Raw genomic sequence first — 54,272 nt, 5'->3', positions numbered from 1 at the left:
ACCCCAGGCAATACCAGTCAGTCCCAGTACGCGATGGAGGGTATGTGATGGATGCGCAAACATTGGAAGTGACCGCCCGTGCGTCTTGCACCGCACGTTTGGACCGCCCGGGCTTTGATCATGACGGCGAGCAATGCCGCCACGAACACAGCCATATTCTTGACTCGAAAACCCACGGCTCGGGTTATGCCGGCCCGCAGAGCCGCAAGATCTTCTGCAGTCATTGTCGCCTGCAACGCTGGCTGGACGTGGAAGCCGCGCTGGCCATGGCCCAGGCCGACGTCAACATCATCCCGCGCGAGGCGGCCCTGGAGATCGAAAAGGCCGCATTGCTGTCAGGCATCAATGTGCGCCAACTGGCCGAGGGCGTGGCGGCCACTGGGCATTCGCTGATGCCATTGCTGAGCGCCCTGCAAAAAAACTGCAGCCCCACTGCCCGTGAATACGTGCATTACGGCGCCACCACCCAGGACATCCAGGACACCGCTCAGTCCCTGGAAATGCGCGATGTGCTTGATGCGATGGACTTGGCGCTGGAGACCTTGCTGGGCAAGTTGTCGACCTTGGCTGATGCGCACCGTGACTCGCTGATGGTCGCCAGGACCCACTCGATTCCCGCCTTGCCAACCACCTTCGGGCTGAAGGTCGCCGGCTGGATCGATGAGCTGTTGCGCCACCGTCAGCGCCTGGCCGAGGCGCGCCAGCGGGTGCTGGTGGTGCAGTTGTTCGGCGGGGTCGGCACCATGGCGGCGTTCGGCCCGGACGCCATGCCGATGCTGGAGCGTTTTGCCCAGCGCTTGTCGCTGCAAGTGCCCCTGACGGGCTGGCATGTGTCCCGTGACCGCGTTGCGGAGTTTGTCAGCACCCTGGCCATGGTCACCGCCTCGTTGGCTCGCGTAGCCGATGAAATTCGTACGCTCAATCGCTGGGAAATCGCTGAAGTGGAAGTGGGCTGGAGCGACCAGCAGATCGGCAGCAGCACCATGCCGCACAAACGCAACCCTGAAGGTTGCGAGCAGGTGGTGGTGTTGGCGCGGCTGGCCAAGGCCCAGGTCATGCTCGCGCTGGACGCGATGATTCTTGAGCATGAGCGCGATTACCGGGGTACCCGGCTGGAGTGGTGCGCGGTCGCGGACGTTTCCCACTATGCGCTGATGGCGCTCTCGATTCTGACCGAGACCATCGACGGGCTCACCGTGAATGTGCAGAAGATGGAAGGCACCGCCCAGGCCTATGGTGATGCCATCTGCACCGAAGCCGTGGTGTTCGAAATGGCGCGCAAGCTGGGCAAGAGCAGCGCCTACCAGATCATCTTCGAAGTGTCCCAGGCCAGCCAGCGCAACCACGTGTCGATCCGCGAGGCGATCGAGGCCGATGCGCGGGTGCTCGCGGTGATGAATGACGGCGCCCTGGCGCGGCTGTTCGAGCCCCGGACGCACCTGGGCATGTCCGAACGCATCGTTGACAACGTGCTGGCCAGGCTCGCCGGCCACTGATCATTGATCTCTGAACAGACTTGCAAACTCATCAAGGAGCGACAGATGTCCAACGTTATGGAAGTTGATAAAACCAAGGTCCAGCAATTTTCGGCGCGCATCATGGAGGATTACGGCAACACGCTGCGCGGCGCCATGCTCTACATCGGCGACCAGCTCGGCTTGTTCAAGGCATTGGCCGACGGCCACGCGGTGACCCTGGAGGAGTTGGCGCACAAGACCGGCTACAACGCGCGTTACTTGCGCGAATGGCTGGGCAGCATGGCCACCGGCAATTACGTGACCTATGACGCGCAAACCCGCCGCTACCAGATGCCAGCTGAATTTGTGCCAGTGCTGGCCGATGAAGACTCGCCGTATTTCGCCGGCGGCATCATTCAGCTCAGCGTGCCGTTCGTGAGCATGGCACCCAAGGTCATTGAGGCCTTCCGTCATGGTGGTGGTTGTGCTGAAGAGGCGTTCCCGCTGGAAACCTGGAAAGGCATGGAGCGCATGACCATGCCCTGGTACAAGCACTACCTGGTCCAGCACTGGATCCCGTCCCTGGACGGCGTCGAAGAGAAGCTCAAGACCGGCGGCAGTGTGCTGGATTTTGGCTGCGGCGCGGGCCTGGCGGCGATCACCATGGCCAAGGCCTACCCCGAGGCGCGCATTGTCGGCTGCGACTTCCACCTGCCTTCCATCGAGTTGGCGCGGGCCAACGCCGAGGCGGCTGGTGTGGGTGACCGGGTGCAATTCGAGGTGAACGACTCCGATGCCTTGCGCGGCCAGCAATTCGATTTCGTGACCACCTTTGTGGTGATCCACGATGCCACCGACCCTCAGCAGATGCTCAAGGATTTACGCGCAGCAACGGCCGAAGACGGCACTTACCTGATGGTGGAGCTCAACCTGTCCGAAGAGCTGCACGAGAACATGAACCTGTTCGGGCGCGTCATGTACCCGCAGAGCACCCTCTATTGCATGACCTGTTCACTGTCCCATGGTGGGGCGGGGCTGGGGGCGTTCATGGGCGAGAAGCGTGCCCGCCAGATGGCGCAAGCGGCCGGTTTCAGCCGCTTCCGCAAAGTGCCCTCGGAGTGGCCGCCAATGCCGGCGCTGTTCGAACTCAAGCCTTGATATGAGCCATCCGGCCATTGCGTTGCGCAGTAAGGCAATTTAATGGCCCCTTTGTAACAAAATCCTCGCCAAAATCACTTTTATTTTCAGGTGGTTAGGTGAGGATGCAAATGCGCTCTGTGGGAATGATGCTGATTGCCTGCTCCCTGGCCGGCGGCGCGACTGTCGCGCAGGCCAGGGAATTGCGCGAAGGTGACAAGTACATGTGCAGTTGGGGCGCCGGCACGGCCGCCAGGGCTCAGGAGCTCAAGTTATCCGGCGTTTCGCTGTACGCCGCCCGGCAGAAGATCCAGACCCTCAAGTTCAACAAATCGTGGATGCGCATGATGGCCATGGGTATCACCGAGCAGACTTATGACAGTCGTTCAAGGCTCAAGCCGGAGGCGATTCGTCAGAGCTTTTACCAGGATTGCCTGCGCTACAAGGTCGCGCGCAAGTAATTCGTAGCCCCGCACCCGCTGTGAGGCCTTTACAAATCCACGACAAACCCTGTGTGAGTATTTGCATACAATGGCGCACTTCTTCATGGAGGCCTGTATGCAAGTGCTGATTCGAGCGGCGACACCCGATGACGTCGACACGCTGTGCGCGATTCGCACCGCGGTGGTGCAAAACCACCTGAGCCTGGAACAGATGGCTGACCTGGGGATTACCCCACAGGTGTTGCGCGAAACGTTGCACGCAGCCCCTTGCGGCTGGATTGCGCAAGTGGACGGCCAGGCTGCGGGGTTTTCCATGGTCGATCTGGATGAAGGCGAAGTATTCGCGATGTTCGTGTTGCCCTCACACGAGAAGCTTGGCCTGGGCCGTCAACTGATGGCGGTGGCCGAGGCGGCGCTGTTTGAGCGCCACGACACGCTGTACCTGGTAACTGATGGGCGTGATGAAATCCGTGCCAATGGGTTCTATCAGCGCCTGGGCTGGTCCGTCGTGGGGCCGGTCGATGGCGATGATGTGCGCTATGAAAAGAGCAGGGCGCCATAAGGCCATGAATGCCCCAGAGCCTCCATCGTCCAACAGCTTGCGCTACTTCGCGGTGGGTGTGCTGGTTGTTGCGGTATTACTGGGGTTCTATTTCATTCACCTTAACGCCAAGGTCGACCGCCAACGCGAAGAGGCCACTGAACGCCTGACGCTGTGTCGTCACCTGGAGGCCGTGGTGGGTGCCACCGCTTCCAGCCGCGAGGCGCTTGAAGAAACGTGCAAACAGTTAAGTGAACAGTTACTTAAAAGTGCACCGGATTAATAACCCTTTTTTATACGTGGGCTTATAGCCGTTACTTGCACCAAAAAGTGGCATGGCTACAGCCTTCTACCTTAAAAAACATGTGGTTATTGAAGGGCTTACGACACTTTCAATCCGACGAAAGGATTAAAATAATCTTGTTACATGTTTTTACAGTCGTTAATATAGCCGGGCGTTCACCTCCCACGGTTTATGCATTTTTAAATCCCAAGTTTCCATCAGCTACTTGGGATTTTTTTTGCCTGCGATTTAATCCTGGTTTGCAGTTCATGGCCCGCCAGGCCCGACAAAATGAGGGCTGGCTAACACTTTTGCATTAATTGTCCGGTGGCCGGCAAAACCTTATCTATGCTGCTTGCATCACCTCAATCGGGTAGAACCCAGGGACGGGGGGGCTGATCATGATTTCCATCACCGAATTCAACCGCATCATGGCCTCAGGCTTCCTGCCGCTTGCGTGTGAGTGCTGCGTTAACAGCGACGGCTCACTGCGCATCAGCGTGTTCGAGCCCATGTCCGGCCGTGTCGACTTGCTGCTGACCTGCGTATCGCCCGAGGGCCTGGACAGCATCCGTGCCATCTCCAACCTGATTGGTGAGTTGCGTACCGAGATAAAGGCCGGGCGCCGTGGGTTTGCTGCGGTGGGTTCTGTCCAGGGCGTCAGAGGCGCCGCAGAAAGGATTTGACGATGTGGCGCGTGGCGTCTGTGGTGTCCAGCTCATCCAGGGCGCTGTAGGCGTACCACTGGCAATCGACAATCTCGTTGCACGGCCGTGCCTCGTCGATATTGACTACCGATGCCTCAAACACATGGTGGACGGTGTCGCGGGCCTTGAGCTCCTGCAGGTACAGCAAGCCGTCCACGTTTAACCCGGTTTCTTCTTCTAATTCGCGTTCCGCCGCGCCTACCGGGCGCTCGTCTGCTTCCACTTTCCCGCCGGGCAATGCCCATTTTGATCTGGCCTTGCGCACGAAGAGGATGTGCCCCTCATGTTCGCAAATGACGGTTGCCCTAATTTTCATCGAGTGTGCCCCCGTGCCGAATGAATGTCATAAAAGTGTAATGCAATTGTCATGCTAAGTGGTTATAGCGCGCCGGGGCCGGTATGTGGATACTGCCCGATTGACGAATTTGAACGAGGGCATTTAATGCAGACCATACGCTGGGGCATGATCGGCTGTGGCAGTGTCACTGAGTTAAAGAGTGGACCGGCTTTCTATAAAGCGCCAGGTTCGGCATTGGTGGCCGTGATGGGGCGGCGTGCCGAGGCGGTGCGCGATTATGCAGCGCGCCATGGCATTGCCCGTTGCTATACCGATGCCCAGGCCTTGATCGATGACCCCGAGGTGGAGGCGGTCTACATCGCCACCCCGCCCGACAGTCACCTTGAGTACGCCCTGAGGGTGGCCGCGGCGGGCAAGCATTGTTGCGTCGAAAAGCCGATGTCGCTGAATGCTGAACAGAGCGCGTTGATGCAGCGCACCTTTGAGCGCGCCGGGCTGCACCTGTTTGTTTCTTACTACCGGCGTTCATTGCCGCGTTTTGAGCAAGTGCGCACCTGGCTGCAGGACGGCCGTATCGGTGAGCTGCGCCACCTGACCTGGACCTTGTGCAAGCCAGCTGCCGCAACAGACACCGACGCCGCCAATTGGCGCACCGACCCGGCCATTGCCGGTGGCGGTTACTTTGCCGACCTGGCCAGCCATGGGTTTGACCTGTTCCAGTACCTGGCTGGCGATATCGTTGAGGTCTCAGGCTTTTCGGCGCGACAGGCGGGACGCTACGCGGCAGAAGACGCAGTGACAGCCTGTTGGACATTCGCCAGCGGTGCGCTGGGCATGGGCTGCTGGAACTTTGTGGCAGACCGCCGCGAAGACCGTGTCGAACTGATCGGCAGTCGCGGCCGTATTCAATTTTCGGTGTTCGACGACCAGCCGCTGCGGCTTGAAGGCGAGACCACCGAAGTGTTGGAAGTGCCGTGTCACACCCATATTCAATGGCACCATGTGCTGAACATGAACGCGCATATTCGTGGCGAGGCCGAGCATCCCTCGTTGGCCATCGAGGCGCTGAAGACCGATATCATCCTGGATAAGGTGCTACACCGTTACTCCCAGCATCCCTAGTCGTGGCGATAGCGTAAGGCTTCACTCTTTTGAAGGAATACCGGGATGAAATACTGGATGGTGTTGTGGCTGCTGATCGCCACCGCGGCAACGGCGGCGCCACGCAGCCAAGGGCAGTCGGGCGAGTTTGATTTTTATGTGCTGTCGCTATCGTGGTCACCCACGTTTTGCCTCACGCACCCAGGCAACGAGCAATGTTCGGGCAAGGGCTACGGCTTTGTGCTGCACGGTTTGTGGCCGCAATACGTGCGGGGAGGGTGGCCGGCGTCCTGTGCGCCGCAGACGCACTTGAGCGAGGCAGAAATGGATAAGGGCGCGGCGCTGTTTCCCACCCGTGCATTGCTCAAGCATGAGTGGGCCAAGCATGGCACCTGCAGTGGGCTGCCGCCGTTGGAGTATCTGGAGAAGACCGATGTGGCGCTTGGTGCGGTGGTGATCCCGCAGCAGCTGCAGCCGTTCAACACGCCGCCGTCATTGCAGGCCAAAGAGATCGAAGCGCTGTTTCGCGAGAGCAACCCACGCATGGGCAACCACGGGATGGCGGTGATCTGCAAGGGTCAGGTGCTGTCGGAAGTGCGGGTTTGCCTGACCAAGGACCTGGCGTTTGCAGGTTGCCCGCGCAGTGTGAAAAGCCAATGCCGTGGAGGCGATATTCGTATTCCCACGCAGCGTTGAGCCGCGCCGGCGCCTAGAACTCGCCGGAATACTTCACCGCAGCTGCAGCGCGTGAGGGGACATTCAGGCTGCGCAACAATGACGACACATGGATACGCACGGTAAACGGCGAGATATTCAGGGCCTTGGCAATTTCCTTGTTGGTCTTGCCCTGGGCAATCAGGCGCAGCACTTCCTGCTGACGTGGGGTGAGGGTGTGGGTGTCGAGCGGCAGCAGGCCTGAAGGGGCGAACTTGACCAGCACTTCGCCCTCGCGGATCGCCAGCAGGGCCTGGCCGATCTCATCCGGGGCGATGTTCTTGCCGATAAAGCCGTCGGCGCCCAGGGCCATGACCTGTTCGATCAGCGCGGGGTCGTCGACCATCGACACCAGGACCAAGGTGGTGCGTTTCAGTTGCTGGCGCAGTTCGGCCAGTTGGCTGATGCAGGTCAGGCCGGGAAAGCGCAAATCCAGGATCAAGGTATCGACCTCGCCCGCTTCGCACAGCAACGCATTCACCGTGGCCAGGTCGCCGGCCTCCTGCACCACCGCGCCCGGTAGCAGGCGCTGCACGGTGCGCGTCATGCCTTCACGAAACATGGGGTGGTCGTCGGCGATGATGATTCGGCCGGTCATTGTGTGCTCCTTCCTGGGGCAAGGCCTTCGTCCAGGCATGCTAATTTATTTACCGTCGGTGTAGGAGCGAGCTTGCTCGCGAAGCAGGCTCAGGCACCGCGTACTTGCAGGTCAAACGCGTTATCGTTAACGTTTTTCGCGAGCAAGCTCGCTCCTACAGATAATAGGTCAGGGATATGACGATGAGTCTTGAGACCAACTCTGAACTCGATCAGGCTAACCTGCGCATCGTGGTGGCCACCATCGCCATTGTGTATATAAGCCTACTGGGTTTCCTACCTGGGCAATCGCTGGACACCTACCTGCCGGTGATCCTCTATATCTTTGTGTTCCTGCTGGCGTCCATCGTGCTTCGCCAGGTGATCGCACGCTGGCCCGGGCATTACCCGGCGCGGCGGATCTTCGGCATGATCCACGACTACACCGGTACTTCGTTCGGCCTGGTGGTGGGGGGTGAAGCGGCGTTGCCGCTGTATGCGGTGATGGTCTGGGTGAACCTGGGCAATGGCATGCGCTACGGTTCGCGCTACCTGGCGATTGCCACGGCGCTGGCGTTGCTGGCGTTGTTGATCGTGTATCAGCTTACGCCGCTGTGGCAGGCGCAGCCGTTCATGGTGCTGATGCTGATGATCACCAGCACGGTGATCCCGGTGTATGCGCATATTCTGCTGGAGCGCACGCGCAAGGCCTCCGAGCAAGCGATCGCTGCCAACCTGGAAAAATCCCGCTTTCTCGCCCAGGCCAGCCATGACCTGCGCCAGCCGATCCACTCCATCGGCCTGTTCACCGCCTGCCTGCGCGAAGCCCGCTTGGGGGAGGACGAACAGCGCTTGGTGGACAATATCGACCGTTCTCTGCTTAACGTCTCGCAATTGTTCCGTTCGATTCTCGACCTCTACACCCTCGACAACGGTCGCCTGTTGCCCAAGTACCAAGTGATCCACCTGGGCGAATTTCTCGCCGACCTGGTGCGCCAGAACGCCGAGGCTGCACGCTGGGCGGGGGTGGAGTTGCGCTTGCGCCCCTGCGCCCATTGGGTGTTGGTCGATCCGGGCATGCTGGCGACCATGGTGCAGAACCTGCTCTCCAATTGCTTCAAATACGGCGCGCAGCGACCGGTGCTGATCGGTGTGCGTGTGCGCGATAACGGCTTGGTAATCGAGGTACACGACCAGGGGCGGGGGATTGCCAGGGAGCATCTTTCAAAAGTCTTCGAAGAGTTTTATCGCGTGCGTCAACTGCGTGACAAGGACGTTGAAGGCGTGGGCCTGGGGCTGTCCATCGTCAAGCGCCTGGGGCAAGTGATGGGGTTGCAGGTGAGCCTGCGCTCGCGCGTTGGCCATGGCACTTCTGTCAGCTTGCATGGCTTGGCCCTGGCGGCCGCGCCGCGCCAACCGGCGTTGCGCGACGATGCACGCCAAGCCGGCCTGCTCACCGGCCTTAAGGTGTGCCTGGTGGAAGATGACTACAACGTGCTGCTCGCCACCCAGGCCCTGCTTGAGCGCTGGGGGTGCCAAGTGCAGGCCGAGTCCACGGGGCAGGGTTTGGTCAGCGACTGTGACATCATCGTCGCCGACTATGACCTGGGCAACCATGCCACCGGCATCGAATGCATCGACCAGCTACGCGAGCAACGTGGCTGGGCGGTGCCAGCGCTGATCCTTACCGCGCACGACGTGGAGAAAATCCAGGCGGCGTTGCACGACCGTCAGATTGCTATCCTGTCCAAACCGGTACGCCCTGCGGAACTGCGCGGCACCTTGCGTGAGCTCAGCCAGGAAAAAATTACTGCATGAATGGTGTCATTGCGTTGCCACGCGCGCCTTTTGGCTGGCAGTAGGCGGCAGGCTTCATCAGGCCAAAACTGGCGACCGCAAATAGGCCGCCGCTGGCCCCGCTGGGCACGGAGCAGTTGTATTCGCCGGACGCGGTGTTGGCTACATAGTAGGTGCTCATGGAATCGCTGCGCACATTGGAGATACGCTTCACGGGTTCGCCCAGATTGGTTTCCGACAGCTTCTTGAGATGGTCTTCGGTAGGCTTGATATTGCTGCAACCGGCGACGCCGATGATCAGGGCGCCCAACAGGGCAAGGCGGGTGACAGGGGAGAGGAGTTTCATGGTGCTTCTTCCTTGGGGTTGTTTTGGTTTTTCCAACGCGCAACAAACCCACGCGCACTGAATGCGCGGTGTTGGTGAGAACGTTGGAAGTGCCGCGGAATATAGCGCCGCGGTGAGGTAGGGTCGATTAGCACAAATGGGCTAATGGCAGTTTGAGGTCATGGAAGGAGCTTGCGATGCTGGAGATAAAACGTGCCACGCCGGACGACGCCGAGCGTGCGTTTGAGATTCGTCGTGAGGCCATTCTCGGCCAATGCATTGGCGCTTATAGCGCTGAACAAATGGCGCTTTGGACCAGAGGTCGGGCCAGTGATGGTTACGGCGCGCTGATGGAAAAACAGTTCTACATGGGATGGTTCAATGGCGAACCTGTTGCCACTGGCATGCTGGATCTTGCCAACCATGAACTCGGCGCCTTGTTTGTATTGCCCGTATTCAGCGGGCGAGGGTTTGGCAAGGCGATGCTTGCTCACTTGGAGCACGTGGCGCAGCAGCAGGCGATTGAGCAGGTGGTGCTGGATGCGACGCTGAACGCGGTGAGTTTTTATAGAGCGTGCGGGTATGTGGGCGATGAGCAGGCGGTGTATCGCTCCCCGTCCGGGTTGGTGCTGGCGTGTGTACCGATGGTGAAGCGGTTGCAGGTTATGAATTGCGCTTGAATGCTGCGCGCAATTGGGTCAGTTCAGCGCCATCGGTCAAGGGCTCGAGGGATTGCGTACCGAAAGCGTTCAACCCCACGATCCAACTGTGGGAGCTGGCTTGCCTGCGATAGCGGCCTGACAGCCTACACCTATCTACCTGACACCCTGCGATCAACCTGTGGGAGCGGGCTTGCTCGCGAAGGCGGCCTAGCAGTCAACACAGTTGGATTGTGTACATATCCATTGCTGCGATAACGGCCGCTTAGGGTTCAGCCCTGACGGCGGCTCACTTTTGAAAAGCGCAAAAGTAAGCAAAACGCTCTTGCCCCACCACTCGGCACCTCGCTTGGGCTCGGTGTGCCCGAACACAGTCTTGAATCCGTGGGCCGCCGCCACGCGCCATCCATGGCGCGGGGCGGCTAACCCGGCGTCCTGCCGGGTTACCCACGAATTCAAGCCTGCGTTCGGCCAGCGTGGTTTAACGGGGCGCCTGAGATCAAGATCAAAAGCAGATCAAGAGCGGCTCGCTTCGCATCGTGGGGACGTGGGAGAAAAAGCGGCCTACTCAATGCATCTTGCTATGGTCCATCTTGCTATGGTCCATACCATCCAACCCACGGGCCGTTGCCTTCACTTCGACAGCCTGCTTTTCACCCTTGGCATCTTGCACCGTCAGGGTCAGCGGCACCTGGTCGCCTTCCTTGATCTGAGCGTTCAGGCCCATCAGCATCACGTGGTAGCCGTTCGGGTCGAGCTTGACGGCTTTTCCTGCCGGCAGGGCCACCGCATCCACCGGGCCCATGCGCATCACGTCGTCCTTCATGCTCATCTCGTGAATCTGCACGTCCTTGGCCACTGGCGAAGCGACGCTCAGCAGTTTGCTGTCGCTGTCGGCGGTGAGGGTCATGAAGGCACCGCTGGATGGCTGGCCCGGTACGGAGGCGCGAACCCAGGCGTCGGTCACTTGTACCTGGGCGCTGGCGTGGGCGGCGAGGCCCAGCAGGGTGAGGCCGAGGGTGAGACGCTTGAGGTGTTGAACGGCAGTCATTAGCAGACCTCCATGACGGTGAGCAGGTCTTCTGCGCACTCTTGAGCGGTAAGGGATGCCTGCAAGCCAAGGCGCAGGTTGCCACGGGTGTCGAACACGAAACTGGTGGCGGTGTGGGAAAGGGTGTAGGTGTCGCCGGCGGGGATCTTTTCATAAAAGATCCCGAACTCCTTGGCGGCCACGGCGATTTCTTCCGGGGTGCCGTAGAGCGCTTCGAAGCTGGGGTCGAAGGCCTTGACGTAATTGTTGAGAATCTCGGGGGTGTCGCGCTCGGGGTCCAGGGTGATGAACACCACCTGCATGATCTTGCCATCGCGGCCCATCAGTTTCTTGGCCTGGGCGGCGCGGGCCAGGGCGGTCGGGCAGACGGCCGGGCACTGGGTGAAGCCGAAGAACACCACCGGCATCAGGCCGCGGTACGAGCTTAAGGTGACGGTTTCGCCGTCGGTGTTCTTGAGCTTGAAGGTGCGGCCCATGATCTTGTCACTGAGGTCCTTGCCGTACTTGAAATTCAGCTTGGGGCTGTAGTCACAGCCGCCCAGCAGGCTGCCCAGGCCTAACAGGCCCATGCCGGTCAGCACTTTGCGGCGGGTGAATAACGTACTCATCAACTGTGCATCCTGTGAAACGCCTGCAAGGCAGTAGAGCTGCCCCACCAGGCTTTGAAAAGGAGTAACGAGAAGGGTGCAGAGTCTAGCAACCCTGGCCCGTGCGCGTAATCTGCGACGTTCTGCCACAGGGGCGCGGCGCATTTCGTCCTTTTGTGGCTTCGGTGGTAGAGTCGCCGCCATGAAATTGCGCCACTCTGACCGCTCACTGATCGCCTGGGCCCTGTACTTCTGCGTGCTGATGAACCTGTTCGCCTGCGGTTTGGGGCATGGCCAGATGATGGGCCAGCAGCTCAACGGCATCGGTGGGCTGTTCTGTTCGGTGGACGGCGGCCAGTCGCCCATTTCCGACAAAGGGTTGGCAACCCCGTCTTCCAGCAACATCTCGAACTACTTTGCCTGCCCGGTGTGCAACGCGGTTACCGTCGCCCTGGTGTTCCTGATCGGCCTGGCCTGGCTGCTCGGTCTCACGCAAACCCCACGTGTCGCCCATGAGCGGCGCAACAAGGCGCCTCCGCGTTATTCCTGGCCTTCGGCCAACCCTCGCGCTTCTCCCGCATTCTGACGTGTGCCTTGGGCTTCCTGTCACCAGGAGGCATTCTCTCGTCACGATGGTGAGTACGTTTTATGAACCCTCAATTGCCTGCCGGCGCCAGCCGCCTGGTCAGCAAGGCGTCGCGGCGTCTGCGTGCGCAGCCGGCGCTGCCTGATTACCCGAGTAATTCGCGCTGTTTCGTGCACCTGGACGCACGCCTGCTGCCTCATTGGCATAGCTTGTTTGATATCTGCCCGGCGCTGCTCAAGCTCGACCCACCGGAGGGCTTGAACCTGTTTCGCGCCTTCATGACCTGGGCCTATCGCAACCAGCCGCCGCTGGACTGGACCTACCATCTGAACGTATGCCGCTGGTTACTGAGTTCGGCGTACCGCACGCAGATCGATGAGGAACCGATCGAAGCCTTCATGGCCGCCGCGGCCGCACGTTGGGTGCTCACCGACGACAGCCCGGCGGCAGGCATTGTTCTGAGCTGGCGCGATTGCACCCTATTCGATTGGAAGGGCCACCCTTCTATAGCCACGCAGCAACCGGCATTGCCGGCGCCCGCCTGGGATTTCGCCTGGTGCCCATTGAATGCGCAAGGCACCTTCAGCGGCTGGCTGCCGGTGCCATGAAGCGCCGAACCTGATAGCGACCCGAAGGCCATCACGCCGCCAGGGGTTTTCTCGCCATGGTTTTTTTGTGCGCGGCCTTCATCGCTTCCATCTCAGCCCCCAGCTCCTCGAGAAGGGCTTTACCCAAGAGCTTTTTAGCTTGTGGGAACATCTCGGTTTCTTCCTCTTCGATATGGTGTTCAAGCAGCTCCTTGACCACTTTGACGCGACCGGAAAACTCGGTGGACGATGGGTCGGTTTTCTTTAAGTCCGGCAGTACCAGCGAGTCGACGGTACGGTGCTCCTCCTTGGCTTCGTGGTACATGATGTCCTGCTCCTTGCCCCCGGCTTTTCTGAACGCGGGGTAGAGGATCTCTTCTTCAAGCTGGGTGTGCAGGGTGATTTCCATTTCGAGTTTTGCCAGCAACTCGGTACGTTTTTTTACGCCGCGTTCAGTGGATTCGCTCAACTGGGTCAGCAGGGTCTTGACGCGTTCATGGTCGGCTTTGAGAAGGTCGATGGCATTCATATAAAACCTCACGGATGGTGTTCGGGCGTGTCGAAGCGCACGCCTCGTGGTGAGGAGTGTTGCATCAGGCGTACCAATTTTTCGGATATAAAAAATGTTTAAAATCAATTGGTTGGGTTTGCTTATGCGCTTTGCTGTCGTGCAGCTTGCATGGTCGGGTTGCGGCGACATTGCACAACGCCCAACCGGCGCTGACGCTCCAGCGCAACGGCGCAGGCCTTAAAGCGTGGCTTGAAAATCCAATGGAACCCTTGGCGCATCTGCTTGACCTAACGCTTAGACTTCAGGAGGTGAATCATGCAAATAGAATATATCTGGATCGTATTGGCGGTGATTCTGCTGCTCTTGGAACTCTGGGCGATCAACATCGTTTTGCGCAGCACGGGCGGATGGGAGACCAAGGGGTTGTGGGTGGTGGTGCTGGTGTTCGTGCCGCTGCTGGGGCTGATTGCGTGGGCGATGTTCGGGCCCAAGCGTGAGATGGCGCAGCAGCGTAAGAGCTGAAGCGGTGAGTGAAAAAAAACAGGCGCCCATGGGGCGCCTGTTTTCATTGCGCTAAACCGATCAACCGCCGACGGCGTTGGCAATCGCCTCATTGAACGCCGGTAGATCGTCGGGCGTGCGCGAGGTGATCAAGGTCCAGCCATTGGCCTGGCACTCTTTAACCTCGGCATCCACCACGCTGGCAGCGCCGGCGTTTTCAAGGTCGATGCGCACGCTTTTATAGGCGGTGAGGGTTTTGCCCTTGACCACCCCGGCGTCAATCAGCGTCCATGGCCCGTGGCAGATCGCCGCGATGGTCTTGCCGGCCTGCACGAATTCATTGATCAAGCGCAGCGCGGCGGCATCCTGGCGCAGTGTATCGGCATTCACCGTGCCGCCCGGGATGACCAGCGCATCGAAATCGGCGCTGACCACATCCGACAGCTGCACGTCTGATTCCACGGTCTGGTCTTTTTCCGTGTCGCCGACAAATGTCTGGGTGGTGCCGCCTTTGCTGGAGGCGTGCGTCACGGTCGCGCCGTAGCCACGCAGTGTCTCCAGCGGCTTGAGCAGCTCGTCGCGCTCAATGCCTGTGTTGGATGTGATGACGAGGATGTGCTTGCCGTTGAGTTGCGAGCTCATGGTCGAGTGTCTCCTTGGGTCATGGATCGATTAATGGGCGTATTTGGTTTGCAGTTCCTTGGCCATTTTCAGGTGCGCTTCAAGGGTGGGCAGGGTCTTGGAGGCGAAGGCTTTCAACTCGGGATTGTCCGAGGAGGAAGCTTCTTTCTTGAACAGTTCGACGGTTTTTTCATGGGCCGCTACCTGGTTGTTGGCGTAGGCCTTGTCGAACGACTCATCGCGCATTTCCAGAATGGCTTTCTTCGCCTGGTCGGTGAGCGCGGCGTCATCGGGGACTTCGATATCGAGTTTTTTCGCCAGGGCCATCAGTTCCTGATTGGCCTTGGTGTGGTCGGTAACCATATGCTGGGCAAAGGTCTTCACGTCCGCCGAGCTGCTTTTTTCCAGGGCCAGCTTGCCCGCTTCCACCTCGGTGATACCGCCCTCGGCGGCGCTGTCGACGAAGTCGTTGGAGGTCGCCGCCATCGCGGTGGACATCGAGCCTGCGATCAGCATGAAGGTAAGGCCCATCGGTTTCATCAGTCGAGTTTTCATGGTGTCTCTCCTTGGAAATGGCGGGATGCCGTTACCTGACTGTTGAATGGAGAGGGGCGTAAAAGGTTTAAAATTTTTTGCGCTTTTTTGCCCAGTGGTGAGGGAGGACAATTGACTTGAACCAATCCGGATTCGCAGGGTTCTGCTGCACAGGGCCGTCATCTCAGCGGCCCGCCATTGCCAGGAGGATTGCACTGTGACCGTTCATAAGACTACCGATAAAACCCCCGACCCCATCAGCTCTGAAGACGCGCAAAAAGGTAATGCCAAGGCCACCAAAGGGCAGACGCTTGAACCTGCGAATCCCAAGACCGAAACCATCGACAAAGTCGTGACGCCGACCTCGATCAAGGACATTGAACGGCAAACGGATGCAATCAACGAGACCCTCAACAACGGGCGTTGAACCTGCTGAATTGATCGGTGGCGAGGGAGCTTGCTCCCGTGGCGGCCTGAAAGCTGCCACTGCTGCTTTTTTATAAATAAATATAATAATTAGCTTAGATTAAAATGTGCTTTTTATTATTTATGACCATCCTCTAGTCTTGCCTGTAAGCCCCCTTAGGCCATCCAGGAAGATTTGCCATGAGCAGCGTCACGCCGATTTCCAGTGTCTCCAGCACTGTGCGCCAGCGAGTCACACCGCAAGAGTGGGAGGTGCGGGTCAAGCTGGCCGCAGCCTATCGACTGGCGGCGTTATACAAGTGGACCGATCATATCTACACGCATTTCTCGGCGCGGGTGCCAGGGCCCGAGGCGCATTTCCTGATCAATGCTTTCGGGCTGTTGTTCGACGAAATCAGCGCTTCCAACCTGGTCAAAGTCGATCTGGACGGCACCATTGTCGATGACCCCACGGGCCTGGGGATCAACTACGCCGGTTACGTGATCCACAGCGCCATCCACGGCGCACGCCATGACTTGCAAGCGGTGCTGCACACCCACACCCGCGATGGTATTGCGGTGTCGGCGCAAAAGCAGGGGCTGTTGCCCATCTCCCAGCACGCTATCGCGTTCTCGGGGCGTGTGGCTTACCACGGTTATGAGGGCGTGGCCCTGGACCTGGATGAGCGTGAACGGCTGGTGGCGGATCTGGGCGACAAGAGTGTGATGATCCTGCGTAACCACGGCCTGTTGACGGGCGGCGTCAGCGTCGAGCATGCCTTCCAGCAACTACAAAGCCTGGAGCGGGCCTGCAATATCCAGATCGCGGCACAGGCGGCGGGGAATGCCGAGTTGATCTTCCCACCGGCAGAGGTGGTGGCCAAGGTTGAGCAGCAGGCCAAGGTATTCAGCAACGGTGAAGGCCCAGGCGTGGCGCGGCATTGGGATGCGCTGGTGCGTCAGCTTGAGCGAACAGATACCGACTACAAGAACTGAGTTGGATTGTTCCCACGCTCCGCGTGGTAACACAGCCCAGGACGCTCTGCGTCCCTAAGCGTGACGCGGAGCGGCACACGAGGCATTACCACGCAGAGCGTGGGAACGATCAAACAGCCTCGCGCATCGCAATGCTGGGTTGCGCTGCCGGGCTCGGCGCGCCCGTGCGGTCCGCCAGGTAACGCGCCGGCGGTTGGCCCATGGCCTTGCGGAACATGGTGATAAACCCGCTGGCATTTTCATAACCCAGGTCCAGCGCCACGCTCTGCACACTCTCGCCGTTGGCCAGGCGCTGCAGTGAAAGGATTACATGCAACTGCCGGCGCCAGCGACCGAAGCTCAGGCCGATCTCTTCCAACAGCAGGCGGGTCATGCTGCGTTCGCTCATGCCGATGCGCACGGCCCATTCGCCCAGGGTGGATTTATCGCCGGGGTTGGCCAATAAGCTGTTGGCCAGCCGATGCAAGCGGGGGTCTTGGGGCATCGGCAAATGCAGGGCTTCGATGGGGGCCTGGGCCAACTCGTCGAGTAACGTCGCCACCAGACGGCCCTGGGCGCCGTTTTCGTCGTAGAGCTGCGGGAAACTCACCGCCTTGCCGATCAATTCGTGCAGCAATGGCGACACCGACAGCGTGCAACATTGCCGGGGCAGGGCGCTGGCAGCGTCCGGGTTGATCAACAGGCAATACACGTCTGCTTCGCCAGCGCCACGGGCCGCGTGGGTCACACCGCCGGGAATCCACAACGCGCATTGCGGCGGCACAATCCAGATACCCGCCTCGATCACGCAATGCACCACGCCGCGCAGGGTGTAGATCAACTGCCCGTGTTGATGGTGGTGAGGGGTATGTTCCCAGCGTTCGGAGGTACTCGAAGCGCCCACGGCCACTATCGAGCGAGGGATGGCGGCGGCGTCGCGAACCCGGCAGGGGTCGTACTGGTCGAGCCGGTGATGAACCATGGTGATAACTGCCTTGGCTGGATTGCGAAATATTCTGGCTATTGTGTGCAATGCTGTCCAGCGTCCTGCGCTCTATGATGAGAACCAATCTCATCCAAGGAGCTTTGCCATGCGACTCGACAGTTCAACTTTCCCCGTGGTGAAAATCTTGTTCGACGCGCCTGAGGACGGCGGGCCGGAAGATGCCTTACTGACCTTCGAACATTTGTTGGCCCGTGAGCAGCCCTTCTTGCTGCTGCACGAAAAAGCCGTGGATGAAAACAATCACGAACACGCCCACGAAGAGCGCAAGCGCGCCTCTATCTGGATGAAGAAAAACAAAGCGGCCTTGCGCGCCTACGTCAAAGGCATGATCCAGGTGGAGCCCAGCGCCGCCAAGCGCCTGGCTCTCAAGCCCTTCGCCGTGACGTTCGGCAAAGCCTGGGGCTACCCGCTGCTGGTGGTGGAGTCCGAGGACCGCGCCTGGGCGCTGGCCCAGGATGTGCTGGACGCAGAAGTGTCGGATGTGGCGCATTTCTAAGCCCGGCCAAAGCTCGACAGCGTCCACAATTGAACTACCTTGATTGACGAGCCTTCCCACTCGGTACTCAAGCATGCGCACGTTATGGACGCGGTATCTGGCATTGCTGGAAAACGATTTGAGCACGCAGATTTTCGACAACGTCAAGAACCTGTTGGTCTGCGCGCTGTTGTTTGCGGCGGGGACCAACGCGCTGGTGGGGCCGCACGATTTGCTGATCGGTCTGTTTGCTTCCAGCGTCGCGGGGTGGGGCTTAATTGTGCTGTCGACGCTGCTGATGTTGTTGAACGTCAGCGACGGCATTCGCCGGCTGGCCAAGTTGCGTTATCACTTGGCGTTGCAACTGTTGTTGATCCTGATCTACGTGGTGGTTGCCGAGCGGGTGGTAGAGATTGTGTGGGTGTTGCGCGCCCACTGAAGTATCCTCCGCGCCTCGTTTATCACTGATTCAAACAAAGATGACAGGACAAGCTATGCAGGCGCTGCTGGAGTCGATCCTCGACGAAGTGCGCCCCTTGATCGGCCTCGGCAAAGTTGCCGATTACATTCCCGCGCTGGCCGACGTGCCCGCTCACCAACTTGGCATTGCGGTCTACGGCAACGACGGCGCGGCTTACTGCGCCGGGGATGCCGACACACTGTTTTCGGTGCAGAGCATTTCCAAGGTGTTCAGCCTGGTGCAGGCCATCGACCATGGCGGTGAAACTATCTGGGAACGCCTGGGCCACGAGCCCTCGGGGCAGCCGTTCAACTCCATGGTGCAGCTGGAATTCGAACGTGGCCGCCCGCGCAACCCCTTTATCAACGCTGGCGCGCTGGTGATCTGCGACATCAACCAGTCACGCTTCGCCGTGCCGATTCTGTCGATGCGCGATTTTGTACGGCGCCTGTCGGGCAACCCGCAGATCCTGGTCAACAGCGTCGTGGCCGAATCGGAAGCCCAGCACGGTGCGCGCAATGCGGCCATGGCCTACCTGATGAAGTCGTTCGGCAATTTTCATAACGATGTGGACGCAGTGCTGCACAGCTACTTCAACTATTGCGCGTTGCAGATGAGCTGCCTGGACCTGGCCCGAGCGTTCAGCTTTCTGGCCAACGAAGGCGTGAGTGCCCACAGTGGCGAGCAGGTGCTGACGGCGCGCCAGACCAAGCAAGTGAATTCGATCATGGCCACCAGCGGGCTATATGACGAGGCGGGCAATTTTGCCTACCGCGTGGGCCTGCCGGGCAAGAGCGGAGTCGGCGGCGGGATTGTTGCGGTGGTGCCGGGACAGTTTACGGTGTGCGTGTGGTCGCCGGAGTTGAACGCAGCAGGCAATTCGCTGGCGGGGATGAAGGCGTTGGAATTGTTGAGTGAGCGGATTGGGTGGTCGGTGTTTTGAGATTGTTCTTGTGGGAGCTGGCTTGCCTGCGATAGCGGTTTTTCAGTGCCATCGATCACTGTAGGAGCGAGCTTGCTCGCGAAAAACGCCCAGGCCCTGCGGTCATCCAGGTTGCCCGCGTTATCGTTGACGATCTTCGCGAGCAAGCTCGCTCCTACAGTGGTTAAGGGCGCGGCGCGAGCATCAGATCAAGTGGCTGGGTGGGTGTCATCCAGCGCCTTGTCCACAAGCAACTGCACACCTTCGAGCATGCGGCAGATGCCCAGCGCTACGTTGCGTTGGGTACCGTCGATCTCAAAGGCTAGATGAGTAGCGATGTCACTGATGGAGGCTAGATCCTGGGAGGCGTTGATCAGCAGGGTTTCGGTGCCTAGGCCGGGGCGCACATTGAAGAGTTGTTCTGGTGGGTTGGGGCTGTCTTTGATCATGGTGAAACTCCAAGGGATATGGAGCTGCCATCGTTCGCGGTCAAACGAATTAGGGTGGCAGCTATACGCGGGTTGACCGACCGGTCCCAAGGAGCCCGGCATACCCGGAGGTATCCCGCGTACAGCTGCCGCGACACGATACAGCAGGCGTAAAGAAAACGCCTGATTCGATGTGGCACAGATGCAGTTGGGAGTCGGACGGTCAAATCCGGCCGCTGAATTGGCAGCGACGGCCCAGAGGTTAGTCAGTGAAGTTCCGAGCGACAACCTGAAACAGCTGTGGGAAACGTCCGAGACCTTACCCCACTGTAGGAGCGAGCTTGCTCGCGAAAAACTTCCAGGCCCTGCGGTCACCCAGGTTGCCCGCGTCATCGTTGACGATCTTCGCGAGCAAGCTCGCTCCTACAGTGGGTAAGGGCGCGGCGCGAGCATCAGGTCAAGTGGCTGGGTGGGTATCGTCCAGCGCCTTGTCTACGAGCAACTGCACACCTTCGAGCATGCGGCAGATGCCCAGCGCTACGTTGCGTTGGGTACCGTCGATTTCAAAGGCTAGATGAGCAGCGATGTCACTGATGGAGGCTAGATCCTGGGATGCATTGACCAACAATGTTTCTGTGCCTAGCTCGGGGCGTACGGTGAAGAGCGTTTCTGGGGGATTTGGGGTGTCTTTGATCATGGTGAAGCTCCGTCGACAAGTGGAGCCGCCAGCGTTCGCGGTCAAGCGAAGAGGGTGGCAGCTGTACGCGGGTTGACCGACCGGTTGTCAACGAACCCGGCATACCCGAAGGTATCCCGCGCACAACTGCCGCGACACAATACCTCAGGCACAAAAAAAACGCCTGAAGAGGTGCAGGGCGTAGCAGTTCGTTAACAAGGTCGGACGGTCAAATCCGGCCGCTGAATTGGCAGCGACGGCCCAGAGGTTAGTCAGTGAAGTTCCGAGCGACAACCTGAAACAGCTGTGGGAAAGGTCCGAGACCATACCCCACTGTAGGAGCGAGCTTGCTCGCGAAAAACGCCCAGGCCCTGCGGTCATCCAGGTTGCCCGCGTTATCGTTGACGATCTTCGCGAGCAAGCTCGCTCCTACAGTGGGTTAGCGGCGGGGCCTGTTGAGGCGTGGCACGACCATGCCCACCTCACGCTGATAACGCCGATACCGCTCACCAAACAGCGCCACCAAATCCCGTTCTTCAAAACGGGCGCCGATGAAGAGATACACCGACATCCCCAGCGCAAACAGCAGATGCCCCACGGTCATATGCGGCGTTGCCCAAAAGGCGATCAGGAAGCCCAGGTACAGCGGATGACGCACGACTTTGTAGAGCAGCGGCGTCCGGAATGTCAGGCCTGACGGTGGGGCGTTGCGCCAGCGATCAATGGCCTGTTTCAGTCCGAACAACTCGAAGTGACTGATCAAGCAGGTCGCCAGCACCACGATGCCCCAGCCCAGCCAGAACAGGCCGGTCAGCAGTGCCTTGGCCCAGGCGGCGTCAACTTCCCAAACGGTGTGCGTAATGGGCCGCCACTGCCAGAACAGCAGCGCGAGCATCAGGCTGGAGAGCAACACATAGGTAGAACGCTCCACCGCTGCCAGGGCGAAGACTGCCATCCAGCGTTTGAAGCGCTTCCGCGCCATGGCGCTGTGCTGGACGCCAAACACAATGATCAGTGACGCATTGATCATGAGTGCCAGCGCCCAGTCGATGCGCGCGCCGGAGTCGATGTGCTTGGGTACGACCACAGCCCCCACGAAGCCCATCATGTAAAGCAAGGTGAATAGGAAAACGAGGTAGCAGCAGGTGCTATAGACCAGGCCAGCCAAGCGTGCCGTGAGGGTGTTTGAAGAGGTTTGCCGTTTCATGGACGATTCCTTTCGCACATGGTGATTGGGTGAGCCAATCGATGACTGGCTCGCTCAGACTAACGGCATTCACCTAGGCGGTAACCTGTTGGAGTTGACAGTTGTAAGAGTGATTGGCGATTTAACTGAGGTTCAACCGATCCAACAAGCTATACCAGGCCACGCCTGCGTCAATGTGAGCCCCGGTGCTGTTGCAGTGCTCAAGGGCGCTGAATAGTCCGGTGCGGAACCTGGAATGAACCGAAGCCCCAGATACACCGGCGACTCATTGTGGGAGCTGGCTTGCCTGCGATAGCGGTGGTTCAGTTGGAGACTCAGAGACTGACACACCGCCTTCGCGGGCAAGCCCGCTCCCACAGAGGATCTGTGCCAGGCGCTGATTCTGTGGGCAATACATGGCCAATGTGGGAGCTGGCTTGCCTGCGAAAGCGGTGGTTCAGTTGAAAACTCAGTGACTGACACACCGCCTTCGCGAGCAAGCCCACATTTTGAATCTGTATTGTTCTTTGAACTGTAGGTGAGCCCAAACAAAAAATGCGCCCCTAGGGGCGCATTCTTTTGCTCGGTCAGCTATGGCCTATCAGGCCGTCGCATCCCAGGCCCGATCACCGTTCTCGTCTTTGATCCGAGTCGGCAAGCCCATCACATCCAGCGCCTTGAGGAACGGCTCAGCCGGCAGTTCCTCGACGTTGGCCATGTGCTTGACATCCCACTCGCCACGCGCAACCAGCAGCGCAGCGGCTACCGGTGGTACGCCTGCGGTGTAGGAGATGCCCTGGCTGTCGGTTTCGGCATAGGCCTCTTCGTGATCAGCCACGTTGTAGATAAACATTTCACGCGGCTGGCCATCCTTGGTGCCTTTGACCAGGTCACCGATGCAGGTCTTGCCGGTGTAGCCCGGGGCGAGCGAAGACGGGTCGGGCAGCACGGCCTTGACCACTTTCAACGGCACCACTTCCAGGCCTTCGGCAGTCTTGACCGGCTGTTCGGAGAGCAGGCCGAGGTTTTTCAGCACGGTGAACACGTTGATGTAGTGTTCGCCGAAGCTCATCCAGAAACGCACGTTGGGCACGTCGAGGTTTTTCGACAGCGAGTGCACTTCATCGTGGCCGGTGAGGTAGAGGTTCTGCGAGCCGACTACCGGCAGGTCGTCGGTGCGTTTGACTTCGAACATGGTGTTGCTGGTCCACTGGCTGTTCTGCCAGCTCCACACCTGCCCGGTGAATTCGCGGAAGTTGATTTCCGGATCGAAATTGGTGGCGAAGTATTTGCCATGGGAGCCGGCATTGACGTCGAGAATGTCGATCGAATCAATGCGGTCGAAATGCTGTTGCTGCGCCAGCGCGGCGTACGCGTTGACGACACCTGGGTCGAAGCCCACGCCAAGGATGGCGGTGATGTTCTTCTGTTTGCATTCTTCCAGGTGGTTCCACTCGTAGTTGCCGTACCACGGCGGGGTCTCGCAGACCTTGCCCGGCTCTTCGTGGATGGCGGTGTCCAGGTAAGCCACGCCCGTGTCGATGCAGGCACGCAGTACCGACATGTTGAGGAACGCGGAACCAACGTTGATGACGATCTGCGATTCGGTCTCGCGGATCAGGGCCTTGGTCGCTTCCACGTCCAGGGCGTTCAGCGCGAAGGCTTGGATATCGGCGGGAACCTTGAGGCTACCCTTGGCCTTGACGCTGTCGATGATGGCCTGGCATTTGGAGATGTTGCGCGACGCGATAGCAATACGACCGAGTTCGTCGTTGTGCTGCGCGCACTTGTGGGCCACCACCTTGGCGACACCTCCTGCACCAATGATAAGAACGTTCTTTTTCAATTGCTTTATCTCTCCTTTATCCGCCAGCTCAGGACAGGCTGGACAGGTAGTCGTCGTAACCAAATTCACGAACCACCTCGACTGTACCGTCGAGTTGTTTCACTACGATGGACGGCATTTTCAGGCCGTTGAACCAGTTTTTCTTGACCATGGTGTAGCCTGCGGTGTCGATGAACGACAGCCGATCGCCGATGGCCAGCGGACGATCAAATTGATACTCGCCGAAGATGTCCCCGGCCAGGCAGGATTTGCCGCACACCATGTAGGTGTGTTCACCCTCGCTCGGCGCCAGTTTGGCGTTGAGGCGGTAGATCAGCAGGTCCAGCAGGTGGGCTTCGATGGAGCTGTCTACCACGGCGAGATTCTTGCCGTTGTAGAGGGTGTCGAGCACGGTGACTTCCAGGGAGGCGCTGTTAGTGATCGCCGCTTCGCCGGGTTCCAGGTAGACCTGCACGCCGTACTTCTCGGAGAACGCTTTGAGCCGCGCGCAGAACGCGTCCAGCGCATAGCCTTCACCGGTGAAATGGATGCCGCCGCCGAGGCTGACCCACTTGACCTTATGCAACAGCGCACCGAAGCGTTCTTCGATGGTGCCGAGCATCTTGTCGAACAGGCTGAAGTCGCCGTTCTCGCAGTTGTTGTGGAACATGAAACCGGAGATCTGGTCGATCACGCCATCGATCTTCACCGGGTCCCACTCGCCCAGGCGGCTGAACGGGCGCGCCGGGTCGGCCAGCAGGTAGTCAGAGCTGCTCACCTGCGGGTTCACACGCAGGCCGCGGGTCTTGCCTTCGCTGCGTTCGGCAAAACGCTGCAGCTGGCTGATGGAGTTGAAGATGATCTTGTCGCAGTTCTCCAGCATCTCTTCGATTTCATCGTCGGCCCAGGCCACGCTGTAGGCGTGCGCTTCACCTTCGAACTTCTGGCGACCGAGCTTGAGTTCATACAGCGACGACGAGGTGGTGCCGTCCATGTATTGCTGCATCAAGTCGAATACCGACCAGGTGGCAAAGCACTTGAGCGCCAGCAGAGCCTTGGCGCCGGACTGTTCGCGCACGTAGGCAATCTTCTGCATGTTGACCAGAAGCTTCTGTTTATCGATGAGGTAGTACGGCGTTTTGATCATTTTTGAGAGCCTGCGGCGGTGCCTGCCAAAAAAGGACACGCATTGTGCCCGCACTTGGAACAGATCGAAAGGTTAGCCGGCGGATTTTGCGCGCCACGTTAAGCATAGGGCGTAAGTATGACCGTTCATAAGAATCACCCCGCCCAAACTGTGGGAGCGCTCGAGCCTAAGCGAGGCCGCGATGACGCCGGCCCTTGCACCACAACCTCTACCGTAGCGCCGCTAAAATCAGGCCCACCTAAACATGAGTAAATCTTGTGATGATCTAGAACAAAATGAGTTTGTCTCAAGACGCCCCTCTGCCGACAATGACCGCCATCAATCACACCATCGGAGTTGTAAGTCATGGCAGTCGCTCATTCCCTCGGGTTTCCACGCATTGGACGCGATCGTGAACTGAAAAAAGCGCAGGAAGCGTTCTGGAAGGGTGAGCTCGACGAAGCCGGCCTGCGCGCTGTTGGCCGTGATTTGCGCAGCACCCACTGGGCCTTGCAACAGCAAGCCGGCATCGAACTGTTGCCGGTGGGTGATTTTGCCTGGTACGACCAGGTGCTGACCCACTCGCTGATGTTCGGCGTGGTCCCTGAGCGGTTCCGCCCGGCCGATGGCCAGGCCACTCTGCATACCTTGTTCGCCATGGCCCGTGGCGTCAGCGACAGCTGCTGCGGCGGTGCCCATGCCCAGGAGATGACCAAGTGGTTCGATACCAACTATCACTATCTGGTGCCGGAGTTCAGCGTCGATCAGCAATTCCACCTGGCGTGGGACCAACTGTTCGAAGAGGTCCAGGAAGCGCTCGACCTGGGGCACCGCGTCAAGCCGGTGGTGATCGGCCCGCTGACCTACTTGTGGCTGGGCAAGGCCAAGGGCGCTGACTTCGACAAGCTCGACCTGCTCGAGCGACTGCTGCCGCTGTATGGTCAGATCTTCCAGCGCCTGGCCGAATTGGGCGTGGAGTGGGTGCAGATCGATGAGCCGATCCTGGCGCTTGATCTGCCCCAGGCGTGGAAGAACGCTTTTGAGCGCGCCTATAACCTGATCCAGCGCGACCCGCTGAAAAAACTGGTGGCCACCTACTTCGGCGGCCTGGAAGAAAACCTCGGCCTGGCCGCCAACTTGCCGGTGGATGGCTTGCATATCGACCTGGTGCGTGCGCCGGACCAGTACCCGACCATCCTCGACCGCCTGCCAGCGTACAAGGTGCTGTCCCTGGGTGTGGTCAACGGCCGAAACGTGTGGCGCTGCGACCTGGAAAAAGCCCTGGCCACCTTGCAGCACGCCCATGAGAAGTTGGGCGATCGCCTGTGGGTCGCGCCGTCCTGCTCGCTGCTGCACAGCCCGGTGGATCTTGAGCGCGAAGACCAGTTGGATGCCGAACTGAAAAGCTGGCTGGCCTTTGCCGTGCAAAAGTGCGCGGAAGTGGCGCTGCTGGCCAAGGCGGTTGACCAACCGTCAGCACCTGACGTACTCGCCGCCCTGGCAGAAAGCCGCGCCGTTCAGGCAGCTCGCGCTGCATCGCCACGCATTCACAAGCCTGCTGTTCAAGCGCGTGTAGAGGCCATCACCGCACAGGACAGCCAGCGTCAGTCGCCGTTTGCCCAGCGCATCGAAAAACAGCGGGCCGGGCTTAACCTGCCGTTGTTCCCGACCACCACCATCGGCTCGTTCCCACAGACCGCGTCGATCCGTCTGGCGCGCCAGTCCTACAAGGCCGGCAAGTTGAGCCACGCCGAATACGTCGAAGCCATGCACAGTGAGATCAAGCATGCCGTTGAGGTGCAAGAAAACCTTGGCCTGGATGTGCTGGTGCATGGTGAAGCCGAGCGTAACGACATGGTCGAGTACTTTGCCGAACAACTGGATGGCTACGCGTTCACCCGCTTTGGCTGGGTGCAGAGTTACGGTTCGCGCTGCGTGAAACCTGCGGTAATTGTCGGTGACCTGAGCCGTCCCAAAGCCATGACCGTGGAGTGGATTCGCTATGCCCAAGGCCTTACCGACAAAGTGATGAAGGGCATGCTCACAGGCCCGGTAACCATGCTGATGTGGTCGTTTCCACGGGAAGACCTGAGCCGCGAAATGCAGGCCCGGCAACTGGCCCTGGCGATTCGTGACGAAGTGGTGGACCTGGAAGCGGCCGGCATCAAGATCGTGCAGATCGACGAAGCGGCCTTTCGTGAAGGCTTGCCGTTGCGCCAGGCGCAGTGGCAGCACTACCTGGGCTGGGCCACCGAAGTGTTCCGCCTGTGTGCCAGTGGCGTGGGCGATGAAACCCAGATCCACACCCACATGTGCTACAGCGAATTCAACGATGTGATCGAGTCCATCGCCGCCATGGATGCCGACGTGATCACCATCGAGACTTCACGCTCGGACATGGAACTGCTCGACGCATTCGAAGCCTTCGCCTACCCGAATGAGATCGGCCCGGGCGTCTACGACATCCACTCGCCACGGGTGCCGGATGCCTCGGAAATGGCCAACTTGCTGCGCAAGGCCGCCAAGCGGATTCCGGCAGAGCGTCTATGGGTGAACCCCGATTGCGGCTTGAAGACGCGCGGCTGGCCGGAAACGGAGGCGGCGCTCATCCACATGGTCACCGCCGCTCGCCAACTGCGTGCCGAGTCAAACGGTAGGAGCGAGCTTGCTCGCGAAAAACGCCAACGATTACGCGTATCTTCTGAATGAACGCGGCGCCTGTGAGTTTTTCGCGAGCAAGCTCGCTCCTACAAGGGAAGGGGGCAATATTTGCCCCCTGCATCAGGTCAGAGGTATTTGAGCCACGCCAGGTCGCGCCGCCGGGCTTTCAGGCCGGCGAACCAACGCACCGGCAAGTACAGGGCAATCGGCAACAGCAGCGCTGCCAACCACACCGCACCGATACCGTCGAAGCCAAAGTAATTGCCATGGTTGAGGCCAAACAACGCGACGCACGCGACATAGAGGATTTTCAATACGTAGAGGTGCAACAGATAAAAGAACATCGGCGCCGCGCCGAACACTGCCAGCACGCCGATCCAGCGCTTATGCCCGGCGCGTTCAAATGCCAGCAGCAACAGCAGGCCAATCCCCAGGGTCAACGCCAGGAACAACAGCGAAGGCGGGTACTTGGTGATGTTGAAAAAGCTCATCAGCGTCAGCACGCCGCTGTCATACACCTGCCAAGGCTGCTCGCCGTAGCCATTGAGCGCGCGCAACAGCCCAAAACCCACCAACGCGCCCACCCCCGCAATCAGCAAATAACGCTGACGCACAGCCGGCAGCGCGGCATTGGCAAACCATGGCCCGAGGCCGTAACCCAGGGCAATCACACCGATCCATGGCAGCACCGGATAGGTGGTGCGCAGGCGCAGGTTGTCAGACACTTCAATCCAGTTGCGTTCATGCAAGATCGTCCACGGCACATGCCACATCGAACCCGCTGCAAAGTGCAGCCCATCCAACAGGTTGTGCCCGGCGATAATCACCAGCGCCAATCCGATCAGCCAGGCACGCGGCAGCCAGACCAGCGCGGCAAGGGCGATCATGCTGATGCCGATGGCCCAGATCACTTGCATATAGATCACGCCGGGCGGCAGTTGGAAGGTCCACGCGAAGTTGACCAGGGTGAACTCCAGCACCACCAGGAACAGCCCGCGCTTGAACAAGAATGCCGACACGTCGCGACGGCCCTGGTATTTCTGGCCATACAGCCATGCCGACAATCCGGTGAGCAGCACAAACACCGGCGCACACAGGTGGGCGAGGGTGCGGCTGAAAAACAACGCAGGCTCGGTGCTGTCGATGCTCATGGGATCGCTGACCTGGCGGTGCAGCAAGAAGGTTTCACGCACGTGGTCCAGCAACATAAACAGGATCACCAGGCCGCGCAGGGCGTCGATGGACAACAGGCGTTTGCGTAAAGTCATAGCGTCAGTCATAAGTTGAGGATCACACGCAGGCACAATATTGACGTTATTCTATAACATTAAGCGAGGTAAGCATGACCCCTCAATCGGCCGAAGCCGTAATCGCGTTCTGGAAACAGGCGGGGCCCAAGCGCTGGTTCGCCAAGGACGAGGCGTTCGATACAGCCTTTCGTGACAGCTTCCACGCCACCCATATGCAGGCGGCGAGGCGTGAACTCGAAGACTGGTTGACCACGGCGGATGGCGCGCTGGCGCTACTGATCCTGCTGGACCAGTACCCCCGCAACGCCTTTCGCGGCACGGCGCACATGTTCGCCACCGACCCGCTGGCCCGGTTGTATGCGCGAAAGATGGTGGACGCGGGGTTGGATCAACAGGTTGAACCTCAGTTACGTGCGTTCTGCTATTTGCCTTTTGAACATTCGGAAGACCCGCAGGACCAGCAACGCTCCCTTACCCTGAACCAGCAGTTGGATGCCAGCACTTACCACTGGGCCAAGGAGCATGCCGATATCATCGAGCGGTTCGGGCGGTTTCCGCATCGCAATGGGGTGTTGGGGAGGAAGACCACCGCTGCGGAACAGGTTTTTTTGGATGAGGGTGGGTTTGCGGGGTAGGTACAGGAGGGGGCGCTTGCTCAAGCGCCTTTAACGGGTCCCCGATGTGTTGCGTTGGCTAGTATGGAGCTAAACCGTAGTCATTGTTACCTGAGGAAATAGCCTACAAAGTTTTGGGGCTAATCCCATACTTTGTCTGCTTGTAAAATGCTCTCGCGTGTTAAAACATCGCTGCCAAGTTAACTAAGTTTGGTGGGGGGCACGTGCAGTCGAATGTAAGGGTGCTGACTTTAGCCTGTAGTACTACCATGATGGCTCAGTTGGGCGTGACGCTTTATTTGCCCGTCACGCCTGATATTGTTGATGCTTTCGGTATGAGTGATGCCGAAGGCTACACTGCCTTACTAATCTATTTAGGCGGTACCGCAGTTCCGTTGGTTTTTGCCGTACAACTTATTCGATTTTTTGGCCGGTCAGTCGTTCTGCTGGGGTTTTGTGGCGTCTTCTTTAGCGGAAGTATTTTATCTATATGGGTCCATGATAATGATGGTTTTTATCTTTCCAGGCTGCTCCAAGGCATTGGTGGTGGTGGAGCAGCCTTAATTGGGCGCGCATTGTTAACCGAAATCTACTCGGGAGCACGCCTGGCGAAGCAGTTGTCTTTTTTATCCTATTCATTTGTTTTTGCCTTGGTGGTAGGACAACTCGCAGGCGGCTTTTTAGTTTCTTTTTTTCGCTGGGAAGTAGTGGCAGTGATCATGGCTTTTGGCTCAGTTATAACCCTTGTCCTTGTGCTGCTGGCAGCAGGGATTTTGTCGGTTCTGGACATGGATAGAACGCGTCGAGTCAGCTGTTCAGGGTATGCAGCCATCATCAGTCGGCCCAGCTTTTATTTGCCGGTCATAGTCGGTGGATGTAGCTATGGGGTGTTTGTCGTATATCAAGGTGTGGGCGTCTTTGTCTTTGACGTGCTTTTGGGGTGGGGAAGTGTGCAATACGGAATGCTCGGAGTATGGCTAGGGCTCGCCTATTTTTCGGGGGCGCTGACTGTAAGGTATGCATTGAATTTTATGAGTGTTTATGCAGTTTCAATCACAGGTAGTAGTGTGTTGGTTGTAGCGACGTCAGTATTTCTATTTACAACTTTTGGATATTTGGATCGCCAATTTACGGTGCTGGCATATTTTGCAGCCTGGTATGCCCAGGCAATGATGTATCCCTGTGTCGCGTCTCTTGCAGTAAAAAAACACCCTGGAATGGAGTCAATGATGCTGTTCAGTTTTTTACAACAGCTGGTAGCCCTGCTGTTCGGAACGTTGGCGTCATTGCTCATTCCTCTTGGCACGCAGGGCGTAGCTTTACTCGCTTTAAGTTTAGGGGTGGGGGCGTTGTTGACGGTTCTCCTGTCAGTGCAAGAGGACTGATAGGGGGACTCTCAGGCTTCTGCCGCCGCCGCCCGCTGCTCTACCTTCGTACGTCGAAACCGCCGCACCCCCTTAAGGTCAATCGCCCACCGCAACGCTTCAGTGGCCGAAGGGCGCGGGCCTTGGGTGATCGCCTGTTCATCCTTGCCCAGCGCGTCGAGGTAACCCTGTGTACCGCCGCGTTCGCTCCAATAGTGAGTGTGGCTGAGCCAGGATCTGGCCAGCCAGCCTTTGCCATTGCCCACGGTCACCGGCAAGTCCAGCACGCCGCCGCCCATCACCGGCTTGACCGGGCCGCCGACGATGTCGCCGAATACGCCGAAGGGGGCAGGGAAGTACAGGTTGGTCCAGCGCGTGACGGCAAAGGCTGCGGCGTGGTGCAGGTAGTGCGGGGTGAAGGGCTTTTGGCCGAGCATCAGCGGTTGGCGGGCGTTGTAGCCGTAGCCTTGGGTGTCTTCGGTAGGCGGGCAGGCCGGGGCCTCTCGGCGTTCCATACGCTGCTGGAAGTCACTGACGCTGCGGCCCAGCAACAGGCTGGCGTGGGCCATTGGGCTGCCGACGGTGACCAGGTCGGTGATGCGCCACAGGTTGCCCAGGCCGCGCTGTTCGACAAACGCCTCGGCCTGTTGCTGACGAAAATTCATCAGGCTGCCCAGGCTGCCGTCCAGCAAGGCGCCGGCTGCGGGCAGGGCCTCCTTGACCACCGGTTGCAGCGGTTCGCGGTTGGCAAAACGGGCCGCCAGCTCACGGTTGCTGGGGTTCAGTTGGGTCAGTTGGTCGTGGTATTCATGCCAGAGGTAGCCGACGATGTCGTAGGCAATCACGCTGCCCAAACTGTGGCCCACGACGATGATGCGCTCGTAGTCACCCTGATTGTGCAGGGCGCGCAGCAGGTCTACACCATCGGCGCGGATCTGCTCGCGCACCATCACGTTCTGCGGGTTGGGGCTTAAGTAGCGTGCGGCGTCTCCCAGGTACGCCAGCGCCGAATAGCGCAGCCCGAGTCCCATGGCCGCGAGCAGCAGGGGGATCAGCGCGAAGGGGTTGTCGTTGACGGGCAACTGACCCCAGGCTGCGGCCAGTGCGCCGCTGGCAATCAATAGCAGTAATACCAGCACCGTCCAGCGCGTGCTGCGCCAGATCGGCACGATAGCGTCGGGAATGTCGCGCCGCGGGCGCTTGAAGATGTCCCACAGCCAGCCCAGCAGATGGCCGAGCTTGGTGCCCTGCATCTTGTGGGCCCAGTAGTACTCATAGAAATCCGTCGAGGTGCGGCCCGAGGACTTCAGTACGCGCAGGTCGAAGTTGCGCGACAGCCGATCCGGCTTGCTCCAGTACAGAGGTTTGCCCTCGGGGGTGTCCGTGGGGATCATCGCTTCGACAAAGCCGCGCAAGGTGTCCATTGGGCGCTGCTCGCCGATACCGTGGATAACCACAACTGCTTGTTTCATGTGCTGTTCCTTCCTTGAAAATCAGCGGTAGCCATAATATTGCCACTACCCGCGCTATTCCCGCCAGGAATGCCCCCATAAAAAACCTGCATTGTCTTTATCGGCCCGGATCTCGTAGCGTGATGGCTCACCCCAGGAGATTGCCCATGAGCCAAGGCCCGCTGCACCTCTACGTTGATTCGCTGTTTACCAGCCCCTATGCCATGTCGGTGTTTGTCGCCTTGCGCGAAAAAGGCCTGGCATTCGAGACCCTCACCCTGGACCTCGATGCCGGGCAGAACCAGGCGACAGATTTCGCCTTGCGCTCCCTGACCCAGCGCGTGCCGACCCTGGTAGACGGTGATTTTGCGCTGTCGGAATCTTCGGCCATCACCGAGTACCTGGACCAGGCCTACCCCGGGACCAGCGTGTACCCGGCGGATGTGCAGCAGCGGGCGAGGGCGCGACAGGTCCAGGCGTGGCTGCGCAGCGACTTGCTGCCGATTCGCCAGGAGCGCTCGACGCTGGTGGTGTTCTGTGGGCAGAAGAGGCCGCCATTGTCAGCAGAGGCTCAAGCCGCCGCGACCAAGTTGATCAGCGCCGCGCAAGCCTTGCTGGCGGATAACCGCGAGTACCTGTGCGGCCAGTGGTCGATTGCCGATGTGGACCTGGCGGTGATGCTCAATCGCCTGATCCTCAACGGTGACGCTGTGCCGGCGCAGTTGGTGGCCTACGCGCAGCGCCAGTGGCAGCGGCCGTCAGTGCGCGAGTGGGTCGAGCTGCGACGCCCCGCGCTTTAACTCTGCCTGCTGGGCAACCCGCCGGTCGAGGTCTTCCCAATCGGCCATGCCCAGCACGCGCATGGTGTTCAAGCCGCGCAAGTAGCCGCGCAGTTGATGGGCGCTGGCGCTGCTTTGCGCGGCGTCGGCGTCTGAGTCCAGCAACACGGTTTCGTACTCGACCAGGTAGTCGGCGACTCGCTCGCGAAACTCTGGCAGTACTGCCTCGCGGATACGATCGAAGATTTTCTGGTAGGGCTTCATGGCGGGGTCCTTATAGATTTTATGGGCGGCCTGACACTATCGGTTCAAATGATAGTCACCATCAAGGATCACAAGTTCTGTTTTTTCGCCAAACGCGCAGAATCTGCACATCGAGACGCAGCCCAAGGAAAATGCGCGATGAGGACGATTATCCAGTTGGCTTTGATGGCCCTGATGCTGGGCACCGCGGTCATGACCACCCCGGCGATGGCCGATGAAGTGCGTACAGGCCATTTGCTGCCACTGGTGGGTAGCGTAGACTCCCTGCAGCGTGGCCAGTCGGTGGGGGTGTTGTTCAGTGAAAACACCCGCGACAACCTCAGCTACCTTGAACGCTACCACGCCATGGCGCTGAACGGCGCCAAGGACGCGCTGGATGGGCGGATTCGCGAGGCGTTCGTCAACAGCTCCGACCCGGAACTGGCGATCGACTGGTTGATGCACTCGTTGCAGGGCACTTTTGTCTCGGTGACGGTCTATAGCAGCCTGGATGCCCTGGTGCAGGCGCACCCGGATGTGGTGGTGGTGCTCGATGCCCATAACCAATTGCTGACCCAGCGTAATGACCGGGTCGAAGCACGCTTTGTCGCACGCTTCTTTGATGCGAACCTGCAGTTTATCGCCAAGGCCGAAGGCTCGGTGGACAAGCACGTGCCGTCCGTGTGGGTGCACGACAAGGCGGCGCCAGAGATTGCTGCACTGATCGAGCAACAACGCGATGTACAGCAAGATGCCCTGAGGCAGTTCGATGCGTCGCTCAAGGCCCTGGTTCGCGCAGGTTGACCCGCGAATGGTTGTGAACCCTATTGGTTATTTTCAGGAATGTATATGCGCTCTTTCTTCGCCCCGGCCCTGGCTTGTGCTTCGTTATTGCTGACCGGCTGTATCACGGCGCCCAATGCCCCATCGCTGACCCTGCAAACCAATAAAACCCCCGACGGCTATGTGCAATGCGTGCTGCCCAAGCTGGAAAAGCACGGCATCACCTCGACCGTCACCCAGAACTCGCGTCACGCCAAGGTGCTGTTGACCAGCAAGATTGCCGCCGATGATGTGCTGGAGGCCTACAAGTCCCAGGACGGCACCAAGGTGTTCCTGTATGAGCGCAAGCCGTTGGCTTCGGCGATCAAGCCGTCACGGCTTGAGCAGGCCGCGCAGGATTGCAAATAAACCCCGGCACACAATGCAAACCCAAATGTGGGCGGGGGGCAACCTCTGACCCCCTGTAGGAGCGAGCTTGCTCGCGAAAAACTCACAGGCGCCGCGTTTATTCAGGAAGCCCGCGTTATCGTTGACGTCTTTCGCGAGCAAGCTCGCTCCTACAGGGTATTGGCCTCATTTGGATCAGGGTTTGGCTTCGTTGCTGAAGCTGTCGACAGTCTTGACCAGCCCTTGCGCCGCCAACGCCACCAACTCACCGCCTTTCTCCACGGTGGCCAACGCCGGGTCCGAGCCCATGCGGCCGTCAGGGAAGCGCGCACGGAAGTCCAGCGCTTCGCGGATCGGGCCGGTGTTGGCGATTTGCGGTGAGTACTCGGCAGACTTGATCGAGTCCGGATACGCCCACTGCGTCACGGCAATTTCCGACGGCGTGGCGTGGCTGCCATGCCCGACCGGGAATTGACGCTGGGCCAGGTCAGTGACGCCCTCCAGGTCCCACCAGTTCACCAGCTTCAGCGCGAAACCGGCCGGGCGGCGGGCGAAGCTGGCTTCGGCGTACAACTCGGAGAACGCCGCTTCAATCGTGGCGATGTTGCCGCCGTGGCCGTTCAGGAACAGGATCTTTTCGAAACCATGCCCGGCCAACGAGCGCACCCAGTCGCCAATTGCGGCGATAAAGGTGGAAGGGCGCAGGGAGATGGTGCCGGGAAAGCCCAGGTGGTGTTGGGCCATGCCGATATTGAAGGTCGGGCCGACCAGGATATCGGCGTGCTTCTGGGCGTGGTGGGCGATGATCTCCGGGCACATCCAGTCCGTGCCCAGCAGGCCGGTGGGGCCATGTTGCTCGTTGGAACCGATGGGAATCACCACCGTGCGACTGCGTTCCAGGAACTGCCCGATTTCGATCCAGGTGGAGGTGTGTAGAAGCATGCGACGCTCTCTTTTATCTATGGGGACAGGCTATCCGCCACGGATTGTACGACTACTCGCCACCTGTTGGGGTTTGCAATTGAGGTAGGTCGACGACTTCAGCCAGCGCTGGTCGGGGTACCACGAAAACATGAACTGCCCGTCCTTGAGCTTGTCCACCACTTGACGGGCAACTTGCGGGCGCACGGCTGGGCAACCCTGGCTGCGGCCGATACGGCCTTCGCGCTTGCTCCACAACGGGCTGACGTAGTCGGCGGCATGAATCACGATGGCGCGGTCGCGGGCCTGGTCATTGAAGCCGGGTTCCAAACCGTCCATGCGCAACGAGTAACCATGGGCGCCCAGGTAGCTTTCCTGGGTGCGGAACAACCCCAGGCTCGACTGATGGCTGCCTTCAAGGTTGGAGAACTGGGTGGCGAAGTTTTCCCCGGACTTGGCTCCGTGGGCCACCAGGTCGCGCAAAACCAGGGTCTTTTTGCGCAGGTCGAAGATCCACAGGCGACGGGCGGTCGAGGGCTGGGAGTAGTCAATAACCGCTAGGCGATCGGAACGTTCCTCGCCATTATTGACCGCGCACTGCACGGCGCTCAGGGCGCTTTTGAGGACGGTGGGATTGAGTTCTGGAGCAGAGCGCGCCAGGCTGCTATACAGGGAAGGAGAGGGGCCATTGGCGGCGAGCGCAATATTGCTCAATAAAGCCAGGCACCCGGTGATCAAGCCCAGGCTGGTTAGCCTGAGCAGGCGTATAAAAGTCAGCATCTACAGTCGAGTCCCCGCTGTGGAGTGGAGCTAAGTCAATTGTTCAAAAAACACGCATGTTACTTGAGCATTTGCCTGCTCGTTGCACCATTGGTCGCTACAGCCCAAACGCTGCCGGTTGAACCCTTGCCCGTCACCACCCCAGCGCCGGTCGCGCTGGCGCCGCTGCAACAGGCCTTGGCGCAGTTGACCAGTGTCTGCCCGCAGCTTGCGCCGCGTATCGATGGCGCCGCGTTGGCGCGCCTGCAAGCCTTTTACCAGCAGCAGGGCGATGCCCCGCTATGGGCGGCTGACGAACGCCGGCAAGCCTTGCATGCCCAGTTGCTGATGCTTGCCGACGATGGCCTGGACCCCACCCACTATAGCTTGCCTGCTACGGATGCAACGGCCAACGTACTGTGCAGCGATATCGCCCACAGCCAGCAGTACCTGCAAGCCCTGCAGGATTTGCATTACGGACGCCTGCAGCAATCGCGTTTTGAGCCCCTCTGGCACTCCCAGCCACCCAGTGGCGACCCGAATACCGAGGTACTGGCGTTCGCCGCCACCGGCCTGCACGACATGGCCCAAGCCTTCGATCAGGCGCGGCCCAGCGCCGATTTGTACCGCAGCCTGCGCAATGCCTATGCCGGCGTGCGCCAGCAACCGTTGCCCCAGTGGGACCCGGTCGCCGAGGGCACGTTATTGCGCCCGGGGATGAACGACCCCCGCGTGCCGGAGCTGGCGCGGCGCCTGCACAGCGGTGGCTACCTGGCCCAGTTGCCCAGCGGCAACGGCAAGCAGTACCAGGGCGAACTGGTCAAGGCGGTGAAAGCCTTCCAGCTCAGCCACTCGTTGCAGGCCGACGGCGTGATCGGCGCCGGCACCGTGGCCGAACTCAATATCAGCCCGGCGATGCGTCGTGAACAACTGCGCATCAACCTGGAGCGTTTCCGTTGGCTGGCCCAGGACCTGGAGCCTGAAGGCGTCGTGGTCAATGTGGCCGCTGCGCAACTGAGCGTGTACCAGAGCGGCATCCCGGTGTGGCAAACCCGTCTGCAAGTAGGCCGTGCCGAACGCCAGACGCCGTTGCTCAAGTCGCGCATCACCCGGCTGACCCTCAACCCCACCTGGACGATCCCGCCGACCATCATGCGCGAGGACAAGCTGCCGGCCATCCGCCTCAACCCTGAATACCTGCGCCAGCAAAACCTGCAAGTGCTCGACGCCGAAGGTCACCCGTTGACTGCCGACCAAGTCGACTGGGCGCGCCCCGGCAATATCCTGTTGCGCCAGCAGGCCGGCCCGCGTAACCCGTTGGGCAAGATTGTGATGCGCTTTCCCAACCCGTATTCGGTGTACCTGCACGACACCCCCAGCCAACCGTTGTTCACCAAGGGCCCGCGGGCGTTCAGTTCGGGATGCGTGCGGGTCGAGCAACCGTTGTTATTGCGCGACCTGCTGGTAACGCCGGCCGAACGCACCCGCACCGATGAACTGCTGGCGACCGGCGAAACCCATGAGTTCAGGCTGGCCACGCCGGTACCAGTGCTGTTGGGGTATTGGACGGTAGAAGTGGATCGCCAGGGCGAGCTGGTGTACGCGCCGGATATTTATGCGCGTGATCCGGCGTTGATCAAGGCCATGGGCAGCGTGTTATAGCGCCAGATGGCTTGATACTCATCACCAACGTAGGAGCGAGCTTGCTCGCGAAAAACGCCAACGATAACGCGCGCTTGCTGAATAAACGCGGCGCCCGTGAGTTTTTCGCGAGCAAGCTCGCTCCTACATTGCGTCAGGAGTCTATTCGGGCATCAGTTGCTGGCGGCATTCGAGCACCAAGCGGGCGCCGCCCAGCTCACTGGTGCCGACCTCCAGCTTGAAGCCATGCAAGTTGATGATCGCCGCCACAATCGACAGTCCCAAACCAAACCCGCCTTGCTGATCACTCTCATCGACCCGATAGAAACGCTGGAACACCGACGCGCGCTCGGCGGCTGGAATGCCTGGCCCGGAGTCGAGCACTTCGATGCGCGTGCTGCCCAGGTCATTGACCGCCCGCAGAATCACCTTGCCCTTGGGCGGGGTGAACTTGATCGAATTGCTCAGCAGGTTGGCCAGGGCTTCGAATAGCAGCGCACGGTCACCGGTAATCCATGGCAGTGAGTCAGGCGCCTGCAACACCAACTCCAGTTCGCCTTCTTCGGCCAGGGGCAGATAGAAGTCATGCAACTCGCGCAGCAACGGCAGCGGGTCTAGCATCAGGAAGCCCGAGCGGCGCTGGTGGTCTTCCAGTTCCGAGATGCGCAGCAGCCCGCGAAAGCGCGCCATCAGCGTGTCGGTTTCGGCGATGGCGTCATCGAGTTTTACCGCGTGGGCCGAGTCTTCTTCGGCTTGTTGTTTGATGCGGTACAGCTGGGCGCGCAAGCGGGTGAGCGGGGTGCGCAGGTCGTGGGCGATGTTGTCGCACACGCCCTTGACCTCGTTCATCAGTTTTTCGATGCGGTCGAGCATGGCATTGACGATGGCGGCGAGCATGTCTAGCTCGTCGCGTCGGTCGGACAGCGGCAGGCGGTGCGTGAGGTCGCCGGCGACAATGGCCTCGGCGCTGGCCTGGATCCCGCGAATGCGTCGCAACGGGCGACGGCGCAGCAGGTGCCAGCCGGCAGCGCCGGGGATGATGGTCAAAGAGAGCGCCCACAGCAGGGCGTGCCAGATGATCCGCGTGACCCCGAACAACGAGCCGTTGGCGCGCACCAACACCAGCCAGCGGCCGTCTTCGGTGTGGGTGGCCACCGCGTCGCAACTGTCCTTGGGCAGTTTGGGGTCATCGGATTGCACGCAGTTGGTCAGGGCGTGGATTTTGCCGTCCAGCGGCAAATCGGGTGGTACGGCGCGGATCGGCCCGCTCAAAGGGCGAAATTGCTCATCGAACAGGCCATAGGCGTCCACGCCCTTCATGTCGAAGGTCATGCTGGTGGTGAGCGCCTCCACCAGCTCTTCGCCGTCAAAACGCTGGAACAGATGCTGGCGTTGCAGCAGGGAATGGCGCGACAAATCGCTGAGGTAGCCCGACACCTCGTAGTACAGCACCCCCATGAGGATGCAGCTCCAGGCCACGAACAACGAACTGTACAGCGCCAGCAAGCGGCTGCTGGAAGAGCGCCAGCCTTTAGAGGGGTTCAGCAATGACATAACCCGAGCCTCGTACCGTGCGGATCAGCGGCGTGAGGCCCGGTGGGTCGATTTTTTTGCGCAGACGGCCAATGTGCACGTCGATCAGGTTGGTGCCGGGGTCGAAGTGATAGCCCCAGACTTCCTCGAAAATCATCATCCGCGACAGGATCTGCCCGGTGTTGCGCATCAGGAATTCAAGCAATTTGTATTCGGTGGGCAGCAGGGTCAGCGGCTGGTCGGCACGGCTGGCTTCGCGGCTGATCAGGTTCAGTTCCAGGTCGGCCACGCGCAGGGCGGTTTCGAACTCCTGGACCGTGCTTTTACGCCGCAGCAGCACTTCGACACGGGCGGCCATTTCATCCGAGGCGAACGGCTTGGTCAGATAGTCATCGCCGCCCGCACGCAGGCCGCGCACGCGTTCGTCGACATCGGAGAGGGCGCTGATCATCAGGATCGGCGTAGACACCCCAATGGTGCGCAACGTGGTGACGATGGCCAGGCCATCGAGTTCGGGCAGCATGCGGTCGAGGGTGATCAGGTCGTAATCACCACTCACGGCGCGGACCAGGCCCTCGCGGCCGTTGTCCACCCAATCTACGTCCAGTCCATGGCTACTCAGCTCGGCGACAATCTCGCGGGCCGTTACGGCGTCATCCTCGATGGTCAAAATGCGGGTCATAGGATTACCTGATGAGCGTTCACACTAGAAGTGGCGACATTTTGCCAAGAAGTTGCTGAATGTTTCCTAAATAAAACTTCATCTTCCTGAAACTGACACTACATCGAACACTGTGGGAGCTGGCTTGCCTGCGATGGCGGCCTACCAGCCGACACTTCTCTACCTGACACCCCACAATCCAACTGTGGGAGCTGGCTTGCCTGCGATGACGGCCTACCAGCCGACACTTCTCTACCTGACACCCCACAATCAAACTGTGGGAGCGGGCTTGCTCGCGAAGGCGGCCTGGCAGTCAACACAGTTGGACCGGGTACATATCCGTTATTTAGGTAACGGCCACCTAGGGTTCCGCCCTGACGGCGGCTCACTTTCGAAAAGCGCGAAAGTAAGCAAAGCGCTCTTGCCCCACCACTCGGCACCTCGCTTAGGCTCGGTGTGCCCGTAATCCGCCAGTGATTTGGGGGGCCGCCGCCACGCGCCATCCATGGCGCGGGGCGGCTAAACCGGCATCCCTGCCGGTTTACCCCCCAAATCCCTGTCGAATTCCGGCCAGCGTGGTTTGACGGGGCGCCTGAGATCAAAAGCAGATCAAGAGCAAGAGCGGCTCGCTTCGCATCGTGGTTACCGGTGGCTGCTACAGGCTACAAAGTTGTGTAGAGACCTATGGATATCGTAGGCAAGCCAGCCCACAGGGGAGTGCATTACGCCCGCCTGATAGCATCGTTTATTGCAACCTGCATGATGTGGCTAAGTTCAATTTAAATAAGTAATTGAAATCAAAGGAATTTAATTTTATCGGCGACTGGCACGCTGCCTGCACTGTCCGTTTTGAGACTTGTAACATCATTTTTCGTGCCTGGAGCAAAACAACAATGATCACATCCTCATCCACGCTGCAAGAGTCAAGCACGCTCTCCGGGGTTTCCTGGGGGGCGATTTTTGCCGGGGCCGCTGCGGCGGCCGCCTTGTCATTGATCCTGGTGTTGCTGGGTTTCGGCCTGGGCTTTTCGGCGGTGTCGCCGTGGGCGGACAGCGGTATCAGCGCCAAGGGCCTTGGCATTTCCACGATTGTCTGGCTGGCGTTCACCCAGATCGTCGCTTCTGGCCTGGGCGGTTACATCGCCGGACGGTTGCGGGTGAAGTGGGCCAATATGCACGGCGACGAGGTGTACTTTCGCGATACCGCCCATGGTTTCCTGGCGTGGGCAGTGGCCACATTGATCACGGCGATGCTGGTGGTCGGTTCGGTCAGCAGTGTGGTCAGCGGCGGCGTGAAAGCGGGTGCGAGTGTGGCTTCGGGCGCGGCCAGCGGCCTCACTCAGGCGGCGGGCAGTGCGGCCAAGGGTGCCGACAGCGGTGACTTCGGTTATTACGTCGACAGCCTGTTCCGCGATGATCGCCCTGCGGCGGTCAGCGATGATGCGGCGCATGCCGTGGTCGGTCGCATCCTGACGCGTACATTGAGCAACGATGGCCAACTGGCAGCGGAAGATCGCGCCTACCTAGCTCAACTGATCAGCCAGCGTACCAACCTGAGCCAGGCCGATGCCGAAGCCCGTATCGACAAGGTGTATGGCGATGCGCGCAAAGCCGTTGAAGACGCCAAGCTCAAAGCCAAGCAGGCCGCTGAGACCGCGGCGAAAGTGGCGGCCTACACCTCGCTGTGGACCTTTGTAGCGCTGCTCATCGGGGCGTTCTTCGCCAGCTTCGCCGCCACCTTCGGCGGTCGCCGCCGGGATGCCGTGGTGTACGTCGAAACCGAAAACTACGTTCGTTAAATCAAGGAGAACATGATGCGCTCATTACTGCTGTGGTTCCTCGGCGTGCCGATTCCGGTGATCATCCTGATCGCGATTTTCATGCACTAAACCCACTCCTGGCTCGCTCCCCCTTGTAGGAGCGAGCTTGCTCGCGAAAAACTCACAGGCGCCACGTTCCCTCAGGGAGTACGCGTTATCGTTGTGGTTTTTCGCGAGCAAGCTCGCTCCTACAGAGGGCAGATAGGGCAAGCCTTATCAGTCGTCGAATCCTACCTGCTCATGGATTTCATCCACCTTCAATTCCAACCGATACGCCACCGCAATGAACAACGCCTGGCACAGGCACAGGGTGGCGCTCAACGAGCGGAAAGCAAACGAAGAGCCTTCATTGACCAACAGCACCGCGTTCGCCCGCTTGGCCAGGGGCGACAGGTTGCTGTCGGTGATGATCAGGGTCTTGGCCTGGTGATGCTGCGCGATGCGCAAGCAGTGCTGGGTCTCTTTGCCGTAGGGCGTGAAGCTGATGGCGATCACCAGGTCATTGGCGCGCACGCTGCGCATCTGCTCGCGATAACTGCCACCTAGCCCCGAGATCAAATGGATGCGCTTGTTGGTGTGCTGCAGGTTGTAGACCAGGTAGTCGGCCACCGCAAAAGAGCGGCGCACGCCGACCACGTAGATGTTGTCGGCATTGACCACCAGGTCCACGGCTTTCTCGAAAGCCGCATCGTCCAGCTCAAGCCCCAGGCGTTCGATGCCCGAGAGGGTAGCGTTGACGCACTCGCGCGCCAGGTCGCCGCCGCTGGCCTTCTGCGATTTGTTGGCGATCATGCTGCGGATGCGCTGCTGGTAGTTCTGTACCGGCGTGGTCTTGTGGGTATACGCCTCGCGAAACAGCGCCTGCATCTCACTGAACCCACTGAAGCCGAAACGCTGGGAAAACCGCACGATGGCCGAGGGGTGCACTTCGCACTCGCGGGCGATGTCGCTGATGCGGTCGACCATGATCCGGTCGCTCTGCTGGCTCATGTAGCTGGCGATGCGCTTGAGCTGGCGCGGCAGGCTCTCGTATTCGTCGGTGATCAGCTGCAACAGGCGTTCGGCATTGACCGGAGGGCTGGCGACTGTTTCTTCCAGGGTGGTCTCGGGATCGGTGCGGGACATGGGCAATCCTTCTGGCGTGTTCGTCTGATGCGCTGATAGGTGGCGCAAGTCTACAGGGTAGGCGCAAAAAAATACCCCGGCATCACGGCCCGCGTGGCCTGCTGAAACGATGCACGGGCGCTGGCGTGCCTCTATCCTGAAGTATTGGAAAAAATATTCCACATAAAATAATTATGGAATAAATATTGATTGCTGCCTCCGGACGTTCTAGTCTGCTCCCACCAAGAGCGTTTGCCGTCGCCACGGCGGCACAACGCAGGCTGATAAAAATAACAGGAGCCAGCATGGGCCAGACTCGTTTTGCCAGTGGGCGTCAATTGGATCTGATTTGCCTCGGGCGCCTGGGCGTCGATCTCTATGCGCAGCAAGTCGGTGCGCGGCTTGAGGATGTGTCCAGCTTCGCCAAGTACCTCGGCGGTTCCTCCGCCAATATCGCTTTCGGCACGGCCAGGCTTGGGCTCAAGTCGGCAATGCTGAGCCGGGTGGGCGATGACCATATGGGCCGTTTCCTGGTGGAGTCCCTGGCCCGCGAAGGCTGCGATGTCAGCGGCATCAAGGTCGACCCGGAGCGCCTCACCGCCCTGGTCCTGCTGGGCCTCAAGGACCGCGAAACCTTCCCCCTGGTGTTCTACCGCGAAAACTGCGCCGACATGGCCCTGCGCGCCGAAGACATCAGCGAAACCTTTATTGCCTCCAGCAAGGCGCTGTTGATCACCGGCACGCATTTCTCCACCGACGGCGTGTACAAAGCCAGCCTCCAGGCCTTGGATTACGCGGCCAAGCACAACGTCAAGCGCGTGCTCGACATCGATTATCGCCCCGTATTGTGGGGCCTGGCGGGCAAGGCTGATGGCGAAACCCGTTTTGTCGCCGACCAGAATGTCAGCCAGCATGTGCAGAAGATCCTGCCGCGTTTCGACCTGATCGTCGGCACCGAAGAAGAATTCCTCATCGCCGGAGGCAGTGAAGACCTGCTCACGGCCCTGCGCACTGTGCGTGAACTGACCCCAGCCACCCTGGTGGTCAAGCTCGGCCCCCAGGGCTGCACGGTGATCCACGGCGCGATTCCCGCGCGCCTGGAAGACGGGGCGATCTACCCCGGTGTGCGCGTTGAAGTGCTCAACGTGCTGGGCGCCGGTGATGCCTTTATGTCGGGCTTTCTCAGCGGCTGGATCAATGACGCCAGCGATGAGCGTTGCAGCCAGTTGGCCAATGCCTGTGGCGGCCTGGTGGTGTCACGCCACGCTTGTGCGCCAGCGATGCCGACACCCGCCGAACTCGATTACCTGTTCAACAGCCCGGTGCCCATCACCCGGCCGGACCAGGACGTGACCCTGCAACGCCTGCACCGTGTCACGGTGCCGCGCAAGGCCTGGAAGCAACTGTTCGTGTTTGCCTTCGACCACCGTTGGCAATTGGTGGAACTGGCGCAAAAAGGCGGCCAGGCCCCTGAGCGTATCAGCGACATCAAGCAGTTGTTTATTCAGGCCATCGAACGCGTGGAGCGCAAACTCAGCGAGCAGGGCGTCGAGGCCGATGTGGGCCTGCTCGCCGACCAACGCTTTGGCCAGGATGCACTCAACGCCGCCAGCGGTCGCGGCTGGTGGATCGCTCGCCCGGTGGAAGTGCAGAACTCGCGGCCCCTGGCGTTCGAGCACGGGCGCTCGATTGGCAGCAACCTGATTGCCTGGCCTCAGGAACAGATCATCAAGTGCCTGGTGCAATTTCACCCCGATGACGAGCCGATGCTGCGCCTGGAACAGGAAGCGCAACTCAAGGCGGTGTACGAGGCGTCGCTGGTCAGTGGCCACGAACTGCTGCTGGAAGTCATCCCGCCCAAGGATCACCCGTCCACTTACCCGGACGTGCTCTATCGCAGCCTCAAGCGCCTTTACAACCTGGGCATCTACCCGGCCTGGTGGAAGATCGAAACCCAGTCGGCCGCAGACTGGAAAAAGCTCGACGAACTGATCCAGGAACGCGACCCCTACTGCCGTGGCGTGGTGTTGCTGGGCCTGAATGCTTCGCCTGAGTTTCTGGCCGATGGCTTCAAGCAAGCCAGCCAGAGCAGCACCTGCCGTGGGTTTGCCGTGGGCCGCACGATCTTCCACGAGCCGAGCCGGGCGTGGATGGCGGGGGAGATTGATGACGAAACGCTGATCCAGCAGGTGCAGCAGACCTTCGAACAGCTCATCAACGCCTGGCTCAACGCCCGAACCTGATGCATGACCGATACCTGTAGGAGCGAGCTTGCTCGCGAAGATCGTTAACGATTACACGGGCATTCTGGCGAAACGCGCTGCCCTTGCGTTTTTCGCGAGCAAGCTCGCTCCTACAGTTGAGAAGCGACTTGAATAATAAAGGTGCAGCCATGCCCGCAATCCGAATTGGCATCAACCCGATCTCCTGGAGCAACGACGACCTCCCGGCCCTCGGCGGTGAGACCCCGCTGAGCACGGCCCTGAGCGAAGGCAAGGACATCGGCTACGAAGGTTTTGAACTCAACGGCAAGTTCCCCAAGGATGCCCAGGGCGTCGCTGACGTGTTGCGCCCCTATGACCTGGCGCTGGTGTCCGGTTGGTACTCTAGCCGCCTGGCGCGCCGTTCGGTGGCTGAAGAAATCGAGGCCATTGCCGGCCATGTCGAACTGCTCAAACACAACGGCGCCTCGGTGCTCGTATACGGCGAAGTGGCCGACTCGATCCAGGGCTCGCGCATCCGCCTGATCGAGCGCCCGCGTTTTCACAGTGAGCAGGCCTGGCAGGATTACGCCGACAAACTCACCGAACTGGCGCGCTTCACCTTGTCCCAGGGCGTGCGTCTGGCGTACCACCACCATATGGGCGCCTACGTCGAATCCCCCGACGACATCGACCAGTTGATGAAACGCACGGGCCCGGAAGTCGGCCTGCTGTTCGATTCGGGCCACTGCTACATGGGCGGCGGTGAACCCATCGAGGTGCTGCGCAAGCATATCGACCGCGTCTGCCATGTGCATTTCAAGGACGTACGCAAACCCGTGGTGCAACTGGCGCGCAACCAGATGTGGAGCTTCCCGGACTGCATCGTCAACGGCACCTTTACCGTGCCCGGCGATGGAGATATCGACTTCGCACCGTTGCTGGATGTGTTGATCGCGGCCAACTACAAGGGCTGGCTGGTGGTGGAAGCCGAGCAGGACCCGGCCGTGGCGCCCAGCTATATCTACGCGAAGAAGGGTTACGACACCCTGCGTGCGCTTCTCAACCAGAGGACTTGAGTGATGAGCTTGTTGGTCAAAAGCAGCAAACGCGGGCAAACCATGGTGGCGCTGGAAGCGGGGCGCCTGGAGTACGTAGGCTTTGCCGCCTACCGTTTGAGCCTGGGCGAAACCCTGCCGGTCAGTGCGGGGGATCAGGAGCTGTGCCTGGTGCTGCTCAGCGGTCGGGTGAATATTGAAGGCGAAGGCTTCAATTGGCAGAACCTGGGTGATCGCCAGTCGGTGTTCGAAGACAAGTCACCGTTCGCCGCCTATTTGCCGCCGGGCACTGACGCCCGGGTCACGGCCCTGAGCGATGTGCAGATTGCCGTCTGCGCAGCGCCGGGTGCTACGGGTTTTGCCCCGCGCCTGATCCGCCCGGAACAGTGCAAACGCAGTGTGCGCGGCAAAGGCGCCAACACCCGCTACGTGTGCGACATCCTGCCCGACAGCGAGCCGGCCCATTCGCTGCTGGTGGTGGAAGTGCGCACGCCGTCGGGGCATTCCTCCAGCTACCCGCCGCACAAGCACGACACCGACGACCTGCCGCACCAGAGCTTCCTGGAAGAGACCTACTACCACCAGATCAACCCGCCCCAGGGCTTTGTATTCCAGCGCGTGTACACCGACGATCGCAGCATCGACCAGGCCATGGCCGTGGAAAACAGCGACCTGGTGGTGGTGCCCAAGGGCTATCACCCGGTCAGCGTGCCGTACGGCTACGAGTCTTATTACCTGAACGTGATGGCCGGCCCCAAGCGCGCCTGGCATTTCCATAACGACCCGCAGCACAGCTGGCTGCTGGACCTATAACCGGTGTTGGACGGAGAACAAAAACAATGAAGTCGCCGCTACGCTTTGCCCTTAACCGCATGGTCGCCCCCAACCTGTCCTTGCCGGATTTCATCCAGTTGGCGGCGGCCCTCAACTGCGAGGCCATTGAGATCCGCAACGACCTCAAGAACCGCGAAATCGAATACGGCACACCCGCCAGCCGCGTGCGCGAGTTGTGCGCAGCGCAGGGCATCAAGGTGCTGTCGATCAACGCGCTGTACCCCTTTGATGTGTGGAACGACGAGCGCCGTGCCCAGGCAATCGAACTGGCCACCTACGCCCGTGAGTGCGGAGCCGAAGGCTTGGTGATGTGCCCGTTCAATCAGCCTGGCGATACGCGCAACGACGCGCAGCGCGCCGCCGGTTTGCGCACGGCGTTGAGCGAGCTGGCGTTGATCCTGCGCGAGTACGGGATTCTCGGTTTCATCGAGCCCCTGGGCTTTACGGTATCCGCTCTGCGCCGCAAGCGCGTGGCAGTGGACGCCATCAAGGCCATCGGTGGCCTGGATGTATTCCGGGTGGTACACGACACCTTCCACCATCACCTGGCCGGCGAGCATGAGTTCTTCCCGGAACTGACCGGCCTGGTGCATATCTCGGGCGTGGAAGACCGCGAGGCGCCGCTCGACTCGATCCGCGACGGCCACCGCGTGTTGGTGGGCGAGGACGATATCCTCGGCAATGCGGCGCAGATCGAGACCTTGCTGAGCACCGGCTACAGCGGCTATTTGTCGTTCGAGCCGTTTGCCGAAAGCGTGCATGGGTTGGCGGATATCCAGCAGGCGTTGGGCAGCAGCATGGCGTATTTGCAAAAGCCCTTGCCATAACGCGATCAAAATGTGGGAGCTGGCTTGCCTGCTCCCACAGTGGATTGGTGTTGAACATTCCAATTGCATTCACACAAGGTGCAAGTGATGACCACAACAAGATTGACCATGGCCCAGGCCTTGGTGAAGTTCCTGGACAACCAATACATCGAAGTCGACGGCGTACAGAGCAAGTTTGTCGCCGGGGTATTCACTATTTTCGGGCATGGCAATGTGTTGGGCCTTGGCCAGGCCCTGGAGCAGGACAGCGGCGACCTGGTGGTGCATCAGGGCCGCAATGAGCAAGGCATGGCCCATGCCGCCATCGGGTTTGCCAAGCAACACCTTCGCCGCAAGATCTATGCGTGCACGGCCTCGGTCGGGCCGGGCGCGGCCAATATGCTCACCGCCGCAGCGACTGCCACTGCCAACCGCATCCCCTTGCTGTTGCTGCCCGGCGATGTCTACGCCAGCCGTCAGCCCGACCCGGTGTTGCAGCAGATCGAGCAGTTCCACGACCTGAGCATCAGCACCAACGACGCCTTCCGTTCCGTGAGCAAGTACTGGGACCGCATCAACCGCCCCGAGCAACTGATGACCGCGGCGATACACGCCATGCGCGTGTTGACCGATCCGGCCGAAACCGGCGCGGTAACACTGGCCTTGCCCCAGGATGTACAAGCCGAAGCCTGGGACTACCCCGACTACTTCCTGCAAAAACGCGTGCACCGCATCGACCGACGCCCGGCCACCAGCGCCATGATCGGCGACGCGCTGGCGGCGTTTGGCGGCAAGCGCAAGCCCCTGATCATCTGCGGCGGCGGGGTCAAATACTCTGGCGCCAACGCAGCATTGCAAGCTTTTGCCGAGCGTTTCGATATTCCCTTCGCCGAAACCCAGGCAGGCAAGAGCGCCGTGGTGTCCAGCCATGCGCTGAACGTCGGCGGCATCGGCGAAACCGGCTGCCTGGCGGCCAACTTGCTGGCTCCCGAGGCCGACCTGATTATTGGCATCGGCACCCGTTATACCGACTTCACCACCTCATCAAAATCGCTGTTCAAGCACCCCGAAGTGAAGTTTCTCAACCTCAATATCAGCCCAGCCGACGCCTTGAAACTGGACGGTGTGCAAGTGCTGGCCGATGCAAAAGTGGCCCTTGAAGCACTGGCCACTGCCCTGGGCGATTATCGTTCGGGCTGGGGCGAGCAGATCGCCGACGCCAAGGCGCAACTCGATGCCGAAGTCGACCGCGTGCATCAGGTGCAATACCTGGGTGATGAGTTCGTCCCCGAAGTCGACGACCACCTGGACCGTGCCGTCCTGCGCGAATTCATCGAGCTGACCGGTTCGTGCCTGACCCAAAGCGCGGTGCTCGGCGTGCTCAATGCGCGCCTGGCCGATGACGCAATTATCGTGGCCGCCGCCGGCAGCCTGCCCGGCGATTTGCAGCGTGCCTGGCGCAGCAAGGGCGTCAACACCTATCACGTCGAGTATGGCTATTCATGCATGGGCTACGAGATCAACGCCGCCCTGGGCGTGAAGCTGGCGGAGCCAAGCAAGGAGGTGTACGCCCTGGTTGGCGATGGCTCCTACATGATGCTGCACTCGGAGCTGGCCACCTCGATTCAGGAGCGGCGCAAGATCAACGTGGTGCTGCTGGACAACATGGCGTTCGGTTGCATCAACAACCTGCAGATCGGCAATGGCATGGACAGCTTCGGCACCGAGTTCCGCTACCGCAACCCCGAAAGCGGCAAGCTCGACGGTGGCCTGGTGCCGGTGGACTTCGCCATGAGTGCGGCGGCCTATGGCTGCAAGACCTACAAGGTCAGCACGCTGGAACAGCTGGAAGCGGCGCTGGCCGATGCCCGCACGCAAACCGTCTCCACGCTCATCGATATCAAGGTGCTGCCCAAGACCATGGTCCACGGCTACCTGTCGTGGTGGCGGGTGGGGGTGGCGCAAGTGTCCACCAGTGAACGCACGAATGCAGCGGCAAAAAAACTCAATGAACACCTGGCCAAGGCCCGGCAGTACTAACAACAAGAGGAGTGTTTGCATGTCTTTGAAGCTTGGAGTGATCGGTACGGGCGCCATCGGCCGGGACCATATTCGTCGTTGCAGCCAGGCCTTGCTCAACAGCCAGGTGGTGGCCGTCACCGATATCAACCTTGAGCAAGCCGCCCAAGTCGTTGCCGACTTGAAGCTCGACGCCGAGGTGTACCCGGACGGCCATGCGCTGATCAACGCGCCAGAGGTCGAAGCGGTACTGGTGACGTCCTGGGGGCCGAGCCATGAAGAATTTGTGCTGGCCGCGATTGCCGCCGGCAAACCGGTGTTCTGTGAGAAACCCCTGGCGGTGACGGCCGAGGGCTGCCGCAACATTGTCGAGGCCGAAGTGGCCCACGGCAAACGCCTGGTTCAAGTGGGTTTCATGCGCCCGTACGACCAAGGCTACCGCGCCCTCAAGGCGGTGATCGACAGCGGCCAGATTGGCGAGCCGTTGATGCTGCACTGCGCGCACCGCAACCCCACGGTGGGCGAGAACTACAACACCGGCATGGCGATCACCGACACCCTGATCCATGAGCTGGACGTGCTGCGTTGGCTGCTCAACGACGACTACGTATCCGTGCAGGTGGTGTTCCCACGCAAGACCAGCAAGGCGCTGGCGCACCTGCGTGACCCGCAGATCGTGCTGCTGGAAACCGCCAAAGGCACGCGTATCGACGTGGAAGTGTTTGTGAACTGCCAATACGGCTACGACATCCAGTGTGAAGTGGTGGGGGAGAGCGGCATCGCCAAGTTGCCGGAGCCGTCCCAGGTGCAACTGCGCAGCGAGGCGAAGCTGTCCAACGCAATCCTGATGGATTGGAAGGATCGGTTTATCGGTGCCTATGACGTGGAGTTGCAGGCGTTTATCGACAGCGTGCTGGCCGGGCAAGTCGGCGGGCCGTCGGCGTGGGATGGGTTTGCGGCGGCGGTGGCGGCGGATGCGTGCATTGAAGCCCAGGGCAGTGGGCAGATTGTGAAAGTCAGCCTGCCGGATCGCCCGCGCTTCTACGGCTAACCACTATCCAACATTGGAATGCAATCTGTGTGGGAGCGGGCTTGCTCGCGAATGCGGTCTATCAGATACAAATGCTTTAGCTGATACACCGCATTCGCGAGCAAGCCCGCTCCCACATTAGGAATGGATTGCACTTCATATAAGGAGTTAAGCATGCGAATCGGACTAGTGGGCTACGGCCACGGTGGACGCTTTTTTCATGCGCCGCTGATCGCCACCCTGCCTGGCGCCACCTTTGTCGGTGTGGTGACGCGTTCACCCGAACGTCGCCAGCAATTGAGTACTGATCTTCCCGGTGTCAAAGCCTTCGACTCCATCGGCCAGATCGTCGAAGCCGGCGTCGATGCCCTAGTGATTTCCACTACCTTGAAAGGACGCCCGGCCCTGGTGCTGGAAGCCATCGAGCACGGGGTGGCGGTGGTCAGCGATAAACCCTTTGCCGCCAACGCCGAACAAGCCCAGGCCCTGATTACCGCTGCCGAGCGCCAGGGCTCGCTGCTCAGCGTCTACCAGAATCGGCGCTGGGATTCGGATTACCTGACCCTGCGCAAACTGATCGACGCCGGCGCCCTGGGCACCATTACCCGCTTTGAATCCCGCGTGGAGCGCTACAGCCCGCAGGCCGTCGGCAATGCCAGCGGTGGCGGGTGGCTGCGCGACCTGGGCAGCCATCTGGTAGACCAGGCGTTGCAACTGTTTGGCCCGGTGGACCGGGTGTTCGCCCAATTGCACTACACCCCTGAACATCCCACCGTGGACCATGGCTTCTTTGTCTCCCTCACCCATGCCAACGGCGTGATTTCGCACCTGTGGGGTAACGCGTTGCAGAACAGCCAGGCGCCGCGCTTTCGCGTCAGTGGCAGCCTGGGTTGCTACACCGTCGACGGCCTGGACGGCCAGGAAGAAGCGCTGCTGGCCGGCAAGTCGCCGAAAACCGAAGGCGAACACTGGGGCGCTGAGGAACACCGACGCTGGGGCTGGTTTGAACAAGGGCCGGAGCGTGAGCGGGTGCCGTCGGAGAAAGGCTGCTGGACTCAGTTCTACCGCCAGTTGCAAGCCGCCGTGATGGGGCAGGGGACGCTGCCGGTCAACGCCTATGATGCCCTGGAAACCACCCGTATATTAGACGCCGCGCGCCTGAGCGCTGAGCGCCAGCAGGTGGTTTCGACAAAAATAGAATAAAATTCTAAAACAGGTTGATATGGAAATTATTTTCTAATACAGTCTTTTCCAGGTTGCATAAAGTACGTCCCGGAACCAACGGGCGACTCAACAAAAACAAGATCAAAAACAACCAGGTACCGTCAGATGAAAATCTTCAACGCTGTACTGCGAGTTTTACGCCCCCTCCAAGCGCCACGCGGACTGCCCCGCGCCCGGCCATTCTACTTCTCCTTCCTGAATGTGTTGTGCGTCGAAAACCAGGGCGCGCTGGTGTGCTGCATTCCTGGCGCGCCGGTGGTGCGACTGACCGCCGAGTCCTGATCAACGCTACGTCGAACAAAACCAACAAGAAAGTGGAGACAGACCGTTCATGAAGACCCCGATCCGTTTTACCGCCCTGGCCCTGTCCATGCTGCTGGCCAGTGGCGTTGCCGGCGCCGCCGACCTCAAGGTGGGCGTGACGATGTCCGCGTTCGATGACACCTTCCTCACCTACCTGCGCGAGGACATGGACAAGCAAGCCAAGTCCTATCCAAAAGGCGATGGCGTGCAACTGCAGTTCGAAGATGCCCGCGCCGATGTGGTCAAGCAGTTGAGCCAGGTCGAGAACTTCATCAGCCAGAAGGTCGACGCGATTATCGTTAACCCGGTCGATACTGCGTCGACCAAGAACATCATCAGTGCCGCCACCAAGGCAGGTATTCCGCTGGTGTTCGTCAACCGTCGCCCAGACCAGAAAGACCTGCCCAAGGACGTGGTAGCCGTGACCTCCGATGACGTCGAGGCCGGCCGCCTGCAAATGCAATACATCGCGGAAAAGCTCGGCGGCAAGGGCAAGGTCGTGATCCTGTTGGGCGACCTGGCGAACAACTCCACCACCAACCGCACCAAGGGCGTGAAGGAAGTGCTGGCCAAGTACCCGGACATCAAGATCGAGCAGGAGCAAACCGGCATTTGGTTGCGTGACCGAGGCATGACCCTGGTCAACGACTGGCTGACCCAGGGCCGGGAGTTCAATGCGGTGCTGGCCAACAACGATGAGATGGCGATCGGTGCGTCCATGGCCCTGAGATCGGCCGGCAAGGAAAAAGGCAGCGTGTTGATTGCCGGTGTCGACGGCACGCCCGATGGCTTGAACGCGATCACCAAGGGCGACATGACCGTGTCGGCCTTCCAGGACGCCAAGGGCCAGGCGGTGGGTTCGGTGGAAGCGGCGCGCAAGATGGCCAAGAACGAGCCGGTCGAGCAGAACGTGGTGATCCCGTTCCAGTTGATCACCCCGGACAACGTCAAAGACTTCAAGTAGCCCCGACATAACAACAAAAGCTGGCAGGGCGGTCACGGCCGCCCTGCAGATGGAGTACCTCCCTATGCTTGCTCAAGCCGCCACGTCTCAGCCCGCCGCCCACCCGGCGCTGGCGCTGGACGAACCCTACCTGCTGGAAATCCTCAACATCAGCAAAGGCTTTCCCGGTGTCGTGGCCCTGGACGATGTTCAACTGCGGGTGCGCCCCGGCACCGTGCTGGCGTTGATGGGCGAGAACGGTGCGGGCAAGTCGACGCTGATGAAGATCATCGCCGGCATCTACCAGCCCGACGCCGGCGAGATTCGCCTGCGTGGCAAGCCGATCACCTTTGAAACGCCGCTGGCCGCGCAAAAGGCCGGGATCGCGATGATCCACCAGGAACTCAACCTGATGCCCCACATGAGCATCGCCGAGAACATCTGGATCGGCCGCGAACAGCTCAACAGCCTGCACATGGTCAACCACCGCGAAATGCACCGCTGCACTGCCGAGTTGCTGGCGCGCCTGCGCATCAACCTCGACCCGGAAGAACAGGTCGGCAACCTGAGCATTGCCGAACGGCAGATGGTCGAGATTGCCAAGGCGGTGTCCTATGACTCCGACATCCTGATCATGGATGAACCCACCTCGGCCATTACCGACAAGGAAGTGGCCCACCTGTTTTCGATCATTGCCGACCTCAAGTCCCAGGGCAAAGGCATCGTCTATATCACCCACAAGATGAACGAAGTGTTCGCCATCGCCGATGAAGTGGCGGTGTTCCGCGACGGCCAATACATCGGTTTGCAACGGGCCGACAGCATGAACAGCGACAGCCTGATCTCGATGATGGTCGGGCGTGAGCTGAGCCAGTTGTTCCCGGTGCGCGAGACGCCGATTGGTGACCTGCTGCTGTCGGTGCGCGACCTGAGCCTGGACGGCGTATTCAAGGACGTATCGTTCGACCTGCACGCCGGGGAGATCCTCGGTATCGCCGGGCTGATGGGCTCCGGGCGCACCAACGTGGCGGAAACCATTTTTGGCATCACCCCAAGCTCCAGCGGGCAAATCACCCTGGACGGCAAGGCGGTGCGCATTACCGACCCGCATATGGCCATCGAGAAAGGCTTTGCGCTGTTGACCGAGGACCGCAAGCTCAGCGGCCTGTTCCCGTGCCTGTCGGTGCTGGAGAACATGGAGATGGCGGTGTTGCCGCACTATTCGGGCAACGGTTTTATCCAGCAGAAAGCCTTGCGTGCCCTGTGTGAAGACATGTGCAAGAAACTGCGGGTGAAAACCCCTTCGCTGGAGCAATGCATCGACACCTTGTCCGGCGGCAACCAGCAAAAGGCCTTGCTGGCGCGTTGGTTGATGACCAACCC

59 protein-coding genes (2 of these 59 cut by a window edge) are annotated in these 54,272 nt (G+C 60.1%); 37 read left to right on the top strand and 22 right to left on the bottom strand.

Going from position 1 to position 54,272, the window contains the following annotated elements:
* The 7 genes from purB to ACWHXD_RS16270 all read left to right on the top strand — a co-directional run.
* Positions 1-48: the end of an adenylosuccinate lyase gene (gene purB, locus ACWHXD_RS16300; protein WP_138761500.1), read on the top strand. Its footprint begins 1,386 nt before the window's first position; the window shows 48 of its 1,434 coding nt (coding positions 1,387-1,434); the start codon falls outside the window, past its left edge; it ends in the stop codon at positions 46-48.
* On the top strand, positions 48-1,496 hold the full coding sequence (locus ACWHXD_RS16295; protein ID WP_138761499.1) for a class-II fumarase/aspartase family protein: 1,449 nt from the start codon (positions 48-50) through the stop codon (positions 1,494-1,496). Before purB ends, ACWHXD_RS16295 begins: the two co-directional genes overlap by 1 nt.
* A 45-nt stretch (positions 1,497-1,541) precedes the next feature.
* Positions 1,542-2,615 carry a class I SAM-dependent methyltransferase gene (locus ACWHXD_RS16290; RefSeq protein WP_138761498.1) on the top strand — a complete coding sequence of 358 codons (1,074 nt, stop codon included), beginning with the start codon at positions 1,542-1,544 and terminating at the stop codon, positions 2,613-2,615.
* A 110-nt stretch (positions 2,616-2,725) separates the two neighbouring features.
* Positions 2,726-3,055 carry a hypothetical protein gene (locus ACWHXD_RS16285; protein ID WP_044273087.1) on the top strand — a complete coding sequence of 110 codons (330 nt, stop codon included), beginning with the start codon at positions 2,726-2,728 and terminating at the stop codon, positions 3,053-3,055.
* Between the two features lie 97 nt (positions 3,056-3,152).
* Complete coding sequence (locus tag ACWHXD_RS16280; protein ID WP_098951222.1) at positions 3,153-3,599, top strand: GNAT family N-acetyltransferase; 447 nt, start codon at positions 3,153-3,155, stop codon at positions 3,597-3,599.
* 4 nt (positions 3,600-3,603) lie between these two features.
* Positions 3,604-3,861, top strand: coding sequence for a hypothetical protein (locus tag ACWHXD_RS16275; protein WP_098951224.1), 258 nt, complete (start codon positions 3,604-3,606; stop codon positions 3,859-3,861).
* 401 nt (positions 3,862-4,262) lie between these two features.
* Positions 4,263-4,547 carry a DUF1652 domain-containing protein gene (locus ACWHXD_RS16270; RefSeq protein ID WP_138761497.1) on the top strand — a complete coding sequence of 95 codons (285 nt, stop codon included), beginning with the start codon at positions 4,263-4,265 and terminating at the stop codon, positions 4,545-4,547.
* Here ACWHXD_RS16270 and ACWHXD_RS16265 read toward each other — a convergent pair.
* Complete coding sequence (locus ACWHXD_RS16265; protein ID WP_032896941.1) at positions 4,522-4,884, bottom strand: NUDIX hydrolase; 363 nt, start codon at positions 4,882-4,884, stop codon at positions 4,522-4,524. The two genes, ACWHXD_RS16270 and ACWHXD_RS16265, sit on opposite strands and share 26 nt — an antisense overlap.
* 126 nt (positions 4,885-5,010) lie before the next feature.
* Here ACWHXD_RS16265 and ACWHXD_RS16260 point away from each other — a divergent pair, with 126 nt between their 5' ends.
* Positions 5,011-5,988, top strand: coding sequence for a Gfo/Idh/MocA family protein (locus ACWHXD_RS16260; protein ID WP_138761496.1), 978 nt, complete (start codon positions 5,011-5,013; stop codon positions 5,986-5,988).
* A gap of 45 nt (positions 5,989-6,033) precedes the next feature.
* Entirely contained in the window at positions 6,034-6,663 is a 630-nt protein-coding gene (locus ACWHXD_RS16255; RefSeq protein ID WP_138761495.1) for a ribonuclease T2 family protein, read from the top strand.
* A 13-nt stretch (positions 6,664-6,676) separates the two neighbouring features.
* Here ACWHXD_RS16255 and ACWHXD_RS16250 read toward each other — a convergent pair whose 3' ends face one another.
* On the bottom strand, positions 6,677-7,279 hold the full coding sequence (locus tag ACWHXD_RS16250; protein ID WP_032896946.1) for a LuxR C-terminal-related transcriptional regulator: 603 nt from the start codon (positions 7,277-7,279) through the stop codon (positions 6,677-6,679).
* A gap of 182 nt (positions 7,280-7,461) precedes the next feature.
* Here ACWHXD_RS16250 and ACWHXD_RS16245 point away from each other — a divergent pair, with 182 nt between their 5' ends.
* The gene (locus ACWHXD_RS16245) at positions 7,462-9,075 is read left to right on the top strand and encodes an ATP-binding response regulator (protein ID WP_499084246.1); all 1,614 of its coding nucleotides are present in this window, start codon (positions 7,462-7,464) and stop codon (positions 9,073-9,075) included.
* Here ACWHXD_RS16245 and ACWHXD_RS16240 read toward each other — a convergent pair.
* The gene (locus ACWHXD_RS16240) at positions 9,065-9,400 is read right to left on the bottom strand and encodes a hypothetical protein (protein WP_032896950.1); all 336 of its coding nucleotides are present in this window, start codon (positions 9,398-9,400) and stop codon (positions 9,065-9,067) included. The genes ACWHXD_RS16245 and ACWHXD_RS16240 overlap by 11 nt on opposite strands.
* Positions 9,401-9,576: 176 nt before the next feature.
* Here ACWHXD_RS16240 and ACWHXD_RS16235 point away from each other — a divergent pair, with 176 nt between their 5' ends.
* Entirely contained in the window at positions 9,577-10,059 is a 483-nt protein-coding gene (locus ACWHXD_RS16235; protein ID WP_032896951.1) for a GNAT family N-acetyltransferase, read from the top strand.
* A gap of 547 nt (positions 10,060-10,606) precedes the next feature.
* Here ACWHXD_RS16235 and ACWHXD_RS16230 read toward each other — a convergent pair.
* A complete protein-coding gene (locus ACWHXD_RS16230; RefSeq protein ID WP_032896953.1) occupies positions 10,607-11,089 on the bottom strand; it encodes a copper chaperone PCu(A)C in 483 nt (160 codons plus the stop codon).
* A complete protein-coding gene (locus tag ACWHXD_RS16225; RefSeq protein ID WP_003191741.1) occupies positions 11,089-11,697 on the bottom strand; it encodes an SCO family protein in 609 nt (202 codons plus the stop codon). Before ACWHXD_RS16225 ends, ACWHXD_RS16230 begins: the two co-directional genes overlap by 1 nt.
* 181 nt (positions 11,698-11,878) lie before the next feature.
* Here ACWHXD_RS16225 and ACWHXD_RS16220 point away from each other — a divergent pair, with 181 nt between their 5' ends.
* Both ACWHXD_RS16220 and ACWHXD_RS16215 read left to right on the top strand, forming a co-directional pair.
* Entirely contained in the window at positions 11,879-12,262 is a 384-nt protein-coding gene (locus ACWHXD_RS16220) for a DUF2946 domain-containing protein (RefSeq protein ID WP_032896955.1), read from the top strand.
* Positions 12,263-12,324: 62 nt separating this feature from the next.
* Positions 12,325-12,870: a putative natural product biosynthesis protein gene (locus tag ACWHXD_RS16215; protein ID WP_138761491.1), complete on the top strand. Its 546-nt coding sequence runs from the start codon at positions 12,325-12,327 to the stop codon at positions 12,868-12,870.
* Between the two features lie 31 nt (positions 12,871-12,901).
* Here the strand turns inward: ACWHXD_RS16215 and ACWHXD_RS16210 are convergent, their stop codons facing one another.
* Positions 12,902-13,378: a PA2171 family ribosome-binding persister protein gene (locus ACWHXD_RS16210; protein WP_044274139.1), complete on the bottom strand. Its 477-nt coding sequence runs from the start codon at positions 13,376-13,378 to the stop codon at positions 12,902-12,904.
* A 297-nt stretch (positions 13,379-13,675) separates the two neighbouring features.
* On the opposite strand from ACWHXD_RS16210, the gene ACWHXD_RS16205 reads away from it, so the two are divergent.
* Entirely contained in the window at positions 13,676-13,882 is a 207-nt protein-coding gene (locus ACWHXD_RS16205; protein WP_032896961.1) for a PLDc N-terminal domain-containing protein, read from the top strand.
* A gap of 60 nt (positions 13,883-13,942) precedes the next feature.
* On the opposite strand, the gene ACWHXD_RS16200 is transcribed toward ACWHXD_RS16205, so the two are convergent.
* Positions 13,943-14,503, bottom strand: coding sequence for a type 1 glutamine amidotransferase domain-containing protein (locus tag ACWHXD_RS16200; protein ID WP_032896963.1), 561 nt, complete (start codon positions 14,501-14,503; stop codon positions 13,943-13,945).
* A gap of 30 nt (positions 14,504-14,533) precedes the next feature.
* Positions 14,534-15,037, bottom strand: a complete 504-nt coding sequence (locus tag ACWHXD_RS16195) for a DUF4142 domain-containing protein (protein ID WP_098951241.1) — start codon at positions 15,035-15,037, stop codon at positions 14,534-14,536.
* A 196-nt stretch (positions 15,038-15,233) separates the two neighbouring features.
* Here ACWHXD_RS16195 and ACWHXD_RS16190 point away from each other — a divergent pair, with 196 nt between their 5' ends.
* Both ACWHXD_RS16190 and ACWHXD_RS16185 read left to right on the top strand, forming a co-directional pair.
* Positions 15,234-15,443 (top strand): hypothetical protein, encoded by a 210-nt coding sequence (locus ACWHXD_RS16190; protein WP_138761490.1) that lies wholly within the window; start codon positions 15,234-15,236, stop codon positions 15,441-15,443.
* 179 nt (positions 15,444-15,622) lie between these two features.
* On the top strand, positions 15,623-16,417 hold the full coding sequence (locus tag ACWHXD_RS16185; protein ID WP_138761489.1) for a class II aldolase/adducin family protein: 795 nt from the start codon (positions 15,623-15,625) through the stop codon (positions 16,415-16,417).
* Positions 16,418-16,526: 109 nt separating this feature from the next.
* Here ACWHXD_RS16185 and ACWHXD_RS16180 read toward each other — a convergent pair whose 3' ends face one another.
* Positions 16,527-17,378, bottom strand: a complete 852-nt coding sequence (locus ACWHXD_RS16180) for an AraC family transcriptional regulator (protein ID WP_138761488.1) — start codon at positions 17,376-17,378, stop codon at positions 16,527-16,529.
* A 109-nt stretch (positions 17,379-17,487) separates the two neighbouring features.
* On the opposite strand from ACWHXD_RS16180, the gene ACWHXD_RS16175 reads away from it, so the two are divergent.
* The 3 genes from ACWHXD_RS16175 (at position 17,488) to glsB (ending at position 19,280) form a co-directional block, all read left to right on the top strand.
* A complete protein-coding gene (locus ACWHXD_RS16175; RefSeq protein ID WP_138761487.1) occupies positions 17,488-17,898 on the top strand; it encodes a hypothetical protein in 411 nt (136 codons plus the stop codon).
* 73 nt (positions 17,899-17,971) lie between these two features.
* Positions 17,972-18,316 carry a hypothetical protein gene (locus ACWHXD_RS16170; protein ID WP_003191720.1) on the top strand — a complete coding sequence of 115 codons (345 nt, stop codon included), beginning with the start codon at positions 17,972-17,974 and terminating at the stop codon, positions 18,314-18,316.
* A gap of 55 nt (positions 18,317-18,371) precedes the next feature.
* Positions 18,372-19,280 carry a glutaminase B gene (gene glsB, locus ACWHXD_RS16165; protein WP_003191719.1) on the top strand — a complete coding sequence of 303 codons (909 nt, stop codon included), beginning with the start codon at positions 18,372-18,374 and terminating at the stop codon, positions 19,278-19,280.
* Positions 19,281-19,468: 188 nt separating this feature from the next.
* Here the strand turns inward: glsB and ACWHXD_RS16160 are convergent, their stop codons facing one another.
* The 5 genes from ACWHXD_RS16160 to ACWHXD_RS16140 form a co-directional block, all read right to left on the bottom strand.
* Positions 19,469-19,708 (bottom strand): DUF6124 family protein, encoded by a 240-nt coding sequence (locus ACWHXD_RS16160; RefSeq protein WP_098951248.1) that lies wholly within the window; start codon positions 19,706-19,708, stop codon positions 19,469-19,471.
* Between the two features lie 436 nt (positions 19,709-20,144).
* Entirely contained in the window at positions 20,145-20,384 is a 240-nt protein-coding gene (locus ACWHXD_RS16155; protein WP_032896978.1) for a DUF6124 family protein, read from the bottom strand.
* A 418-nt stretch (positions 20,385-20,802) separates the two neighbouring features.
* On the bottom strand, positions 20,803-21,570 hold the full coding sequence (gene mddA / locus ACWHXD_RS16150; RefSeq protein ID WP_138761486.1) for a methanethiol S-methyltransferase: 768 nt from the start codon (positions 21,568-21,570) through the stop codon (positions 20,803-20,805).
* Between the two features lie 580 nt (positions 21,571-22,150).
* A complete protein-coding gene (locus ACWHXD_RS16145) occupies positions 22,151-23,395 on the bottom strand; it encodes a saccharopine dehydrogenase family protein (protein ID WP_138761485.1) in 1,245 nt (414 codons plus the stop codon).
* A gap of 28 nt (positions 23,396-23,423) precedes the next feature.
* Positions 23,424-24,521 carry a carboxynorspermidine decarboxylase gene (locus tag ACWHXD_RS16140; protein WP_032896982.1) on the bottom strand — a complete coding sequence of 366 codons (1,098 nt, stop codon included), beginning with the start codon at positions 24,519-24,521 and terminating at the stop codon, positions 23,424-23,426.
* 345 nt (positions 24,522-24,866) lie between these two features.
* Here ACWHXD_RS16140 and metE point away from each other — a divergent pair, with 345 nt between their 5' ends.
* Positions 24,867-27,209 (top strand): 5-methyltetrahydropteroyltriglutamate--homocysteine S-methyltransferase, encoded by a 2,343-nt coding sequence (gene metE / locus ACWHXD_RS16135; RefSeq protein ID WP_138761484.1) that lies wholly within the window; start codon positions 24,867-24,869, stop codon positions 27,207-27,209.
* A 77-nt stretch (positions 27,210-27,286) separates the two neighbouring features.
* Here the strand turns inward: metE and ACWHXD_RS16130 are convergent, their stop codons facing one another.
* Complete coding sequence (locus tag ACWHXD_RS16130) at positions 27,287-28,441, bottom strand: acetyltransferase domain-containing protein (protein ID WP_138761483.1); 1,155 nt, start codon at positions 28,439-28,441, stop codon at positions 27,287-27,289.
* A gap of 62 nt (positions 28,442-28,503) precedes the next feature.
* Between ACWHXD_RS16130 and ACWHXD_RS16125 the strand changes: the two genes are divergently transcribed.
* Positions 28,504-29,046 (top strand): DUF924 family protein, encoded by a 543-nt coding sequence (locus ACWHXD_RS16125; protein WP_138761482.1) that lies wholly within the window; start codon positions 28,504-28,506, stop codon positions 29,044-29,046.
* Between the two features lie 248 nt (positions 29,047-29,294).
* A complete protein-coding gene (locus ACWHXD_RS16120) occupies positions 29,295-30,410 on the top strand; it encodes an MFS transporter (protein ID WP_138761481.1) in 1,116 nt (371 codons plus the stop codon).
* Between the two features lie 11 nt (positions 30,411-30,421).
* On the opposite strand, the gene ACWHXD_RS16115 is transcribed toward ACWHXD_RS16120, so the two are convergent.
* Positions 30,422-31,861, bottom strand: coding sequence for an alpha/beta hydrolase family protein (locus tag ACWHXD_RS16115; RefSeq protein ID WP_138761480.1), 1,440 nt, complete (start codon positions 31,859-31,861; stop codon positions 30,422-30,424).
* A 146-nt stretch (positions 31,862-32,007) separates the two neighbouring features.
* Here ACWHXD_RS16115 and yfcF point away from each other — a divergent pair, with 146 nt between their 5' ends.
* A complete protein-coding gene (yfcF, locus tag ACWHXD_RS16110; RefSeq protein WP_032896987.1) occupies positions 32,008-32,640 on the top strand; it encodes a glutathione transferase in 633 nt (210 codons plus the stop codon).
* On the opposite strand, the gene ACWHXD_RS16105 is transcribed toward yfcF, so the two are convergent.
* A complete protein-coding gene (locus tag ACWHXD_RS16105) occupies positions 32,599-32,883 on the bottom strand; it encodes a hypothetical protein (RefSeq protein ID WP_098951263.1) in 285 nt (94 codons plus the stop codon). The two genes, yfcF and ACWHXD_RS16105, sit on opposite strands and share 42 nt — an antisense overlap.
* A 138-nt stretch (positions 32,884-33,021) precedes the next feature.
* Here ACWHXD_RS16105 and ACWHXD_RS16100 point away from each other — a divergent pair, with 138 nt between their 5' ends.
* Positions 33,022-33,666, top strand: coding sequence for an ATPase (locus ACWHXD_RS16100; RefSeq protein WP_098951265.1), 645 nt, complete (start codon positions 33,022-33,024; stop codon positions 33,664-33,666).
* A gap of 45 nt (positions 33,667-33,711) precedes the next feature.
* Positions 33,712-34,053, top strand: coding sequence for a hypothetical protein (locus ACWHXD_RS16095; RefSeq protein WP_034135746.1), 342 nt, complete (start codon positions 33,712-33,714; stop codon positions 34,051-34,053).
* Positions 34,054-34,227: 174 nt separating this feature from the next.
* Here the strand turns inward: ACWHXD_RS16095 and ACWHXD_RS16090 are convergent, their stop codons facing one another.
* Both ACWHXD_RS16090 and ACWHXD_RS16085 read right to left on the bottom strand, forming a co-directional pair.
* Positions 34,228-34,974, bottom strand: a complete 747-nt coding sequence (locus tag ACWHXD_RS16090) for a creatininase family protein (protein WP_044274105.1) — start codon at positions 34,972-34,974, stop codon at positions 34,228-34,230.
* A 30-nt stretch (positions 34,975-35,004) separates the two neighbouring features.
* Positions 35,005-35,733: a murein L,D-transpeptidase catalytic domain family protein gene (locus ACWHXD_RS16085; protein ID WP_138761479.1), complete on the bottom strand. Its 729-nt coding sequence runs from the start codon at positions 35,731-35,733 to the stop codon at positions 35,005-35,007.
* A gap of 39 nt (positions 35,734-35,772) precedes the next feature.
* On the opposite strand from ACWHXD_RS16085, the gene ACWHXD_RS16080 reads away from it, so the two are divergent.
* A complete protein-coding gene (locus ACWHXD_RS16080; protein WP_138761478.1) occupies positions 35,773-37,374 on the top strand; it encodes a L,D-transpeptidase family protein in 1,602 nt (533 codons plus the stop codon).
* Between the two features lie 141 nt (positions 37,375-37,515).
* Here ACWHXD_RS16080 and ACWHXD_RS16075 read toward each other — a convergent pair whose 3' ends face one another.
* Both ACWHXD_RS16075 and ACWHXD_RS16070 read right to left on the bottom strand, forming a co-directional pair.
* A complete protein-coding gene (locus ACWHXD_RS16075) occupies positions 37,516-38,907 on the bottom strand; it encodes a sensor histidine kinase (RefSeq protein ID WP_138761476.1) in 1,392 nt (463 codons plus the stop codon).
* The gene (locus ACWHXD_RS16070; protein ID WP_003191687.1) at positions 38,885-39,568 is read right to left on the bottom strand and encodes a response regulator transcription factor; all 684 of its coding nucleotides are present in this window, start codon (positions 39,566-39,568) and stop codon (positions 38,885-38,887) included. Before ACWHXD_RS16070 ends, ACWHXD_RS16075 begins: the two co-directional genes overlap by 23 nt.
* Before the next feature lie 872 nt (positions 39,569-40,440).
* Between ACWHXD_RS16070 and ACWHXD_RS16065 the strand changes: the two genes are divergently transcribed.
* A complete protein-coding gene (locus ACWHXD_RS16065; protein ID WP_014718774.1) occupies positions 40,441-41,346 on the top strand; it encodes a hypothetical protein in 906 nt (301 codons plus the stop codon).
* A gap of 237 nt (positions 41,347-41,583) precedes the next feature.
* Here ACWHXD_RS16065 and ACWHXD_RS16060 read toward each other — a convergent pair whose 3' ends face one another.
* Positions 41,584-42,492, bottom strand: coding sequence for a MurR/RpiR family transcriptional regulator (locus ACWHXD_RS16060; protein WP_003191682.1), 909 nt, complete (start codon positions 42,490-42,492; stop codon positions 41,584-41,586).
* Between the two features lie 284 nt (positions 42,493-42,776).
* On the opposite strand from ACWHXD_RS16060, the gene ACWHXD_RS16055 reads away from it, so the two are divergent.
* From ACWHXD_RS16055 to ACWHXD_RS16010, 10 genes are all read left to right on the top strand, one after another.
* Positions 42,777-44,714 carry a bifunctional 5-dehydro-2-deoxygluconokinase/5-dehydro-2-deoxyphosphogluconate aldolase gene (locus tag ACWHXD_RS16055; protein WP_032896997.1) on the top strand — a complete coding sequence of 646 codons (1,938 nt, stop codon included), beginning with the start codon at positions 42,777-42,779 and terminating at the stop codon, positions 44,712-44,714.
* 149 nt (positions 44,715-44,863) lie between these two features.
* The gene (iolE, locus tag ACWHXD_RS16050; RefSeq protein ID WP_138761474.1) at positions 44,864-45,751 is read left to right on the top strand and encodes a myo-inosose-2 dehydratase; all 888 of its coding nucleotides are present in this window, start codon (positions 44,864-44,866) and stop codon (positions 45,749-45,751) included.
* 3 nt (positions 45,752-45,754) lie between these two features.
* A complete protein-coding gene (gene iolB / locus ACWHXD_RS16045) occupies positions 45,755-46,543 on the top strand; it encodes a 5-deoxy-glucuronate isomerase (protein WP_032897000.1) in 789 nt (262 codons plus the stop codon).
* Between the two features lie 26 nt (positions 46,544-46,569).
* The gene (locus ACWHXD_RS16040; protein WP_138761473.1) at positions 46,570-47,391 is read left to right on the top strand and encodes a TIM barrel protein; all 822 of its coding nucleotides are present in this window, start codon (positions 46,570-46,572) and stop codon (positions 47,389-47,391) included.
* Between the two features lie 87 nt (positions 47,392-47,478).
* Positions 47,479-49,410, top strand: a complete 1,932-nt coding sequence (iolD, locus tag ACWHXD_RS16035; RefSeq protein WP_138761472.1) for a 3D-(3,5/4)-trihydroxycyclohexane-1,2-dione acylhydrolase (decyclizing) — start codon at positions 47,479-47,481, stop codon at positions 49,408-49,410.
* A 19-nt stretch (positions 49,411-49,429) separates the two neighbouring features.
* Positions 49,430-50,440: a bifunctional inositol 2-dehydrogenase/D-chiro-inositol 1-dehydrogenase gene (iolG, locus tag ACWHXD_RS16030; RefSeq protein WP_069558264.1), complete on the top strand. Its 1,011-nt coding sequence runs from the start codon at positions 49,430-49,432 to the stop codon at positions 50,438-50,440.
* A gap of 153 nt (positions 50,441-50,593) precedes the next feature.
* Positions 50,594-51,622, top strand: a complete 1,029-nt coding sequence (locus ACWHXD_RS16025; RefSeq protein WP_032897007.1) for a Gfo/Idh/MocA family protein — start codon at positions 50,594-50,596, stop codon at positions 51,620-51,622.
* Between the two features lie 126 nt (positions 51,623-51,748).
* Entirely contained in the window at positions 51,749-51,925 is a 177-nt protein-coding gene (locus ACWHXD_RS16020) for a hypothetical protein (protein WP_003191673.1), read from the top strand.
* 49 nt (positions 51,926-51,974) lie between these two features.
* Positions 51,975-52,910: a sugar ABC transporter substrate-binding protein gene (locus tag ACWHXD_RS16015; protein WP_003191671.1), complete on the top strand. Its 936-nt coding sequence runs from the start codon at positions 51,975-51,977 to the stop codon at positions 52,908-52,910.
* Positions 52,911-52,974: 64 nt separating this feature from the next.
* Positions 52,975-54,272, top strand: partial view of a sugar ABC transporter ATP-binding protein gene (locus tag ACWHXD_RS16010; protein WP_032897009.1) — the 5' portion only. Its footprint extends 256 nt past the window's final position; only the first 1,298 of its 1,554 coding nucleotides appear in the window; its start codon is at positions 52,975-52,977; its stop codon lies off the right edge, out of view.

It is taken from the genome of Pseudomonas fjordensis, from assembly GCF_976987115.1.
This window is presented reverse-complemented; position numbering and strand designations above follow the sequence as displayed.

Bases quoted from the DNA above. Each gene is read 5' to 3' on its own strand.
- yfcF (WP_032896987.1), top strand. From the start codon at position 32,008: ATGAGCCAAGGCCCGCTGCACCTCTACGTTGATTCGCTGTTTACCAGC.
- ACWHXD_RS16285 (WP_044273087.1), top strand. From the start codon at position 2,726: ATGCGCTCTGTGGGAATGATGCTGATTGCCTGCTCCCTGGCCGGCGGC.
- ACWHXD_RS16075 (WP_138761476.1), bottom strand. From the start codon at position 38,907: ATGTCATTGCTGAACCCCTCTAAAGGCTGGCGCTCTTCCAGCAGCCGC.
- iolE (WP_138761474.1), top strand. From the start codon at position 44,864: ATGCCCGCAATCCGAATTGGCATCAACCCGATCTCCTGGAGCAACGAC.
- ACWHXD_RS16140 (WP_032896982.1), bottom strand. From the start codon at position 24,521: ATGATCAAAACGCCGTACTACCTCATCGATAAACAGAAGCTTCTGGTC.
- ACWHXD_RS16020 (WP_003191673.1), top strand. From the start codon at position 51,749: ATGAAAATCTTCAACGCTGTACTGCGAGTTTTACGCCCCCTCCAAGCG.
- ACWHXD_RS16275 (WP_098951224.1), top strand. From the start codon at position 3,604: ATGAATGCCCCAGAGCCTCCATCGTCCAACAGCTTGCGCTACTTCGCG.
- iolD (WP_138761472.1), top strand. From the start codon at position 47,479: ATGACCACAACAAGATTGACCATGGCCCAGGCCTTGGTGAAGTTCCTG.
- ACWHXD_RS16155 (WP_032896978.1), bottom strand. From the start codon at position 20,384: ATGATCAAAGACACCCCAAATCCCCCAGAAACGCTCTTCACCGTACGC.
- ACWHXD_RS16130 (WP_138761483.1), bottom strand. From the start codon at position 28,441: ATGACTGACGCTATGACTTTACGCAAACGCCTGTTGTCCATCGACGCC.
- ACWHXD_RS16210 (WP_044274139.1), bottom strand. From the start codon at position 13,378: ATGAATGCCATCGACCTTCTCAAAGCCGACCATGAACGCGTCAAGACC.
- metE (WP_138761484.1), top strand. From the start codon at position 24,867: ATGGCAGTCGCTCATTCCCTCGGGTTTCCACGCATTGGACGCGATCGT.
- ACWHXD_RS16100 (WP_098951265.1), top strand. From the start codon at position 33,022: ATGAGGACGATTATCCAGTTGGCTTTGATGGCCCTGATGCTGGGCACC.
- ACWHXD_RS16070 (WP_003191687.1), bottom strand. From the start codon at position 39,568: ATGACCCGCATTTTGACCATCGAGGATGACGCCGTAACGGCCCGCGAG.
- ACWHXD_RS16055 (WP_032896997.1), top strand. From the start codon at position 42,777: ATGGGCCAGACTCGTTTTGCCAGTGGGCGTCAATTGGATCTGATTTGC.
- ACWHXD_RS16200 (WP_032896963.1), bottom strand. From the start codon at position 14,503: ATGAGCTCGCAACTCAACGGCAAGCACATCCTCGTCATCACATCCAAC.
- ACWHXD_RS16105 (WP_098951263.1), bottom strand. From the start codon at position 32,883: ATGAAGCCCTACCAGAAAATCTTCGATCGTATCCGCGAGGCAGTACTG.
- ACWHXD_RS16125 (WP_138761482.1), top strand. From the start codon at position 28,504: ATGACCCCTCAATCGGCCGAAGCCGTAATCGCGTTCTGGAAACAGGCG.
- mddA (WP_138761486.1), bottom strand. From the start codon at position 21,570: ATGAAACGGCAAACCTCTTCAAACACCCTCACGGCACGCTTGGCTGGC.
- ACWHXD_RS16225 (WP_003191741.1), bottom strand. From the start codon at position 11,697: ATGAGTACGTTATTCACCCGCCGCAAAGTGCTGACCGGCATGGGCCTG.
- ACWHXD_RS16240 (WP_032896950.1), bottom strand. From the start codon at position 9,400: ATGAAACTCCTCTCCCCTGTCACCCGCCTTGCCCTGTTGGGCGCCCTG.
- ACWHXD_RS16255 (WP_138761495.1), top strand. From the start codon at position 6,034: ATGAAATACTGGATGGTGTTGTGGCTGCTGATCGCCACCGCGGCAACG.
- ACWHXD_RS16170 (WP_003191720.1), top strand. From the start codon at position 17,972: ATGCGCACGTTATGGACGCGGTATCTGGCATTGCTGGAAAACGATTTG.
- ACWHXD_RS16095 (WP_034135746.1), top strand. From the start codon at position 33,712: ATGCGCTCTTTCTTCGCCCCGGCCCTGGCTTGTGCTTCGTTATTGCTG.
- ACWHXD_RS16295 (WP_138761499.1), top strand. From the start codon at position 48: ATGGATGCGCAAACATTGGAAGTGACCGCCCGTGCGTCTTGCACCGCA.
- ACWHXD_RS16280 (WP_098951222.1), top strand. From the start codon at position 3,153: ATGCAAGTGCTGATTCGAGCGGCGACACCCGATGACGTCGACACGCTG.
- ACWHXD_RS16175 (WP_138761487.1), top strand. From the start codon at position 17,488: ATGCGACTCGACAGTTCAACTTTCCCCGTGGTGAAAATCTTGTTCGAC.
- ACWHXD_RS16270 (WP_138761497.1), top strand. From the start codon at position 4,263: ATGATTTCCATCACCGAATTCAACCGCATCATGGCCTCAGGCTTCCTG.
- ACWHXD_RS16160 (WP_098951248.1), bottom strand. From the start codon at position 19,708: ATGATCAAAGACAGCCCCAACCCACCAGAACAACTCTTCAATGTGCGC.
- glsB (WP_003191719.1), top strand. From the start codon at position 18,372: ATGCAGGCGCTGCTGGAGTCGATCCTCGACGAAGTGCGCCCCTTGATC.
- ACWHXD_RS16220 (WP_032896955.1), top strand. From the start codon at position 11,879: ATGAAATTGCGCCACTCTGACCGCTCACTGATCGCCTGGGCCCTGTAC.
- ACWHXD_RS16090 (WP_044274105.1), bottom strand. From the start codon at position 34,974: ATGCTTCTACACACCTCCACCTGGATCGAAATCGGGCAGTTCCTGGAA.
- ACWHXD_RS16120 (WP_138761481.1), top strand. From the start codon at position 29,295: ATGATGGCTCAGTTGGGCGTGACGCTTTATTTGCCCGTCACGCCTGAT.
- ACWHXD_RS16115 (WP_138761480.1), bottom strand. From the start codon at position 31,861: ATGAAACAAGCAGTTGTGGTTATCCACGGTATCGGCGAGCAGCGCCCA.
- ACWHXD_RS16265 (WP_032896941.1), bottom strand. From the start codon at position 4,884: ATGAAAATTAGGGCAACCGTCATTTGCGAACATGAGGGGCACATCCTC.
- ACWHXD_RS16065 (WP_014718774.1), top strand. From the start codon at position 40,441: ATGATCACATCCTCATCCACGCTGCAAGAGTCAAGCACGCTCTCCGGG.
- ACWHXD_RS16195 (WP_098951241.1), bottom strand. From the start codon at position 15,037: ATGAAAACTCGACTGATGAAACCGATGGGCCTTACCTTCATGCTGATC.
- ACWHXD_RS16085 (WP_138761479.1), bottom strand. From the start codon at position 35,733: ATGCTGACTTTTATACGCCTGCTCAGGCTAACCAGCCTGGGCTTGATC.
- ACWHXD_RS16245 (WP_499084246.1), top strand. From the start codon at position 7,462: ATGAGTCTTGAGACCAACTCTGAACTCGATCAGGCTAACCTGCGCATC.
- ACWHXD_RS16290 (WP_138761498.1), top strand. From the start codon at position 1,542: ATGTCCAACGTTATGGAAGTTGATAAAACCAAGGTCCAGCAATTTTCG.
- ACWHXD_RS16015 (WP_003191671.1), top strand. From the start codon at position 51,975: ATGAAGACCCCGATCCGTTTTACCGCCCTGGCCCTGTCCATGCTGCTG.
- ACWHXD_RS16025 (WP_032897007.1), top strand. From the start codon at position 50,594: ATGCGAATCGGACTAGTGGGCTACGGCCACGGTGGACGCTTTTTTCAT.
- ACWHXD_RS16230 (WP_032896953.1), bottom strand. From the start codon at position 11,089: ATGACTGCCGTTCAACACCTCAAGCGTCTCACCCTCGGCCTCACCCTG.
- ACWHXD_RS16180 (WP_138761488.1), bottom strand. From the start codon at position 17,378: ATGGTTCATCACCGGCTCGACCAGTACGACCCCTGCCGGGTTCGCGAC.
- ACWHXD_RS16235 (WP_032896951.1), top strand. From the start codon at position 9,577: ATGCTGGAGATAAAACGTGCCACGCCGGACGACGCCGAGCGTGCGTTT.
- ACWHXD_RS16260 (WP_138761496.1), top strand. From the start codon at position 5,011: ATGCAGACCATACGCTGGGGCATGATCGGCTGTGGCAGTGTCACTGAG.
- iolG (WP_069558264.1), top strand. From the start codon at position 49,430: ATGTCTTTGAAGCTTGGAGTGATCGGTACGGGCGCCATCGGCCGGGAC.
- ACWHXD_RS16040 (WP_138761473.1), top strand. From the start codon at position 46,570: ATGAAGTCGCCGCTACGCTTTGCCCTTAACCGCATGGTCGCCCCCAAC.
- ACWHXD_RS16185 (WP_138761489.1), top strand. From the start codon at position 15,623: ATGAGCAGCGTCACGCCGATTTCCAGTGTCTCCAGCACTGTGCGCCAG.
- ACWHXD_RS16060 (WP_003191682.1), bottom strand. From the start codon at position 42,492: ATGTCCCGCACCGATCCCGAGACCACCCTGGAAGAAACAGTCGCCAGC.
- iolB (WP_032897000.1), top strand. From the start codon at position 45,755: ATGAGCTTGTTGGTCAAAAGCAGCAAACGCGGGCAAACCATGGTGGCG.
- ACWHXD_RS16215 (WP_138761491.1), top strand. From the start codon at position 12,325: ATGAACCCTCAATTGCCTGCCGGCGCCAGCCGCCTGGTCAGCAAGGCG.
- ACWHXD_RS16205 (WP_032896961.1), top strand. From the start codon at position 13,676: ATGCAAATAGAATATATCTGGATCGTATTGGCGGTGATTCTGCTGCTC.
- ACWHXD_RS16250 (WP_032896946.1), bottom strand. From the start codon at position 7,279: ATGACCGGCCGAATCATCATCGCCGACGACCACCCCATGTTTCGTGAA.